The organism is Streptomyces yatensis (genome assembly GCF_018069625.1).
GTDB classification, from domain to species: Bacteria; Actinomycetota; Actinomycetes; order Streptomycetales; family Streptomycetaceae; genus Streptomyces; species Streptomyces yatensis.
In genome coordinates this window covers 4578738-4634741 of sequence record NZ_CP072941.1, presented here as the reverse complement: position 1 = coordinate 4634741, position 56004 = coordinate 4578738, and the positions used below count along the sequence as shown (strand labels likewise).

General features: G+C 69.5%; 56 protein-coding genes, 4 tRNA genes and 1 pseudogene (2 of these 61 running past the window's edge). 50 read left to right on the top strand and 11 right to left on the bottom strand.

Translation table 11 applies throughout. The annotated features are described in order from the left end of the window. The 10 genes from J8403_RS19175 to J8403_RS19130 form a co-directional block, all read left to right on the top strand. On the top strand, nt 1–872 hold the 3' portion of the coding sequence (locus J8403_RS19175) for an NADH-quinone oxidoreductase subunit C (RefSeq protein WP_246585898.1). It extends 865 nt beyond the left edge of the window; the window shows 872 of its 1737 coding nt (coding positions 866–1737); the start codon falls outside the window, past its left edge; its stop codon occupies nt 870–872. Continuing rightward, nucleotides 869–1834, top strand: a complete 966-nt coding sequence (locus J8403_RS19170) for a complex I subunit 1/NuoH family protein (protein WP_211124254.1) — start codon at nt 869–871, stop codon at nt 1832–1834. The genes J8403_RS19175 and J8403_RS19170 overlap by 4 nt, the downstream gene beginning before the upstream one ends. Next, entirely contained in the window at nt 1834–2466 is a 633-nt protein-coding gene (locus J8403_RS19165) for a NuoI/complex I 23 kDa subunit family protein (protein ID WP_211124253.1), read from the top strand. Before J8403_RS19170 ends, J8403_RS19165 begins: the two co-directional genes overlap by 1 nt. Next, nucleotides 2463–3050, top strand: coding sequence for an NADH-quinone oxidoreductase subunit J family protein (locus J8403_RS19160; protein ID WP_211124252.1), 588 nt, complete (start codon nt 2463–2465; stop codon nt 3048–3050). Before J8403_RS19165 ends, J8403_RS19160 begins: the two co-directional genes overlap by 4 nt. Further along, on the top strand, nt 3050–3451 hold the full coding sequence (gene nuoK, locus J8403_RS19155; protein ID WP_211124251.1) for an NADH-quinone oxidoreductase subunit NuoK: 402 nt from the start codon (nt 3050–3052) through the stop codon (nt 3449–3451). The genes J8403_RS19160 and nuoK overlap by 1 nt, the downstream gene beginning before the upstream one ends. After that, entirely contained in the window at nt 3448–5466 is a 2019-nt protein-coding gene (locus J8403_RS19150; protein ID WP_211124250.1) for an NADH-quinone oxidoreductase subunit 5 family protein, read from the top strand. Before nuoK ends, J8403_RS19150 begins: the two co-directional genes overlap by 4 nt. A gap of 3 nt (nt 5467–5469) precedes the next feature. Beyond that, nucleotides 5470–7107: a complex I subunit 4 family protein gene (locus tag J8403_RS19145; protein ID WP_211124249.1), complete on the top strand. Its 1638-nt coding sequence runs from the start codon at nt 5470–5472 to the stop codon at nt 7105–7107. After that, complete coding sequence (locus J8403_RS19140) at nt 7104–8675, top strand: NADH-quinone oxidoreductase subunit N (protein WP_211124248.1); 1572 nt, start codon at nt 7104–7106, stop codon at nt 8673–8675. Before J8403_RS19145 ends, J8403_RS19140 begins: the two co-directional genes overlap by 4 nt. A gap of 242 nt (nt 8676–8917) precedes the next feature. Further along, the gene (gene htpX, locus J8403_RS19135) at nt 8918–9781 is read left to right on the top strand and encodes a zinc metalloprotease HtpX (protein ID WP_211124247.1); all 864 of its coding nucleotides are present in this window, start codon (nt 8918–8920) and stop codon (nt 9779–9781) included. Next, the gene (locus J8403_RS19130) at nt 9778–10170 is read left to right on the top strand and encodes a YccF domain-containing protein (RefSeq protein WP_211124246.1); all 393 of its coding nucleotides are present in this window, start codon (nt 9778–9780) and stop codon (nt 10168–10170) included. The genes htpX and J8403_RS19130 overlap by 4 nt, the downstream gene beginning before the upstream one ends. 94 nt (nt 10171–10264) lie before the next feature. On the opposite strand, the gene J8403_RS19125 is transcribed toward J8403_RS19130, so the two are convergent. Next, the gene (locus tag J8403_RS19125) at nt 10265–10753 is read right to left on the bottom strand and encodes a YajQ family cyclic di-GMP-binding protein (RefSeq protein WP_059148998.1); all 489 of its coding nucleotides are present in this window, start codon (nt 10751–10753) and stop codon (nt 10265–10267) included. A gap of 189 nt (nt 10754–10942) precedes the next feature. On the opposite strand from J8403_RS19125, the gene J8403_RS19120 reads away from it, so the two are divergent. After that, nucleotides 10943–11024 (top strand) — tRNA-Tyr (locus J8403_RS19120). Nucleotides 11025–11114: 90 nt separating this feature from the next. Here the strand turns inward: J8403_RS19120 and J8403_RS19115 are convergent. Continuing rightward, entirely contained in the window at nt 11115–12629 is a 1515-nt protein-coding gene (locus J8403_RS19115; protein ID WP_211124245.1) for a glycoside hydrolase family 30 protein, read from the bottom strand. Nucleotides 12630–13003: 374 nt separating this feature from the next. Between J8403_RS19115 and J8403_RS19110 the strand changes: the two genes are divergently transcribed. Next, nucleotides 13004–13447 (top strand): MscL family protein, encoded by a 444-nt coding sequence (locus tag J8403_RS19110; protein ID WP_211124244.1) that lies wholly within the window; start codon nt 13004–13006, stop codon nt 13445–13447. A gap of 37 nt (nt 13448–13484) precedes the next feature. On the opposite strand, the gene J8403_RS19105 is transcribed toward J8403_RS19110, so the two are convergent. After that, nucleotides 13485–14705: an amidohydrolase family protein gene (locus tag J8403_RS19105; protein ID WP_211124243.1), complete on the bottom strand. Its 1221-nt coding sequence runs from the start codon at nt 14703–14705 to the stop codon at nt 13485–13487. A gap of 150 nt (nt 14706–14855) precedes the next feature. Here J8403_RS19105 and J8403_RS19100 point away from each other — a divergent pair, with 150 nt between their 5' ends. Next, nucleotides 14856–15725: a DUF1206 domain-containing protein gene (locus tag J8403_RS19100; RefSeq protein ID WP_211124242.1), complete on the top strand. Its 870-nt coding sequence runs from the start codon at nt 14856–14858 to the stop codon at nt 15723–15725. A 281-nt stretch (nt 15726–16006) separates the two neighbouring features. Next, nucleotides 16007–16516 (top strand): DUF3574 domain-containing protein, encoded by a 510-nt coding sequence (locus J8403_RS19095; RefSeq protein WP_246585897.1) that lies wholly within the window; start codon nt 16007–16009, stop codon nt 16514–16516. Nucleotides 16517–16638: 122 nt separating this feature from the next. On the opposite strand, the gene J8403_RS19090 is transcribed toward J8403_RS19095, so the two are convergent. Next, a complete protein-coding gene (locus J8403_RS19090; RefSeq protein ID WP_211124241.1) occupies nt 16639–17307 on the bottom strand; it encodes an NAD(P)H-binding protein in 669 nt (222 codons plus the stop codon). A gap of 24 nt (nt 17308–17331) precedes the next feature. Then, complete coding sequence (locus J8403_RS19085) at nt 17332–18618, bottom strand: amidohydrolase family protein (protein WP_211124240.1); 1287 nt, start codon at nt 18616–18618, stop codon at nt 17332–17334. 322 nt (nt 18619–18940) lie between these two features. Here J8403_RS19085 and J8403_RS19080 point away from each other — a divergent pair. The 6 genes from J8403_RS19080 to J8403_RS19055 all read left to right on the top strand — a co-directional run bounded on the left by J8403_RS19080 (nt 18941) and on the right by J8403_RS19055 (nt 21617). After that, nucleotides 18941–19013, top strand: a tRNA-Thr gene (locus tag J8403_RS19080). A 60-nt stretch (nt 19014–19073) separates the two neighbouring features. Then, nucleotides 19074–19146, top strand: a tRNA-Met gene (locus J8403_RS19075). 86 nt (nt 19147–19232) lie between these two features. After that, nucleotides 19233–19397 carry a 50S ribosomal protein L33 gene (rpmG, locus tag J8403_RS19070; protein WP_009715907.1) on the top strand — a complete coding sequence of 55 codons (165 nt, stop codon included), beginning with the start codon at nt 19233–19235 and terminating at the stop codon, nt 19395–19397. Between the two features lie 84 nt (nt 19398–19481). Continuing rightward, nucleotides 19482–19952 carry a MaoC family dehydratase N-terminal domain-containing protein gene (locus J8403_RS19065; RefSeq protein ID WP_078642898.1) on the top strand — a complete coding sequence of 157 codons (471 nt, stop codon included), beginning with the start codon at nt 19482–19484 and terminating at the stop codon, nt 19950–19952. Continuing rightward, nucleotides 19949–20386: a MaoC family dehydratase gene (locus J8403_RS19060; RefSeq protein WP_211124239.1), complete on the top strand. Its 438-nt coding sequence runs from the start codon at nt 19949–19951 to the stop codon at nt 20384–20386. Before J8403_RS19065 ends, J8403_RS19060 begins: the two co-directional genes overlap by 4 nt. 175 nt (nt 20387–20561) lie before the next feature. Then, nucleotides 20562–21617 (top strand): UDP-N-acetylmuramate dehydrogenase, encoded by a 1056-nt coding sequence (locus tag J8403_RS19055; protein WP_211124238.1) that lies wholly within the window; start codon nt 20562–20564, stop codon nt 21615–21617. Between the two features lie 18 nt (nt 21618–21635). Here the strand turns inward: J8403_RS19055 and J8403_RS19050 are convergent, their stop codons facing one another. Both J8403_RS19050 and J8403_RS19045 read right to left on the bottom strand, forming a co-directional pair. Then, on the bottom strand, nt 21636–22658 hold the full coding sequence (locus tag J8403_RS19050) for an adenosine deaminase (protein WP_211124237.1): 1023 nt from the start codon (nt 22656–22658) through the stop codon (nt 21636–21638). A gap of 132 nt (nt 22659–22790) precedes the next feature. Then, the gene (locus tag J8403_RS19045; protein WP_211124236.1) at nt 22791–24053 is read right to left on the bottom strand and encodes a pyridoxal phosphate-dependent aminotransferase; all 1263 of its coding nucleotides are present in this window, start codon (nt 24051–24053) and stop codon (nt 22791–22793) included. Nucleotides 24054–24234: 181 nt separating this feature from the next. On the opposite strand from J8403_RS19045, the gene J8403_RS19040 reads away from it, so the two are divergent. The 16 genes from J8403_RS19040 (at nt 24235) to J8403_RS18965 (ending at nt 44131) form a co-directional block, all read left to right on the top strand. Beyond that, nucleotides 24235–24307 (top strand) — tRNA-Trp (locus tag J8403_RS19040). Nucleotides 24308–24414: 107 nt separating this feature from the next. Further along, nucleotides 24415–24708: a preprotein translocase subunit SecE gene (gene secE, locus J8403_RS19035; RefSeq protein ID WP_093463841.1), complete on the top strand. Its 294-nt coding sequence runs from the start codon at nt 24415–24417 to the stop codon at nt 24706–24708. Nucleotides 24709–24790: 82 nt separating this feature from the next. After that, on the top strand, nt 24791–25657 hold the full coding sequence (nusG, locus tag J8403_RS19030; RefSeq protein ID WP_211124235.1) for a transcription termination/antitermination protein NusG: 867 nt from the start codon (nt 24791–24793) through the stop codon (nt 25655–25657). A 165-nt stretch (nt 25658–25822) separates the two neighbouring features. Further along, the gene (gene rplK / locus J8403_RS19025) at nt 25823–26257 is read left to right on the top strand and encodes a 50S ribosomal protein L11 (RefSeq protein ID WP_044571693.1); all 435 of its coding nucleotides are present in this window, start codon (nt 25823–25825) and stop codon (nt 26255–26257) included. Between the two features lie 94 nt (nt 26258–26351). Then, the gene (rplA, locus tag J8403_RS19020) at nt 26352–27071 is read left to right on the top strand and encodes a 50S ribosomal protein L1 (RefSeq protein ID WP_059148984.1); all 720 of its coding nucleotides are present in this window, start codon (nt 26352–26354) and stop codon (nt 27069–27071) included. Between the two features lie 149 nt (nt 27072–27220). Next, nucleotides 27221–28108 (top strand): SCO4651 family lipoprotein, encoded by an 888-nt coding sequence (locus J8403_RS19015; RefSeq protein WP_485129825.1) that lies wholly within the window; start codon nt 27221–27223, stop codon nt 28106–28108. A 275-nt stretch (nt 28109–28383) separates the two neighbouring features. Continuing rightward, nucleotides 28384–28944 (top strand): 50S ribosomal protein L10, encoded by a 561-nt coding sequence (gene rplJ / locus J8403_RS19010; protein WP_093463844.1) that lies wholly within the window; start codon nt 28384–28386, stop codon nt 28942–28944. An 84-nt stretch (nt 28945–29028) separates the two neighbouring features. Beyond that, a complete protein-coding gene (gene rplL, locus J8403_RS19005) occupies nt 29029–29418 on the top strand; it encodes a 50S ribosomal protein L7/L12 (protein ID WP_211124233.1) in 390 nt (129 codons plus the stop codon). A 589-nt stretch (nt 29419–30007) separates the two neighbouring features. Next, on the top strand, nt 30008–33490 hold the full coding sequence (rpoB, locus tag J8403_RS19000; RefSeq protein WP_059148981.1) for a DNA-directed RNA polymerase subunit beta: 3483 nt from the start codon (nt 30008–30010) through the stop codon (nt 33488–33490). 98 nt (nt 33491–33588) lie between these two features. After that, nucleotides 33589–37488, top strand: a complete 3900-nt coding sequence (locus J8403_RS18995) for a DNA-directed RNA polymerase subunit beta' (RefSeq protein ID WP_211124232.1) — start codon at nt 33589–33591, stop codon at nt 37486–37488. Between the two features lie 376 nt (nt 37489–37864). Next, nucleotides 37865–38236, top strand: a complete 372-nt coding sequence (gene rpsL, locus J8403_RS18990; RefSeq protein WP_014054153.1) for a 30S ribosomal protein S12 — start codon at nt 37865–37867, stop codon at nt 38234–38236. A 2-nt stretch (nt 38237–38238) separates the two neighbouring features. Then, a complete protein-coding gene (gene rpsG, locus J8403_RS18985) occupies nt 38239–38709 on the top strand; it encodes a 30S ribosomal protein S7 (RefSeq protein WP_014178748.1) in 471 nt (156 codons plus the stop codon). 38 nt (nt 38710–38747) lie between these two features. Further along, nucleotides 38748–40868 (top strand): elongation factor G, encoded by a 2121-nt coding sequence (gene fusA, locus J8403_RS18980; RefSeq protein ID WP_059148978.1) that lies wholly within the window; start codon nt 38748–38750, stop codon nt 40866–40868. 227 nt (nt 40869–41095) lie between these two features. Next, nucleotides 41096–42289 (top strand): elongation factor Tu, encoded by a 1194-nt coding sequence (gene tuf, locus J8403_RS18975; RefSeq protein WP_037952879.1) that lies wholly within the window; start codon nt 41096–41098, stop codon nt 42287–42289. A 116-nt stretch (nt 42290–42405) separates the two neighbouring features. Beyond that, nucleotides 42406–42978 carry a hypothetical protein gene (locus J8403_RS18970; protein WP_246585896.1) on the top strand — a complete coding sequence of 191 codons (573 nt, stop codon included), beginning with the start codon at nt 42406–42408 and terminating at the stop codon, nt 42976–42978. Beyond that, nucleotides 42971–44131, top strand: coding sequence for an SRPBCC family protein (locus J8403_RS18965; RefSeq protein WP_211124230.1), 1161 nt, complete (start codon nt 42971–42973; stop codon nt 44129–44131). The genes J8403_RS18970 and J8403_RS18965 overlap by 8 nt, the downstream gene beginning before the upstream one ends. A gap of 242 nt (nt 44132–44373) precedes the next feature. Here the strand turns inward: J8403_RS18965 and J8403_RS18960 are convergent, their stop codons facing one another. From J8403_RS18960 to J8403_RS18945, 4 genes and pseudogenes are all read right to left on the bottom strand, one after another. Then, entirely contained in the window at nt 44374–46539 is a 2166-nt protein-coding gene (locus J8403_RS18960; protein ID WP_425519809.1) for a PIG-L family deacetylase, read from the bottom strand. Nucleotides 46540–46745: 206 nt separating this feature from the next. After that, nucleotides 46746–47750: a GNAT family N-acetyltransferase gene (locus J8403_RS18955; RefSeq protein ID WP_211124229.1), complete on the bottom strand. Its 1005-nt coding sequence runs from the start codon at nt 47748–47750 to the stop codon at nt 46746–46748. Nucleotides 47751–47833: 83 nt separating this feature from the next. After that, a pseudogene (locus tag J8403_RS18950) lies at nt 47834–47992 on the bottom strand (Uma2 family endonuclease); the annotation flags it as partial. Nucleotides 47993–48148: 156 nt separating this feature from the next. Continuing rightward, nucleotides 48149–48967, bottom strand: coding sequence for a DUF3152 domain-containing protein (locus J8403_RS18945; RefSeq protein ID WP_211124228.1), 819 nt, complete (start codon nt 48965–48967; stop codon nt 48149–48151). A gap of 623 nt (nt 48968–49590) precedes the next feature. On the opposite strand from J8403_RS18945, the gene rpsJ reads away from it, so the two are divergent. The 14 genes from rpsJ to rplE form a co-directional block, all read left to right on the top strand. Continuing rightward, a complete protein-coding gene (gene rpsJ / locus J8403_RS18940) occupies nt 49591–49899 on the top strand; it encodes a 30S ribosomal protein S10 (protein WP_003948644.1) in 309 nt (102 codons plus the stop codon). A gap of 13 nt (nt 49900–49912) precedes the next feature. Then, the gene (gene rplC / locus J8403_RS18935; protein WP_093470442.1) at nt 49913–50557 is read left to right on the top strand and encodes a 50S ribosomal protein L3; all 645 of its coding nucleotides are present in this window, start codon (nt 49913–49915) and stop codon (nt 50555–50557) included. An 8-nt stretch (nt 50558–50565) separates the two neighbouring features. Beyond that, entirely contained in the window at nt 50566–51219 is a 654-nt protein-coding gene (rplD, locus tag J8403_RS18930; RefSeq protein WP_137966935.1) for a 50S ribosomal protein L4, read from the top strand. Then, complete coding sequence (rplW, locus tag J8403_RS18925; protein ID WP_020869260.1) at nt 51219–51545, top strand: 50S ribosomal protein L23; 327 nt, start codon at nt 51219–51221, stop codon at nt 51543–51545. The genes rplD and rplW overlap by 1 nt, the downstream gene beginning before the upstream one ends. Before the next feature lie 47 nt (nt 51546–51592). Further along, nucleotides 51593–52429, top strand: coding sequence for a 50S ribosomal protein L2 (rplB, locus tag J8403_RS18920; RefSeq protein ID WP_059148971.1), 837 nt, complete (start codon nt 51593–51595; stop codon nt 52427–52429). A 12-nt stretch (nt 52430–52441) separates the two neighbouring features. Further along, the gene (gene rpsS, locus J8403_RS18915) at nt 52442–52723 is read left to right on the top strand and encodes a 30S ribosomal protein S19 (protein ID WP_014178772.1); all 282 of its coding nucleotides are present in this window, start codon (nt 52442–52444) and stop codon (nt 52721–52723) included. A 40-nt stretch (nt 52724–52763) separates the two neighbouring features. Continuing rightward, the gene (gene rplV, locus J8403_RS18910; RefSeq protein WP_059148970.1) at nt 52764–53111 is read left to right on the top strand and encodes a 50S ribosomal protein L22; all 348 of its coding nucleotides are present in this window, start codon (nt 52764–52766) and stop codon (nt 53109–53111) included. Next, nucleotides 53111–53938 (top strand): 30S ribosomal protein S3, encoded by an 828-nt coding sequence (gene rpsC / locus J8403_RS18905; protein WP_014054169.1) that lies wholly within the window; start codon nt 53111–53113, stop codon nt 53936–53938. Before rplV ends, rpsC begins: the two co-directional genes overlap by 1 nt. 5 nt (nt 53939–53943) lie before the next feature. After that, complete coding sequence (gene rplP, locus J8403_RS18900; protein WP_014054170.1) at nt 53944–54363, top strand: 50S ribosomal protein L16; 420 nt, start codon at nt 53944–53946, stop codon at nt 54361–54363. Continuing rightward, entirely contained in the window at nt 54363–54587 is a 225-nt protein-coding gene (gene rpmC, locus J8403_RS18895) for a 50S ribosomal protein L29 (RefSeq protein ID WP_009715874.1), read from the top strand. Before rplP ends, rpmC begins: the two co-directional genes overlap by 1 nt. Then, a complete protein-coding gene (gene rpsQ, locus J8403_RS18890) occupies nt 54587–54874 on the top strand; it encodes a 30S ribosomal protein S17 (protein ID WP_014054172.1) in 288 nt (95 codons plus the stop codon). The genes rpmC and rpsQ overlap by 1 nt, the downstream gene beginning before the upstream one ends. 100 nt (nt 54875–54974) lie before the next feature. After that, entirely contained in the window at nt 54975–55343 is a 369-nt protein-coding gene (gene rplN / locus J8403_RS18885; RefSeq protein ID WP_003998823.1) for a 50S ribosomal protein L14, read from the top strand. A gap of 3 nt (nt 55344–55346) precedes the next feature. Beyond that, entirely contained in the window at nt 55347–55670 is a 324-nt protein-coding gene (rplX, locus tag J8403_RS18880; RefSeq protein ID WP_014054173.1) for a 50S ribosomal protein L24, read from the top strand. Next, on the top strand, nt 55670–56004 hold the 5' portion of the coding sequence (gene rplE / locus J8403_RS18875) for a 50S ribosomal protein L5 (protein ID WP_014054174.1). 226 nt of this gene lie beyond the right edge of the window; 335 of the gene's 561 nt are visible here — the first part of the coding sequence; the start codon lies at nt 55670–55672; its stop codon lies off the right edge, out of view. Before rplX ends, rplE begins: the two co-directional genes overlap by 1 nt.

Here is a 56004-nt window from a genome sequence, read left to right as displayed (position 1 = left end):
CCCGCACCGCAACGGCCGGCTCCGCGAGCCAGCGCCCGCCCGGCGCGGAGCCAACGGCGGACGCCCCGACTCCGGCGGCCGAGCGTCCGGCGCGGCGTTCGCGCAGCGTGAGCGAGGGCTCGGCAAGCCAGCGCCCGGGCGGTGTGGAGCCGACAGCGGACACCCAGCCCTCGGCGGCCGAGCGCCCGGCAGGCGCGGAGGCGGCGGGGGAGACTCCCGCCTCGGCGGCCGAACGCCCGGCGCGGCTCTCGCGCAGCGTGAGCGAGGGCTCCGCGAGCCAGCGTCCGGGCGGTGCGGAAGCGGCGGCGGGCGCTCAGCCCCCAGCGGCCGAACGCCCGGCAGGCGCGGAGCCGGCGGAGGAGGCCCAGCCCCCGGCAGCGGAGCGCCCGGCGGGTGCGGAGACTCCCGCCCCGGCGGCCGAACGCCCGACGCGGCGCTCCCGTACCGCCGGTGAGGGGTCCGCGGGCCAGCGCCCTGCGGGCGCGGAGCCGACGGCGGAAGCCTCGGAGCCGGACGCCGCCGCCAGTCGGCGGGTGGCGGCCGATGAGCCGTCGGCCCCCGCCGAGCCACCGGCGCCCGAAGGCGCGGCGCCCGAAGCCCCCGCGGCCGATGACGCCCCCGCGGCCGGAGGCGCCGCCGAGCCCGAGTCGCCCGCATCCGTGTCCCCGGCGCACTCGCGCCGCCCCGCGTCGCGGACCCGCTCGTCCGATGCCCCCTGGCATCGTCCGCGCCCCGCCCGGGACGAGGACGCCGCGTCCCCGCCTGAGCCGGAGGCACCGGAGGCCGAGGGAGACGGGGACGAACGCGGCGGCGAGAAACCGGGCCCCGCCCCCGAGACCAACCCCGACGACCAGCCAGGAGGCACCGCGTGAACGACGTCCTCGACGTCGCGCTGCGACTGCTCGCCCTCCTGCTCGCCTTTCTCGTGCTGCCCCTGCTCGTCGGGCAGACCGAGCACAAGGTCATGGCCCATATGCAGGGCCGCCTCGGGCCGATGTACGCGGGCGGGTTCCACGGGTGGGCCCAGCTGGTCGCGGACGGGGTGAAGTTCGCGCAGAAGGAAGACGTCGTACCCACCGGCGCCGACCGGCGGATCTTCCAGCTCGCGCCCGCCGTCGCCCTGCTGCCGTACCTCCTCGTCCTCGTCGCGATCCCGGTCGGCCCCGCCGAGGGCGCCGTCGGCCAGGTCGTGGACGCGGGCATCTTCTTCGTGCTCGCCGTGATGGGCGTCGGGGTGCTGGGTTCACTGATGGCGGGCTGGGCCTCGGCGAACAAGTTCTCCCTCCTCGGGGGCCTGCGGACGGCCGCCCAGCTCATGGCGTACGAGCTGCCGATGCTGCTCACCGCCGCCTCCGTGGCGATGGCGGCGGGCACGGTCTCGCTGCCCGGCATCCTCGATGCGTTCGAGTGGTGGTGGGTGCCGTGGCAGATCGTCGGCGGGGTGGTGTTCTTCACCGCCGGCCTCGCCGAGCTGCAGCGCCCGCCGTTCGACGCGCCGGTCGCCGACTCCGAGATCATCTTCGGTGCGTACACCGAGTACACCGGTCTGCGGTTCGCGCTCTTCCTGCTCGCCGAGTACGCGGGCATCGTCATCCTGTGCGGGCTGACCACCGTCCTGTTCCTCGGCGGCTGGCACGGTCCGTTCGCCGACGGCCTCGGCTGGCTGTGGACGCTGCTGAAGACGGCCGTCCTCGCCTTCGTCGTGATCTGGCTGCGGGTCAGCTATCCGCGGCTGCGCGAGGACCAGCTGCAGCGGTTCGCCTGGACCTGCCTCATTCCGCTCTCACTGGCCCAGATCGCCCTCACCGGCGTCGTCAAGGTGGTGATCTCCTGATGGGCATCCCCGGATCCGGCCTGGCCAAGGGCCTGGCCGTCACCCTCCGCACGATGACCCGGAAGTCGCACACCGCGCAGTATCCGGACGCGCAGCCCGAGCTGCCGCCCCGCACCCGCGGGGTGATCGGGCTGTTCGAGGAGAACTGCACGGTCTGCATGCTGTGCGCCCGCGAATGCCCGGACTGGTGCATCTATATCGACTCGCACAAGGAGACCGTCCCCCCGGCCGCCCCGGGCGGGCGCGAGCGCAGCCGCAATGTGCTGGACCGGTTCGCGATCGACTTCGCCCTGTGCATGTACTGCGGTATCTGCATCGAGGTGTGTCCTTTCGACGCGCTCTTCTGGTCGCCGGAGTTCGAGTACGCGGAGGAGGACATCCGCGATCTCACCCATGAGCGGGACAAGCTCCGCGAGTGGATGTGGACGGTGCCCGCGCCGCCCGCGCTGGACCCGCGCGCGGAGGAGCCCAAGGAGATCGGCGCCGCCCGTAAGACCGCCGACAAGCTCGCCGCCGCGGAGGCCGCGGCCGCCGCCGAGTCGGAGCGCACCTCCGACGCGAGCGACGGACCCAACGGACCCGACGGGCCCAACGAGCGCAACGGCACCGACGGAAACGGAGCCGCCACGTGAGTCCCGCGGTCCACCTGGCCGCCACCGGCCACGGGTTCCTGTCGCCGACCGGCGTCGAGATCGCCTTCCTGCTGGTGGGCATCGCGACCCTCGGCGCGGCCGTCCTCACCGTCACCACCAAGCAACTGGTGCACGCCGCCCTCTGGCTGGTGGTGGCGCTCGGCGGCATCGCCGTGGAGTACCTCCTGCTCACGGCGGAGTTCATCGCCTGGGTGCAGGTGCTGATCTACGTCGGCTCCGTCGTCGTCCTCCTCCTCTTCGGGCTGATGCTCACCAAGGCGCCCATCGGCCCCTCCCCGGACGCCGATTCGGCCAACCGCCCCGCCGCGCTCGCGGTGGCCGTGGCGGCCGCGGGCGTCCTGGTGTGGGTGGTCGTGGACGCCTTCCGGACCACCTGGATCGAGCTCGACAAGGGCGTCCAGGGCTCCACCGCCGTCTCCGGTGAGAGCCTCTTCCGCCATTGGGTGCTGCCGTTCGAGGCGCTGTCCGTGCTCCTGCTCGCCGCGCTCGTGGGCGCGATCGTCCTGTCCCGCAGGACCGCCGAACCGCGGGACGCCCAGAGCGTCGGCAAGGAGAAGCGCTGATGCACCTCGCCTACCCCGCCGTGCTCGCCGTCCTCCTCTTCTGCACCGGCCTGTACGGCGTCCTCGCCCGCCGCAACGCGATCCTGGTGCTGATGTCGGTCGAGCTGATGCTCAACGCCGTCAACCTCAACCTCGTCGCCTTCGACGTCTGGCTCCGCGACACCCTGCACGCGGGCCAGGCCCTGACCCTCTTCACCATCGCCATCGCCGCCGCCGAGATCGGCATCGGCCTCGCCATCGTCCTCCTCGTCCACCGCAACAGCGGCACCGCCGACGTCGACAAGCTCCGGGACCTGGCCGACCCCCCGTCGGACGGCCAGGACCCGATGGACGACAGCATGGCAGCCCCCACTGACAACGACGCCGACCAGGCACGACGCGCCCGGAGGCAGACCGCGTGACGACCACGACCGCCGCCGTTCTCGTCCCCCTCCTGCCCTTCCTCGGCGCCCTCGCCGGACTTCTGCTGGGCCGCCGCGCCCCCGGTTTCGTCCGCCCCCTCGCGGTGCTGCCGACCCTCGCCGCGGCCGGGCTCGCCGTGCTCGTCGCGGTACGGCAGGGCGGGGGAGCGGGCGGCGGCACGGCCCCGCTCACCGCCGCGACCCGGCTCGCCGACACCGGCTCGGTCCCCGTCGACCTCGCCCTGCAGATCGACGGCTTCGCCGCCCTGGTCGCGGTCCTCGTCGCCGTCGTCGCCTGCTGTGTGCAGATCTACTCGACCGGCTATCTGCGGGACGACCCCCGCTACCCCTCCTACGCCGCGCTCGTCTCCCTCTTCACCGCCGCGATGCTCCTGGTCGTCTACGCCGACGACCTGATCGTGCTGCTCGTCGGCTGGGAGATCATGGGCATCTGCTCGTACTTCCTGGTGGGCCACTACTGGGAGACCGCGGCCGCGCGCTCGGCGTCCCTGAAGGCGTTCCTGGTCACCAAGCTCGGCGACGTCCCGTTCCTGATCGGCATCTTCGCGCTCGCGGGCGACACCGGCACGTTCCGGATCAGCGAGATCCACACCCGGCTGACCTCCGAGACCGCCGGGGTGCCGCTGGACCACCCCACCCTGATCGCGCTGCTGCTGCTGGCCGGGGTGGCGGGCAAGTCCGCGCAGTTCCCGCTGCACACCTGGCTGCCGGACGCGATGGCCGGCCCCACGCCGGTCTCCGCGCTGATCCACGCGGCCACCATGGTCGCCGCCGGTGTCTTCGTCGTGGCCCGGCTGCTGCCCGTCTTCGCCTCCTCCACCGCCGCGCTCGCCGTACTGGCCGCCATGGCGGCCGTGACGATGGTCGGCTCGGCGCTCGCCGCGCTCGCCCAGGACGACATCAAACGCGTCCTCGCCTACTCGACCGTCGGCCAACTCGGCTATATGACGGGCGCGCTGGCCGTCGACGACCGCGGCGCCGCCGTCTTCCACCTCATCACCCACGGCGCGTTCAAGGCGCTGCTCTTCCTCGGCGCGGGCGTGGTGATCCACGCCGCGGGCAGCAACTCCCTGGCCGCCATGTCCCGGATGAGCGGCCTCGCCCAGCGCATCCCCGACGCCTTCTGGACGATGACGGTCGCGCTGCTCGCGCTCGCCGCCATCACGCCCTTCGCGGGCTTCTTCTCCAAGGAGGCCGTCCTCGGCACGGCCGAGCACGCCGCGACCGGCCACACCCCCGGCGTCCCGGCGGGCGTCGGCTGGACGGTCCTCGTCGCCGGTCTCCTTACCGCGCTCCTGACCGCCGGATACGCGGCCCGGCTGTGGCTGCTCGCCTTCCGCGGCCGGGGCGAGCCCGTCCCCGACCACGGCAAGCAGCCGGTGGCCATGAACGTCGTCCTGTGGGTGCTGTTCATCCCCACGGCCGCCCTGGGCCTCGCCTACGGCACGCTGCCCGACTGGTTCGACGGCGAGACGCTCACCCCGACCCTCACCACCTCCGTGCTCGGCACCGGGCTGGCCCTGGTCGGCGTCCTCGTCATGTACGGCGCCTGGCGGCACCGCTCGGCCCGGGCCGCCCGCGTCCCGCTCGGCGCGGTGGCCGCCCACCCCGAAGCCGCCGACGCCGTCTCCGAGGCCGAGGCCATCGCCACCCACGAGGCGGCCTACGGCTCCATCGCGGGCGCCAGCGACCCCGCCGACCCCGGACGGCTGCTCCTGGGCCCGCTGCACCGCCACGCGGCCGTCGGCTTCCACCTCGACACCGTCTACAGCGCCCTGTTCGTCCGCCCCGTGCGGGCCGCCGCCCGGCTCGTCCGCTTCCTCGACCGCGAGGTCGTCGAGACGTACGTGCGCGGCGCGGGAGGTGCGCCCCGCCTGCTCGGCGCGGCCGTCCGCCGCGCCCAGACCGGCAATGTGCAGACCTACCTCGGCGCGCTGCTCGCGGGCTCCCTCGTCCTGGCCGTGGCCGCCGTCCTCGTCGCAGCGGGAGCCTGACCCGTGAACCACACCGTCCAGCAACTCCTCCTCGCCGCCCTGGTCGTGCTCCCCCTGCTCGGCAGCGCCGCCGCCCTGCTCCCGGCCCCGCCCGGGCTGCGCGGCCGCGGACCCGACCAGGCCGTGCTGCGGCACGGCGTGACCGTCACCGGAGTGGTGCTCGCCGCCGCCATCGCGCTGGCCGCCGGTTTCGACCACGACCACCCGGCCAGGATGCAGGCCCAGACGGACATCGGCTGGATCCCGGCGCTGGACATCCGCATCCACCTCGGCGTCGACGGCGTCTCGCTGCCGCTGCTCGTGCTGACCGCGCTGCTGAGCTTCCTCAGCGCGCTCTACGCCTACTTCAACCGGCCCTCCGGGCCGTCCCCCAAGGCCTTCGTGGCGCTGCTGCTGCTCCTGGAGTCCGGCACCCTGGCCAGCTTCGCGGTGCTGGACCTGATGCTGTTCTTCCTGGCGTTCGAGATGGTCCTCATCCCGATGTACTTCCTCATCAACCGGTGGGGCAGCGGCGAACGGGAGCGTGCCGCCTGGCGGTTCATCCTCTACACCCTGCTCGGCTCCGTCGTCATGCTGCTCGGCCTCCTCCTCGTCGGGATCAAGGGCGGCACCTTCGACATGGTGGCACTCGCCACTGACAACGGCGGGAAGCTCAGCCACACCACCCAGCTGATCGCGGCCCTCGCCATCATCGTCGGACTCGCCGTCAAGGCCCCCATGTGGCCGCTGCACAGCTGGCTGCCCGACGCCCACACCGCCGCGCCCACCGTCGGCTCCGTGCTGCTGGCGGGCGTGCTGCTCAAGATGGGCACCTACGGGCTGGTCCGCATCGTGCTGCCGATCACCCCCGGGGCGGCCCACACCTACGCGCCCTACCTCGCCGCGTTCGCCGTGGTCGGCATCATCTACGGATCCCTCGCCTGCCTCGCCCTCGCCCTCCCGTCTCCCACCACCACCCTCAACGGAGGCTTCGCGCCTTTTGAACGCAGCGGCGCCAGGGGCGACCTCAAGCGCCTGATCGCCTACTCCTCCGTCGGCCATATGGGCTTCGTGCTGCTGGGCATCGCGACCCTCACCCCCACCGGGGTGAACGGCGCGCTCTTCGCCAACATCGCCCACGGCCTGATCACCGGACTGCTCTTCTTCCTCGTCGGCGCCCTCAAGGACCGCTCCGGCACCACCGACCTCGACCAGCTCGCGGGCACCAGTGGCGCCGCCCTGTACGGCAGGGCGCCACGCCTGGGCGGACTGCTCGCCTTCGGCGCCGTGGCCTCCCTGGGGCTGCCCGGACTCGCCGGGTTCTGGGGCGAGATGCTCGCCATGTTCGGCGCCTTCGACCCCGCCGACGGCCTCAGCCGCCCGGCGTATCTCACCTATATGGCGTTCGCCGGCCTCGGTACCCTGCTCACCGCCGCCTACATGCTGATCGTCGTACGGCGCGTCTGCATGGGCGACCATCCGATCGAGCCCCGTGTCGGGACGGAGCCCGAGCGGCCCGCCCTCGCCGACGTCCACGGCCATGAATTCGCCGCCTGGAGCCCCCTGGTGGCCCTCACCGTCCTCGCCGGACTGTGGCCCGCGGCCCTCCTCGGCCTCACCGACCCGGCCGTGCAGCAGCTCCTCGCGGGAGGCAACCGATGACTGCGAACGCCACGAGCCTGGCGACCGGCCTCGTCCAGTCCGTCGACTGGCTCGCCGTCGCACCGCCCACCATCGCGGCCGTGGCCGGCCTCGCCGTCCTCGTCGCGGACCTCTTCCTGCCCGAGCACAGGAAGCATCTGCTGGGCTGGGGAGCGATAGCGGGACTGGCCCTGGCCGCGCTCGCCCTGCTGCCGCTGCTGGACGGCGACCGCTCCACCTTCTGCCTGACCACCGGCGATCACGCCTGCAGCTATACGGCCGACAGCTTCGCCCTCGTCATCCAGTTCCTCGTGCTCGGCGGGGCGCTGCTCACCGGGCTGCTGTCCTTCAGCGCCCTCGACGATCTCAAACTTCCCGCGGGCGAATTCTGGTTCCTGCTGCTGTCCTCGGCCGCCGGGGCGGCCCTGCTGCCCGCCTCCCGCGATCTGGCGACCCTGGTCATCGCCCTCGAAGTGGCCTCGCTCCCGGCCTTCGCCCTGGTGGGCCTGCGCCGCGGCGACCGCCTGTCCTCCGAGGCCGCGCTGAAGTTCTTCCTCTCCTCGGTCACCGCGACCGCCGTGATGCTGCTCGGTGTCAGCTTCGTCTACGCCGCCACCGGCAGCCTCCATCTGTCCCGGATCGCCGACGCGCTCACCCATGTCGACCCGCGGCTCGACACGCTCGCCCAGGCGGGGGTCGTGCTCACCCTGGTGGGCTTCGCGTTCAAGACCGCCGCCGTGCCCTTCCACTTCTGGGTGCCCGACACCTACGTCGGCGCCCCCGTGCCCGTCGCGGCGTATCTGTCCGTCGTCGGTAAGGCGGTCGGCTTCTCCGGCCTCATCCTGGTGACCGTCCTCGCCTTCCCCTCCTACGCCGATGTGTGGGGCCCGGCCATCGCGGTCCTGGCCGCCCTCACCATGACCGCGGGGAACGCCGCGGCGCTGCGCCAGCGCCCGGAGCGCGCCTTCAGCGCCGTGCGCCTGCTCGCCTGGTCCTCCGTCGCCCAGGCGGGCTATCTGCTGGTCCCGATCGCCGCGGCCGGCTACGCCGACTCCGGCAAGGACGCCTCCCGCGCCATCGGCTCCACCGTCGCGTACGCCCTGATGTACGCGGCCGTGAACCTCGGCGCCTTCGCCGTGGCCGCCCTGGTGGCCCGTACGAGCCCGGCCAACCGCCTCACCGACTACCGCGGGCTGTACGCGGCCCGCCCGGGCGCCGCCCTGGCCCTGGCCTTCTTCCTGCTGTGCCTGGCCGGGCTGCCCCCGGGCGTCATCGGGCTCTTCGCCAAGGTGACCGTCTTCTCGGCGGCCGTGGACGCGGGGCTGGGCTGGCTCGCGGTGGTGATGGCGCTCAACGTGGTGGTGGCGCTCTACTACTACCTCCAGTGGACGGCGGTGCTCTTCCGCGCCCCCGAGGCCGCCGCCGAGCCCGTCGCCGGGGCGGAGCCCGCACCCGCCGCCGGGGCGGCCGTCGCCCGCCCGCGCGCCGTCCCCCTTACGGCCGCCATCGGCCTCACCGCGGTCGTCGGCATCGCCCTCTCCGGCGCCCCGCAGCTCGTCCTGCGGTTCGCCTCGGAGAGCCTGCTGTAACGGCTCCCGCGACGCGGTAACCGCTGCCGCGACGCGGTCATGGTTCCCGCGACGCCGTAAGCGCCCCCGCGTCCGCGTCCGCCTTACGGTCGCCATCGGCCTCAACCCCGGCCGCGCGCCCGCACCCGTGTGCACAAGGGAACTGGTGCCCTTCGCCTGGCGTTGACTTTTTCAGGAGGGTCCACTGGAAGGTGGAGACACCAGGCAAAGCGTTCCCCTGCGGCACAACGGGAGGGCACACAGTGCACCGCCGGCACAACGGGCTGAAGACCGCCGTACTCCTCGGTGGTCTGTCCGCGATCATCATCCTCATCGGCAGTCTCTTCGGCCGTACCGGACTGATCATCGCGGTCGTCGTCGCACTCGGGACCAACGCGTACGCCTACTGGAACAGTGACAAGCTGGCCCTGCGCGCGATGCGCGCCCGCCCCGTCAGCGAGTTCGAGGCACCGGGGCTGTACCGCATGGTGCGCGAGCTCTCCACGGCCGCGCGCCAGCCGATGCCCCGGCTCTACATCTCCCCGACCGAGGCCCCCAACGCCTTCGCGACCGGCCGCAACCCCCGTAACGCGGCGGTCTGCTGCACCGACGGCATCCTGCGGCTGCTGGACGAGCGCGAGCTGCGCGGGGTCCTCGGCCATGAGCTCAGCCATGTCTACAACCGCGACATCCTGATCTCCTCGATCGCGGGCGCGCTCGCCAGCGTGGTCATGTTCCTGGTGAACTTCGCCTGGCTGATCCCGATGGGCCGGTCCGACGACGACGAGGGCCCCGGCTTCGTCGGCATGCTGCTGATCATGCTGCTCGGCCCGCTCGCGGCCGCCATCATCCAGCTCGCCGTGAGCCGCTCCCGCGAATACGAGGCCGACGCCTCCGGCGCCCAGCTCACCGGCGACCCCTTGGCCCTCGCCAGCGCCCTGCGCAAACTGGAAGCAGGTACGAAGCAGCTTCCGCTGCCGCCCGAGCCCCGCCTGGAGACCGCCAGCCACCTGATGATCGCCAACCCGTTCCGGGCCGGTGAGGGCATGGCCAAGCTCTTCTCGACCCACCCGCCCATGCGGGAGCGCATCGCCCGACTCGAGCAGATGGCAGGACACCAGCCGTGAAAACCCTCCTGAACCTCATCTGGCTGCTCATCGCCGGCCTCTGGATGGCGATCCTCTACGTCTTCGCCGGGGTGCTCCTCTTCCTCACGATCATCGGCATCCCCTTCGCGCTCGCCTCCTGGCGCATCGCCGGCTTCGCCCTGTGGCCCTTCGGCCGTACCGCCGTCCCCCGCCGCGACGCCGGAGCCGCCTCCTGCGTCGGCAACGTCCTGTGGCTCGTCCTCGCGGGCTGGTGGCTGGCGCTCGGCCATCTGCTCACCGGTATCGCCCTCTGTCTCACGATCATCGGCATCCCGCTGGGCCTGGCCAACTTCAAGCTCATCCCGATCTCCCTGGCCCCCCTCGGCCACGAGATCGTCCCCACCGACCAGCCCTTCGGCCACCGCTGACCCGCCCGCCGACAACGCCAGGGGCGCCCGCCGACAACGCCAGGGGCGGCACGGCCACGCCGCACCGCCCCTGCCGCACCGGTCCGGGTGCTGCCTACCGGTAGTTCACGAACTGCACCGCGAAGTCCAGGTCCTTGCCCTTGAGCAGGGCGATCACGGCCTGCAGGTCATCCCGGCTCTTGGAGGTCACCCGCAGCTCCTCGCCCTGCACCTGCGCCTTGACGCCCTTGGGCCCCTCATCGCGGATGATCTTGGCGACCTTCTTCGCGTTCTCCTGCGAGATCCCCTCCTGCAGCGAGGCGAAGATCTTGTACTCCTTGCCCGACGCCTGCGGCTCGCCCGCGTCCAGGGCCTTCAGCGAGATCCCGCGCTTGACCAGCTTGGACTGGAAGACGTCGAGGATCGCCTTGACCCGCTCCTCGGAGTTGGCTCGCATCTCGATCCGCTCGCCCGACCACTCGATCGAGGCGCCGACGTTTTTGAAGTCGTAGCGCTGGGAGATCTCGCGGCTCGCCTGGTTCAGAGCGTTGTCGACCTCCTGCCGCTCGACCTTCGAGACGATGTCGAAACTGGAGTCGGCCATCTTGAGTTGGCTCCTCGTACGTAGATCCGTCAGTGGCACGGCCCAGCGGACCGCTCCAGCCAGCCTAGCGATCTCGGCCATGATCCAGAGGCGATCAACCGGGTGGCGAAGCACCCCCGCGCATCAGGTATTGTTTACGTCGTTGCCAGGGAGCAGCACCGCGAGAGCGGGGCACCTGGCCACATCCCAGGCGGTGTGCCCGAGTGGCCAATGGGAGCGGACTGTAAATCCGTCGGCTTAGCCTACCCAGGTTCGAATCCTGGCGCCGCCACAGTGGAAAACGGCCCCTGAACTGCGGAAACGCAGCCAGGGGCCGTTTGCTGTGTTCAGGGTCGAGCGGGGGCGTGGCCTCGCTCCGGGCCTAGGACTGGGTGCCGGTCCAGGTGAAGGTGGCGGAGGCCCGGGCGGGGAGCTGGTAGCTGAACGACTGGCTGCCCCAGTTGACCTTCAGGGTCTGCTGGCTGCCGGTGTCGTTGTAGGCGATCAGCGCCTTGGAGCCGTCCGGGTTCTTCCAGGCCACGTTCGGCACCGTGGAGCTGGCGCTGGAGTCGATGCGGCGGGCTCCGGGCTTCACGAACTTCGTGAGGTGGCCCATCGTGTAGTACTCGACGGTGTAGTCCACCCGGCCGCTCTGGCCGTCGCCGTTGTGCACGGTGACCAGGCCGGTGCAGGTGCCGCAGCCGCCGTTGTGCGGGCCCTTGTTCTGGTCGACGGCGAGGCTCCACTTGATCCAGCTCTTGCCCCAGTTGCGGGTGTAGTCGATCAGGTTGTGCATGTCCTCCTGCTGCTGATTGGCGATCCAGGTGCCGCCGGAGTGCTCGGTGTCGAAGGCGTCCACGTTCGGGTACTGGTTGTGGACGGTCGTCTGCTGGCCGACGTTCCCGCCGTAGCCGTGCCAGGCGATGCCGCCGAAGTTCGGGTGGTTGCGGATGGCGGCGTCGTCCACGACGGGTGCGCCGAAGCCCGCCCACTGGTCCCAGTTCCAGTCGAGGGCGAGCACCTTGGTCTTCAGGCCCGCGTTCGCCAGCTTGGGCAGCAGCTCACTCTTGGTGAAGTAGTTGAGCCCGGAGCCGTTCCACTGCATCGACGGGTAGCCGGAGCAGCAGGTGGGCTCGTTCTGCACGGTCACGTAGTCGATCGGTACGCCCCGGCTCTGGTACTCCTGGATGTACTTCACGAAGTAGTTCGCGTACGTGCCGTAGTACTGCGCCTCCAGCCAGCCCTGATTGAGCTGGTCGTTGTCCTTCATCCAGGCCGGGGCGGTCCAGGGCGAGGCCATCACCTTCAGCCCCGGGTTGAGCTGCCTGGCCTGCTTGGTCAGCGGCAGGACGTCGGCCAGGTCGTGGTTGATGGAGAACCGGGTGAGACCGGGGTCGGTCTGCCCGGCAGGCACATCGTCGAAGGTGTAGCCGAAGCGGGCCAGGTCGGAGCCGCCGAGCGGGTTGCGCAGGAAGCTCACCCCGATGCCGTCCGTGGGCGAGAAGAGCTTGCGCATCACCTCGTCGCGGGTGCTCTGGCTCAGTGCGCCGCTGCTGTTGAACAGCCATGCGGCGGTGTCCGTGAACGACGCCCCGGCGCCCGAGAACTCCTGGTACGTCCTGGACTCGTCGACGGTGACGCTGCCGCCCCCGCCCGAGCCGAACCGGGTGGGCGCCTGCTGCTCCAGGCCCTTCACGACGGTGCGGCCGTCGGAGCCGGAGGTGGTGGTCAGATAGACGTTGACGGTCTCGCCGGCCTTGGCCGAGCCGGCCTCGGCGGTCGTGGCGTCGGCCGGGGAGGTCAGCCATGGACCGACGGCCACGGCGACCGCGGCCAGGGCGCTCACCAGGGCGGTGCGCGTCGTGCGGGGGGAACTCACGGATCTGAGGGATCTCATGGAACCGGTGCCTTTCCGGTGCGGGCAGGCTCGGGCCGGTGTGGTCACGGCCGGAGGGAAGGAATGGGGGGAACTCCGGTCACCGGTGTGTTCACGGCAGCGGAGCGGCGGAACAGCGGAGCGGCTGAGCGGCGAAGCGACTGAGCGGCGGTGCGGCTGAGCGGCGAGGCACCGGTGTGTTCACGGTGCTCGGTGACTGTGATGATCCGAGGCGCGCCGCCGGGCGTCAAGCCTCGCGGACGACTTATCTCATGGCGTGGATTAAGTGCGTCCCCTGCCGCCGTACGGGCGGCCGTCCGTCGTGGCGGCCCTGCGCTCCGTAGAGCCGCTCCTAGGGTGGTGATTCCCCCGTATCAGGACAGAGAGGGCGGATCGTGCTCAGGGGCTTCAAGAACTTCCTCATGCGCGGTGATGTCATTGTCGTCGCCATCGGCCTGGTCACGGCGCTGGCGTTCTCGACGCTGATCAAGTCGTTCACCGACTCCGTCATCAACCCGATCATCGCCCGGCTCCAGGGCGGCAAGGCGGTCGGGCTCGGCTGGCAGCTCGGCCAGGAGGGGAACAGCGCGACCTACCTCAACATCGGGTCGTTCATCGGCGCCCTGATCTACTTCGTCATCTTCATGGCCGTCATCTACTTCCTGATCGTCCTGCCGTACAAGTACACCCAGGCCCGGCGGGGCGCGGAGGTCTTCGGCGAGCCGGGCCCGGTCAAGACCTGCCCGGAATGCCTCGCCGACGACCTCCCCGAGGCGGCGCGCAAATGCCGTTACTGCGGCTCGGACCAGCCGCGTATGGACCAGCCGCGCATGGAGTAGCCGCCGGGCCGATCAGGCGCCTTGCCGACCGTCGTGCCTACCGCGCCCCGTCCAGGTCCAGCTCCAGCATGCGGATCGCGTTGCCGCGCAGGATCTTGTACGTGACCTCGGGGGAGAGGCCGGCCACATGCTCGGCGGCGATGCGGCGGGTGTGCGGCCAGGTGGAGTCGACGTGGGGGTAGTCGGTCTCGAAGGTGGCGTTGTCCACGCCGATCGTGTCGAGCGAGGCGACCCCGTGCTTGTCGCGGAAGAAGCAGCAGTAGATCTGCCGGTAGTAGTACGTGGACGGCGGCTCGGGGATGAGGTCGCGGACGCCGCCCCAGGCGCGGTGCTCCTCCCAGACGTCGTCGGCGCGCTCCAGGGCGTAGGGGATCCAGCCCATCTGGCCCTCGGCGTAGGCCAGCTTGAGGCGCGGGAAGGAGACCAGGACGCCGCTGAAGAGGAAGTCCATCATCGACGCCATGGCGTTGTTGAAGCTCAAGGCCGCCTGGACGGCGGGCGGGGCGTCGGGGGAGGCGGCGGGCATCTGGGACGAGGAGCCGATGTGCATGCACACGACCGTCCCGGTGGCCTCGCACTCGGCGAAGAAGGGGTCCCAGTAGCCGCTGTGGATGCTGGGCAGCCCGAGGTAGGTGGGGATCTCGCTGAAGGTCACCGCGCGGACGCCGCGGGCCGCGTTGCGGCGGATCTCCTGGACGGCGAGGCCGACGTCCCACAGGGGGATCAGGCAGAGCGGGATGAGGCGGCCGCCGCTGTCGCCGCACCACTCCTCGACCATCCAGTCGTTGTACGCCCGGACGCACGCCAGCCCGACCTCCTTGTCGTTCGCTTCGGCGAAGGTCTGGCCGCAGAAGCGGGGGAAGGTCGGGAAGCACAGTGACGCCTCGACATGGTTGAGGTCCATGTCGGCGAGCCGGTCCTTGGGGTCCCAGCAGCCGCGGCGCATCTGCTCGCGGGTGATGCCGTCGAGGGTCATCTCGTCGCGGGAGAAGCCGACGGCGGCGATGATCCGCTTGTAGGGGAAGAGATCGCCCTCGTAACTCCACCAGTCGGTGAGCTGGCCGTCCGGGTCGGTGGTGAACTTGTACTTGCCGCCGACGTAGGCGAGTTCGCCGATCCCGGCCGTCAGCGGCTTGGGGCCGCGGTCCCGGTACTTGGCCGGGAGCCAGGTCTCGAAGAGGTGCGCGGGCTCGATCACATGGTCATCGACGCTGATGACCCGAGGCAGCTCGGTCGTGCCGTTCGTCCCGTCGGTCATCTCGCCATCTCCCCGGTCTTCTCGTGGTGCTCCTGTGGCCTGTGGCTCCATTCGATCTGACGGTTCGTCAGATTCTGGCGGCAGAGTAGGGCGGATCGCTTCAACCAACAAGAGAAAGCCCCGTTTCCGCACCTACGTCCAGGGCACACGATGTGCGACAACCGGGAGGAAACGGTGAACGCATCGTCGATCGCACGCGGACTGGGTTCGGCAACGCGCACACGTACCCCACGCCAGGCGGGCAGCCGGGCCATCGAGGCGGCGGCCCGCTGGGGGCTGGCCACCCGCGGGGTGCTCTATCTGCTCATCGGCGTCCTGGCGCTGCGCATCGCCCTGGGCGACCGCGGCGAGCAGGCCGACCGGGGCGGGGCCCTCCAGGTCCTCGCCCAGCAGCCGTTCGGCGCGGCGCTGGTCTGGGCGGTCGGCATCGGGCTGGTCTGCATGGCGCTGTGGCGGCTGTCCGAGGCGGTCTTCGGGGCCGCGGGGCCGGACGGGGGCGCGGCACGCAAGCGGCTGGCGGGGGCGGCCCGCGCGGTCTTCTACGGCGTCGTCGCGTACTCCGTGCTCTCCTTCGCCACCGGCGAGCAGGGCAGCGGCTCCAGCGACCGGCAGTCCCAGGACGTGACGGCCCGCGCGCTCGACCTGCCGTACGGCCGGTGGCTGGTCGCCGCCGCCGGGACCGCCGTGGCCGCGGCCGGGGTGTGGATCGCCGTACGGGCGCTGCGGCGTGGCTTCCGCAAGTACCTCAAGCTGGGCGCGATGTCCCGGCGGACGCGGCGGGCCGTGGAGGCGCTGGGGGTCTGCGGCGGGGTGGCCCGCGGGGCCGTGTTCGCGGTGGCGGGCGGCTTCGCGCTCTCGGCCGCCGTGCGCTACGACCCGGACAAGGCGAAGGGCATCGACGACACCCTGCGGACCTTCGCCGGGACGGCGGCGGGGCCCTGGCTGCTGATGGCGGTGGCGCTGGGGCTGGCGCTCTTCGGGGTGTTCTCGTTCGCGCTGGCCCGGTGGCGCCGGGTCTGAGCGCGCCGCATGTGCCCGGGGGCTCGGGCCCGGCTCTGGCGCTGGCTCTGTCCCTGTGCTTGTGGCGCCCGGGCCCGAGCCCGATTCGCGTGCCGGGGCTCGGGTTCGGCCTCCTCATCCCGTGCCGGGTGGCGCCGGGCCCGATCTCGCCGCCTGCCCCTGTGTCCCTCTGCCCCTCTGTCCGCGGCGCCGGGCCCCGCCCCCGCGTCGCGCGCGTCTCGCACGGATGTGCCCCGTAAGGCGGTCTTCCGCGGGGTTCCGGGCGCCGGGACCATCGGACGATGCCGACCATCGAGCCCAACGTGCCGACCGTGCAGCCCCGCGTGCCGGCCAGGAAGCCGCGCGCCCGTATAGCCGCCATCGGGACGGCCTTCGCCCTCGCCGCCGCCACCCCCGTCGCCGCGTACGCCGCGCTGGAGGACCCGCCTGCCGCCGCGGCCTCCGGCGCCGTGGACCGCGGTAAGCCCTACGTCGAGACCCGGCTCTTCTTCGGCACCGAGCGCCCCGACGGCGGGCCGCCCGTCACCGAGAAGCAGTTCCTGGCCTTCGTGGACCGGCAGATCACCCCGCGCTTCCCCGCCGGCCTGACCATCCACGACGGCCGGGGGCAGTGGCGGGACCAGAACGGGACGATCGAGCGGGAGCGCTCGTACGAGGTGATCCTGCTCTACCCGACGTCCGAGGCCCCGACGCAGGACCCGCGGATCGAGCGGATCCGGACGGCGTACGAGCGGCAGTACGCCCAGGAGTCCGTGGCCCGGGCCGACGCCCCGGCCCGGGTGGACTTCTGAGCCATCGGGCCGAAGCCGGCCAACCGGCCAACCGGCTGACCGGCTGACCGGCCACCCCGGCCGGACCCGCCTCGACCGGACCCGCCTCGGCCGCCGCTCGGCGGCGGCCGCCGCCGAGCGCCTCAGCCCCGCTCGGCGGCGATCGCCCGCACCGCCTCCGCCACCGGCGTGTCGCCGTTGATCAGCTCCAGCGTGCGGCCCGCCGTACGGGGCTCGTCCAGGAGGGCGGCCAGGACCGCCGCCACATCGTCGCGGGTGACTTCGCCCCGGCCGGTGTGTTCGGCCAGCTTCACCCGGCCGGTGCCCGGGTCGTTCGTCAGCCGGCCCGGGCGCAGCACCGTCCAGTCGAGGCCGTCCCGGGCGCGGATGTCGTCGTCCGCCGCGGCCTTGGCGCGCAGATAGGCGGCGAAGACCGGGTCGGTGTCCGGTGGCGGCTCGTGGGACGCGCCCATCGAGGAGATGATCAGGAACCGGCGGGCCCCGGCCCGTTCGGCCGCGTCCGCGAAGAGCACCGCGGACCGGTGGTCGACGGTCTCCTTACGGGCGGCACCGCTGCCGGGGCCCGCCCCGGCAGCGAAGACGGCCGCGTCCGCGCCCTCCAGGTGTTTGACCACGTCCTCCAGCGAGGCCGTCTCCAGGTCGCAGACGACCGGTTCGGTGCCCGACGCCAGCAGGTCGCCCGCCTGTTCCGGCTTGCGGATGATGCCCGCCACTTCGTCTCCGCGCGCGGTGAGCAAGTGCTCCAGCCGCAGCGCGATCTGTCCATGTCCACCAGCGATGACAATGCGCATGATCCCGACCGTACGCCGTGCGGCCTACTGTTGCTCGCCGCCGCTCTGCGACCGCGCCTGCCGGGGCAGATCCAGCGCCACCGCGGCCGCCGAGTCGCAGTACTCCCGCACCGCGCTGGTACGGGCCACCACCCGGCCCCGGTGCACCACGACCCTGCTGTACGCGAGCGAGAGCACCCCCGCGAGCCCGTCCCCACGCACCGCGAGCAGCTCCGCCGGGAACCCGGCCTCCACCCGCACCTCGGCGAGCCCCATCGCGGCCCGCGCCCGCCCGCACACCGCCTCGTACGCCTCCTCCGGCCGCAGCTCGCCCCGGGACGCCAGCAGGAAGGCGGCCTCCAGGGGATCGCCCCGGCCCACCGGATTGACCGCGTCCCGCAGCGCCCCGCTGCCCGCGGCCACCCGGACGCCCGCGGCGCGCAGCAGCCGCACCGGGGCGCAGGCGCAGGTGCGCGCTCCCCGCCTGGCCTGGTGCTCCAGCCCGGCGCAGTCGCCCTGGGGGAGGCAGACGACGGTCACCCCGGCCGCCGCCAGCCGCTCGGCGATCCTCCCCGCGCTCTCCAGGGGCAGCCGGGACAGCCCGCCGCAGGGGCCGATGGTGACGCCAGGACGCAGGCCCCCGGCCATCGCCGCGAGCCGGGCGAGGCGGGCCGGGTCGTCACCGTCCGTGTGCAGATCGACGGCGCAGCCATGGCGGGCGGCGAGGTCGAGGACGGCCTCGGCGTGGCCGGTCGGATCCGGGTCGAGGTCGGGGCAGCCGCCGATGACCGACGCGCCCATCCCCACCGCGTCCCGCAGCATCGCCAGACCGTCCGCCCCGGCGGCGCCGGTCAGCACCCGGGGCACCGCCACCGCGCTCAGCTCCGTGAGCCCGCGCAGGGTGTGGCCGGCCTCCAGGACCGCCTCAAGGGAGCGCAGCCCGTGCACCCCGCCGATGCGGACATGGGTGCGCAGCGCGGTCGCCCCGTGGCCGAGCTGGAGCAGCGCGGCCTCGACGGTGCGGCGCTGGATGTCCCCGGGGGCGTACGGGACCGGGCCCGCCATGTCGGCCGTAAGGGCGGTGTCGCAGTGGGCGTGGGGTTCGGCGGGGGCGGGCAGCAGCAGATAGCCGCCGAGGTCCAGCCGGGTGCCGGGGACGAGGCTGCCCGCCGTGCCCACGGCCTCGATCCGCCCGCCGCTGAGCCGGACGTCCACGGTGCGCCCGTCGGCGAGCCGGACGCCGCCGAGCACCAGAGCGGTGGGCTCGGGGGTGGCGCCGCCGTTCCTGGGCGGCTGCTGAGGCTGCTGCGGCTGCTGCTGGCTCTCGGGCATCGCACTCCTGGGATTCGCAGGGCGTACGCGGGGCGCACAGGGGCGCGCGACGTTGCGTGACGAGGTGCGGTGGCGGTGACGCCAGGGCGCCACGGGTACGCGCCGAGCACGCGAGGGGTAGGGCGACGAGCAACGCGCCGGGCACGCGTCGGATGCGTGCGCAGCCAAGATCACGCGGGTGCGAACCGAAGCCTAGGACGCGGTGGGGGCGGCTTCGCGGAGGAGCCGAATAGTCGTACCGGTGTGGTGCCTGAGCCCAGGGTGACGGGGGGCGATACGGATTTCACCTTCGGCGGCCGACCGTGTAATGTCTTCATCGCTCGCCCCAATAGCTCAGTCGGCAGAGCGTCTCCATGGTAAGGAGAAGGTCTACGGTTCGATTCCGTATTGGGGCTCTGATGTGTGAGGTTTCCCGTTCGGCTACGCTGAGTCGAGCGGGGAGTCACTCGCATCACAGCGGTGTAGCTCAGTCGGTAGAGCAAGCGGCTCATAATCGCTGTGTCACCGGTTCAAGTCCGGTCACCGCTACTGACAGTAGCCGATTGCGGGGTCGGTCCTTCGATCGGCTACTCTTTCTGCGTTAATCCTTTATCCGTTCGTCAAGGAGCACTCACGTGGCTGCCACCGACGTCCGCCCGAAGATCACGCTGGCCTGCGTGGAGTGCAAGGAGCGGAACTACATCACCAAGAAGAACCGGCGCAACGACCCGGATCGTCTTGAGATCAAGAAGCACTGCCCGCGTTGCAACGCGCACACCGCGCACCGTGAGACGCGATAGCAATAAGCTCTCATTCGAGGCCGCCCCCACTCGCGGGGGGCGGCCTCGTTTCGTTGGTAATTCAATCGCAGGAGGTGCGCGCCGATGGCGCTCGACCAGTCCTTCGTGGGGCGGACCTACCCGCCCACCGCGGCGTACGAGGTCGGCCGGGAGAAGATCCGGGAATTCGCCGAGTCCCTGGGTGACACCAATCCGGTCTACACCGACCCCGAGGCGGCCAGGGCCCTCGGCTACCCCGACGTGATCGCCCCGCCGACGTTCATTTTCACGATCACCTTCAAGGCGGCCGGGAAGCAGGTTGTGGAGGACCCCCAACTGGGGCTGGACTACAGCCGGGTGGTCCACGGCGACCAGCGGTTCGAGTACACCCGCCCGGTCCGCGCGGGGGACCACCTCTCGGTCACCTCGATCATCGACTCGATCAAGTCGCTGGCCGGCAACGACATCCTGTCCGTCCGCGGCGAGGTCCACGACAAGGCGGGTGATCATGTAGCGACGTCGTTCACGACGCTGGTGGCCCGCGCCGCCGACGCAGAGGTGGAGGAGAGCAGATGACGACGGCCAGGATCTCGTACGACACCGTGGAGGTCGGTACCGAGGTGCCGATGCGCGAGTTCCGGGTGAACCGCGCCGACCTCGTGCGGTACGCGGGCGCGTCGGGCGACTTCAACCCGATCCACTGGAACGAGAAGTTCGCCAAGGAGGTCGGCCTCCCCGACGTCATCGCGCACGGCGCCTACACCATGGCCCAGGCGGCCCGGGTGGTGACCGAGTGGGCCGGCGACCCCGGCGCCCTCGTCGAGTACGGCGTCCGCTTCACCCGGCCGGTCGTGGTCCCCAACGACGACAAGGGCGCGCTCATCGAGATCGGCGCCAAGGTCACCGCCAAGCTGGACGACGAGGCCCGTACGGTGCGCCTCGACATCATGGCGACCAGCGCCGGACAGAAGGTGCTGGGCCGGGCCCGCGCCGTGGTACGGCTCGCCTGAGCCCTCGACCGCGCCCGAGCGGCCCCCAGGCCCCTCAGGCGGATGAGAGCGCGCCACAGCGTGTGAAGCCCGTCTGAGCGCCTTACGGCCACCACCCGCCCGTCGGCCCCCGGACTCCCCACACCGGGGGCGGCCACCCCAGGGCCCCAGGGGGCGCCCCCGTACCCTTGAGCGCGTGCAGGAACTCCACGACGCCCCTCTCGCGCCCCTCACCACCTTCCGCCTCGGCGGACCGGCCAACCGGCTGATCACGGCCACCACCGATGACGAGGTCGTCGCCGCGGTCCGGGCGGCCGACGCGGCCGGCACCCCGCTGCTGGTGATCGGCGGCGGCAGCAATCTGGTCATCGCCGACAAGGGCTTCGACGGCACCGCCCTGCAGATCGCGACCAGCGGCTTCACGCTCGACGGCACTCGCCTGGAGCTCGCCGCGGGCGAGAACTGGTCGGACGCCGTGGCCCGTACGGTCCGGGCGGGGCTCGCGGGCATCGAATGCCTCGCCGGAATCCCCGGCTCCGCGGGGGCCACGCCGATACAGAACGTCGGCGCCTACGGCCAGGAGGTCTCCGCCACGATCACCGAGGTGATCGCCTACGACCGCCGCGCCGACGAGGTCGTCACCATCCCGAACGCCGACTGCGCCTTCTCCTACCGCCACAGCCGCTTCAAGGCCGACCCCGATCGCCATGTGGTGCTCCGGGTCCGCTTCGAGCTGGAGGACGCGGACGGCCTCTCCGCGCCCGTCCGGTACGCCGAGACCGCGCGGGTGCTCGGCGTCGAGGTGGGGGACCGGGTGCCGGCCGCCGTCGCCCGCGAAACCGTCCTGGGACTGCGCGCGGGCAAGGGCATGGTGCTCGACCCCGAGGACCACGACACCTGGTCCGCGGGGTCGTTCTTCACCAACCCGGTCCTTGACCAGGACGCCTACGCCGCTTTCCTGACCCGCGTCGCCGACCGCCTGGGCCCGGACACCGCGGCGCCCGCCTTCCCGGCGGGCGACGGCCTGATCAAGACCTCCGCGGCCTGGCTGATCGACAAGGCGGGCTTCACCAAGGGCTACGGCACCGGCCCGGCCCGGATCTCCACCAAGCACACGCTCGCCCTCACCAACCGGGGCGAGGCCACGACCGAGGATCTGCTGGCGCTCGCCCGTGAGGTGGTGGCGGGGGTCGAGGAGGCGTTCGGGATCCGGCTGGTCAACGAGCCGGTGACGGTGGGCGTGAGTCTCTGAGCCGCAACGTGACACGTGTCATGTCGCTTCGCCCGCCAGCCAGTCGTCGATCCCCGTCAGCATCCGCTGCCGGACCTCCTCCGGCGCGGCCGACCCGCGCACCGACTGACGTGCCAGCTCGGCCAGTTCGGCGTCCGTGAAGCCGTGGTGCTCGCGCACCAGCTCGTACTGCGCCGCCAGCCGTGAGCCGAAGAGCAGCGGGTCGTCCGCCCCGAGCGCCATCGGCACCCCCGCGTCGTAGAGCGTCCGCAGCGGGACGTCCTCCGGCTTCTCGTAGACGCCGAGCGCCACGTTCGACGACGGGCACACCTCGCAGGTCACCTGGCGCTCGGCGAGCTTGGCGAGCAGCCGTGGGTCCTCCGCGGCGCGCACCCCGTGGCCGATCCGGGCCGCGCCGAGGTCGTCCAGGCAGTCCCGTACGCTGCCGGCGCCCGACAGCTCGCCGCCGTGCGGCGCGGCCAGCAGCCCGCCCTCCCGGGCGATGGCGAAGGCCCGGTCGAAGTCGCGGGCGAATCCGCGCCGCTCGTCGTTGGAGAGGCCGAAGCCGACCACGCCGCGGTCCGCGTAGCGCACCGCGAGCCGGGCCAGGGTGCGCGCCTCCAGCGGATGCTTCATGCGGTTGGCGGCGACCAGCACCCTGATCCCCAGCCCGGTGTCCGCGGAGGCGCTGTCGACCGCGTCCAGGATGATCTCCATCGCCGGGATCAGCCCGCCCAGACGCGGGGCGTACGAGGTGGGGTCGACCTGGATCTCCAGCCACTGGGCCCCGTCCCGCACGTCCTCCTGGGCCGCCTCGCGCACCAGCCGCCGGATGTCGTCGGCGTCCCGCAGGCAGGATCGTGCGATGTCGTACAGCCGCTGGAAGCGGAACCAGCCGCGCTCATCGGTGGCCCGCAACTTCGGCGGCTCACCGCCGCTCAGTGCCTCGGGGAGATGGACGCCGTACTTGTCGGCGAGTTCCAGGAGGGTCGCGGGGCGCATGGAGCCGGTGAAGTGAAGATGCAGATGCGCTTTGGGGAGCAGGTGTACATCGCGTGCCATCTGCAGATACTGCCGCACGACCGGACCCGCCGGTACCGCTTTCCCCGAACGGGGAGGTGCACACATGAGGAAGGGCCGGATCCGCTCCCGCGGATTCCGGCCCGTTCCCTACGTGCGTGCGACCCGTGCGCCTTACGCGCTCGCCTCGCCCAGCAGCTTCTGCAGCCGGGAGACGCCCTCGACGAGGTCCTCGTCGCCCAGCGCGTACGACAGCCGCAGATAGCCCGGGGTGCCGAAGGCCTCACCCGGCACCACCGCGACCTCGGCCTCCTCCAGGATCAGCTCCGCCAGCTCGACGCTGGTCCGCGGCCGCTTGCCGCGGATCTCCTTGCCGAGCAGCCCCTTGACCGAGGGGTAGACGTAGAAGGCGCCCTCCGGCTCCGGGCACTCGACGCCGTCGATCTCGTTCAGCATCCGCACGATGGTGCGACGGCGGCGGTCGAACGCCTCGCGCATCGTGGCCACGGCGTCCAGGTCGCCCGAGACGGCGGTCAGCGCGGCGACCTGAGCGACATTGCTCACATTCGAGGTGGCGTGCGACTGCAGGTTGGTCGCGGCCTTGATGACGTCCTTGGGGCCGATGACCCAGCCCACCCGCCAGCCGGTCATCGCGTATGTCTTGGCGACACCGTTGACCACGATGCACTTGTCGCGCAGCTCGGGCACCACGACCGGCAGCGAGTGGCTGAGTCCATCAGCGCTGGCGCGCGCGGCGGCGTCGCCGTAGACCAGGTGCTCGTAGATCTCGTCGGTCAGCACCCACAGCCCGTGCTCGGCGGCCCAGCGGCCGATCTCCTCGATCTGCTCACGGCTGTAGACCGCGCCGGTGGGGTTCGAGGGGGAGACGAAGAGCAGCACCTTGGTGTGCTCGGTGCGGGCCGCCTCCAGCTGCTCGACGGAGACGCGGTAGCCGGTCGTCTCGTCGGCGACGACCTCCACCGGGACACCGCCGGCCAGCCGGATCGACTCCGGGTAGGTGGTCCAGTAGGGCGCGGGGACGATGACCTCGTCGCCCGGGTCCAGGATCGCGGCGAACGACTCGTAGATCGCCTGCTTGCCGCCGTTGGTCACCAGGACCTGGGCCGCCTCGACCTCGTACCCGCTGTCGCGCAGTGTCTTCGCGGCGATCGCGGCCTTGAGCTCGGGGAGTCCGCCGGCCGGCGTGTAGCGGTGGTACTTGGGGTCGCGGCAGGCCGCCGCCGCGGCGTCGACGACATAGTCGGGCGTGGGGAAGTCGGGCTCACCGGCGCCGAAGCCGATCACCGGACGGCCGGCGGCCTTGAGGGCCTTGGCCTTGGCGTCGACGGCGAGGGTCGCGGACTCGGAGATCGAGCCGATCCGGGCCGATACCCGCCGGTCGGTCGGGGACTGTACGGGGGGAGTAGCAGCGGTCATAGATGCATCGTCGCAGACGGGCGAAATGGGTGGCACACGGGTTTGCGGAGACTTCGCGCGCTTCTCGTTCGACGCCCGGCCGTCAAGCACGTACACTCAACCGTCGTTGGCCGATCAACAGCCGCATTCGACCGCACACTCCGTGCAGCCGGATGTATGCGGTAGGTTGGTGGTGCCGCGAAGGGTCGTAGCTCAATTGGTAGAGCACTGGTCTCCAAAACCAGCGGTTGGGGGTTCAAGTCCCTCCGGCCCTGCTACACGCACTTTGATCAGGGTGCGTGCATGCGTACGCAAGGACAAGCACCGCTGTGCGGCCGGGCCGGACGCGGCACGGCCACGACCCGGATTCAGGTGAGGACGAGTGACGGAAGCCCTTGGCTCCACCGCGACGCCTGAGAGCGGTCGTCCCGACGAGGACGAGGTGGCGACCAAGCGGGGTCGCCGTGGTGGCAAGCGCGCGAAGAAGGGGCCCTTCGGCCGCCTCGCGCTCTTCTACCGCCAGATCATCGCTGAGCTGCGGAAGGTCGTCTGGCCCACGCGCAGTCAGCTGTCGACGTACACCAGTGTGGTGATCGTTTTCGTCGTCATCATGATTGGCATCGTGACCGTGATTGACTATGGGTTCAATAACGCCATCAAGTACGTCTTTGGCTGAGACCCACGCGAAAGGCGCCGCCGTCCCGGCGTCGCCTCTTTCGCACGTTCCACCCCTTTGAAGCCAGGAAGAAGCAGCCACAGTGTCTGACCCGAACCTGAACGACGCCGCCGAGCCCGTCGAGTCCCGTGAGGACGAGCTCGACATCGTCGAGGCGGCGGACTCCGACCAGGCTGAAGCAGCCGACGCCGCGGCGGGCGTGCCCGCCGAGGAGGAGGCGCTGCATGTCGAGGGCGAGGACGCCCTCGAGGCCGATGCGGCCCCCGAGGCCGAGCCGGACGGGCTGGACGAGGCAGCGGACGCGGCCGAGGCAGAGGCCGAGACCGAGGTCGTCGACCCGGTCGAGGCGCTCCGCGAGGAGCTGCGCGGACTGCCCGGCGAGTGGTACGTGATCCACACCTACGCGGGCTATGAGAAGCGCGTGAAGGCCAACCTGGAGCAGCGTGCCGTCTCGCTGAACGTCGAGGACTTCATCTACCAGGCCGAGGTCCCCGAGGAAGAGATCGTCCAGATCAAGAACGGCGAGCGCAAGAACGTCCGGCAGAACAAGCTGCCCGGCTATGTGCTCGTCCGTATGGACCTGACCAACGAGTCGTGGGGTGTCGTCCGCAACACGCCGGGCGTCACCGGCTTCGTGGGCAATGCCTACGACCCGTACCCGCTGACCCTGGACGAGATCGTCAAGATGCTCGCCCCCGAGGCGGAGGAGAAGGCCGCGAAGGCCGCCGCCGAGGAGAGCGGCATGCCGGCGCCGAGCCGCAAGGTCGAGGTCCAGGTGCTGGACTTCGAGGTCGGCGACTCGGTCACGGTCACCGACGGCCCGTTCGCGACCCTGCAGGCGACGATCAACGAGATCAACGCCGACTCGAAGAAGGTCAAGGGTCTGGTGGAGATCTTCGGCCGGGAGACCCCGGTCGAGCTGAGCTTCGACCAGATCCAGAAGAACTGAGTCTTCTCACCAGAACTTCCGAACAGGTCAGACGGGCTTTCGCGGCCGGTCTGACCTGCTCGGTTTTAAGGCGCACACCTATACCCGTTATCGTTGTGCGGTATGCCTCCATCCGGATGATCCGGTTCGGGGGCGAACCACCTCTCACTAGGACCCGGAGAGAGCATGCCTCCCAAGAAGAAGAAGGTCACGGGGCTGATCAAGCTCCAGATCCAGGCCGGCGCCGCGAACCCGGCCCCGCCGGTCGGCCCCGCGCTGGGCCAGCACGGCGTCAACATCATGGAGTTCTGCAAGGCCTACAACGCTGCGACCGAGTCGCAGCGTGGCATGGTCGTGCCGGTGGAGATCACGGTCTACGAGGACCGCTCCTTCACCTTCGTGACCAAGACTCCGCCGGCCGCCAAGCTGATCCTCAAGGCCGCGGGCGTAGAGAAGGGCTCCGGCGAGCCTCACAAGACCAAGGTCGCCAAGATCAGCCGCGACCAGGTGCGTGAGATCGCCACCACCAAGATGCCCGACCTGAACGCCAACGACCTGGACGCCGCCGAGAAGATCATCGCCGGCACCGCCCGTTCCATGGGCATCACGGTCGAGGGCTGACACCTCCACGGCGAGGGCCCACAGCCCCCGCAGCCACGTGTGGCAGGGCCAAGCGCTGGCCCGGACCACGAACTCCACACCATCAGGAGCAACAGTGAGCAAGCGCAGCAAGACTCTCCGCGCTGCGGACGCCAAGATCGACCGGGAGCGCAACTACGCCCCGCTCGAGGCCGTCCGTCTCGCGAAGGACACCTCCGCGACCAAGTTCGACGCGACCGTCGAGGTCGCCATGCGCCTGGGCGTCGACCCGCGCAAGGCCGACCAGATGGTCCGCGGCACCGTGAACCTGCCGCACGGCACCGGCAAGACCGCCCGGGTCCTGGTCTTCGCGACCGGTGACCGTGCTGCGGCCGCGGAGGCCGCCGGCGCCGACATCGTCGGCTCCGACGAACTCATCGACGAGGTGTCCAAGGGGCGTCTGGACTTCGACGCCGTCGTCGCCACCCCGGATCTCATGGGCAAGGTCGGCCGCCTCGGCCGGGTGCTCGGTCCGCGTGGTCTGATGCCGAACCCGAAGACCGGAACCGTCACCCCGGACGTGGCCAAGGCCGTCACGGACATCAAGGGCGGCAAGATCGAGTTCCGCGTCGACAAGCACTCCAACCTGCACTTCATCATCGGCAAGCTCTCGTTCGACGAGACCAAGCTGGTGGAGAACTACGCCGCGGCGCTCGAGGAGATCAACCGTCTCAAGCCGTCCGCCGCGAAGGGCCGCTACATCAAGAAGGCGACCCTGACCACCACGATGGGCCCCGGCATCCCGCTGGACGCCAACCGCACCCGCAACCTGCTGGTCGAGGAAGAGGCCGTCTGAGGCCGCTCCTGACCCAGCGCACCACGGTGTGCAACCGCCGGGCCCCCGCACCGCGTCGAAGGTGCGGGGGCCCGGCGTCTTCCGTTGTCGGTTCCCTCCGCTAAAGTCACTCTGCAGACGTAAAAGAGAAATAAAAATAAGGGGGAGCCGTGCGCGGTACTCATGTCGGTGCGCGTTGGGCTATAGCCGCTGGAAGCGTCGTTCTCATGGTCGGCCTCACCGCGTGCGGGAGCGAGAAGTCCGACGGCGACAAGGCCGGCGAGAAGACGGGCGACAAGTCCGGCCAGTCCGCGATGAGCCCGCTGGCGGCGCTCAAGCTGGCCTCGCAGCGGACGGACCAGAAGAACTCGGCCAAGGTCGAGGGCACCACCAAGATGGGCGAGCAGAACTCGCAGATGTCCGGCTCCATGGACTGGGCCAACGGCATCCGGGCCAACATGTCCATCACCCAGAGCGGCGGTGCCATCGCCTCCTCCCCGATCGAGGGCAAGGCGATGGACGCGCGCTACACCCCGGACGCGATGTTCCTGAACATGGGCGACGAGTTCGCCGCGCAGGCCGGCGGCGGCAAGCACTGGGTGAAGTACGACTACGACGTGCTGGCCCAGAAGGCGGGCCCCTCGGGCGCCTTCCTGAAGGACCAGATGCAGAACAACAACCCGTCGCGCTCGGTGGAGCTGCTGCTCGCCACCGGCAAGGTCAAGAGCGTCGGCTCGGAGAGCGTGAAGGGCGTCAAGGCCACGCACTACACGGGCACGGTCAAGGTCTCCGAGATCGCCAAGATGCAGTCCAAGGAGCTCAGCCAGTCGGACCTGGACGCCCTGCAGAAGCAGCTGGAGACCTCCGGCATGGACACCGAGACCATCGACCTGTGGGTCGACGACCAGAACCTGCTGGTCAAGAAGCGTGAGCAGGCCCAGAGCAACAGCGGCTCCTATGACTCCACCGTCTACTACTCGGACTACGGCACCGCCGTGACGGTCGAGGAGCCGACGTCCTCGGACACCGTGGACTTCCAGGACATGCTCCAGCAGTAGAGCCGATTTGCCTGGCCGCGGCCCGTTCGCGTACTCTCCTACAGAAGCCAAAGACCGCTGGTTGTCGCTGTGCCCCCCTAAGGGGTTCGGTGGCTGAAGGATCCGCTCGCTGCGGGCGACCTGCGTAGGTGTATGTGGTTGAACTCCCGAGCGGGCCGTGAGCCCGTGCCGGTCGAGTTACGCCCCGAGCGCCTGCGCCGGGGCGTTTTCGCATTGTCCAGTCTCCTTCCTTCAGGCCGAAGCGGTCCTCATCACCCGGAAGGAGGCCGAGGCTCATGGCGAGTCCTGACAAGGTCGCAGCCGTCGACGAGATGCGGGAGAAGTTCCGCAACTCCAACGCGGCTGTCGTCACCGCGTACACCGGTCTCACCGTTGCGCAGCTCAAGGAGCTGCGCCGTTCGCTCGGTGAGAACGTTCAGTACCGTGTGGTGAAGAACACGCTGACCAAGATCGCGGCCAACGAGGCCGGGATCAACCAGCTCGACGACCTGTTCGCGGGTTCGTCGGCCGTCGCCTTCGTGACCGGTGACCCGGTCGAGGCGGCGAAGGGTCTCCGTGACTTCGCCAAGGAGAACCCCGCTCTCGTCATCAAGGGCGGTGTCCTTGATGGCAAGGCGCTGTCCGCCGACGAGATCAAGAAGCTCGCGGACCTCGAGTCCCGTGAGGTGCTGCTCGCCAAGCTGGCGGGTGCGATGAAGGCCAAGCAGTCCCAGGCTGCCGCGCTCTTCCAGGCCCCGCTGTCCAAGTTCATCCGGACCGCCGAGGCGCTCCGGCAGAAGCAGGCCGAGCAGGGCGGTGCCGAATCCCCGGCTCCCGCCGAGGCCGAGTCCGAGTAATCAGACTCCGGTCGCAGCGGGCCGGGAAGCCCGCCGACATGTACATCCGGCACCACCTGCCGAATTAGTGGAAGGACCGCCATCATGGCGAAGCTCAGCCAGGACGACCTGCTCGCGCAGTTCGAGGAGATGACCCTCATCGAGCTCTCCGAGTTCGTGAAGGCCTTCGAGGAGAAGTTCGACGTCACCGCCGCCGCGCCGGCCGCCGTCATGGCCGCCGCCCCGGGCGCCCCGGGTGCCGCTGCCCCGGCCGAGGAGGAGAAGGACGAGTTCGACGTCATCCTCACCGGCGCCGGCGACAAGAAGATCCAGGTCATCAAGGTCGTGCGCGAGCTGACCTCCCTGGGTCTGAAGGAGGCCAAGGACCTCGTGGACGGCGCCCCGAAGCCCGTTCTCGAGAAGGTCGCCAAGGACGCCGCCGAGAAGGCCGCCGAGTCCCTCAAGGGCGCCGGCGCCTCCGTCGAGGTCAAGTGACCTCTCGGCCCGCCGCCACACGCCCGTAGGACGTCCGGCGGCGCGGCCCGGTTCCAGCCAAGGGCGATCACCCGTTCGGGTGGTCGCCCTTCGGCGTTCCCGTCACGGCTACATTGTCTTACGGGGTTGTGGAGGTAGGGTGATCTTCGTTGCCCGTCGCCACGCCCTGTGACGATCTCGCCGGAGTGGGGGGCCTTGACGAACGGCACGCAGCGCGCAATTCTCAGGACGCGACGCCACATCGATCCAAAAGTCCGAGGCATGGATCGTCGGCGAAGCGGGCAGTATCGATATGCGCATCGAGCGCGCGGGCTGCCGACAGGGCGGATGAAGACAACGAGGGGCGCGCCCCCTCACCGGAGGGAGAGATTGGCACTGCCGGTCTCAGAAACTCGGCGCTGGACATCAGTGTGCCAAGTGGCTACACTGACCCTTTGCGCTGCCTGTTAGCTGCTCCCTGCCCGTCACCAGGGGCATACCTACCTTCGAGCACTATTGATGGAAACGCCCTGACCAGGGATTTCATTCATGGGCTCTCGGTAGGACCGGTACGCGCGTAGTGAGTCCGAGCCCTCGGAAGGACCCCCTCTTGGCCGCCTCGCGCAACGCCTCGACTGCCAATACGAACAATGGCGCCAGCACCGCCCCGCTGCGCATCTCCTTTGCGAAGATCAGGGAGCCTCTCGAGGTTCCGAACCTCCTCGCGCTGCAGACCGAGAGCTTCGATTGGCTGCTCGGCAATGCCGCCTGGAAGGCTCGCGTCGAGGCTGCGCTGGACAGCGGTCAGGACGTCCCCACCAAGTCCGGTCTGGAAGAGATCTTCGAGGAGATCTCCCCGATCGAGGACTTCTCCGGGTCGATGTCCCTGACTTTCCGTGATCACCGTTTCGAGCCGCCGAAGAACTCGATCGACGAATGCAAGGAGCGTGACTTCACCTACGCCGCTCCGCTCTTCGTCACGGCCGAGTTCACCAACAACGAGACCGGCGAGATCAAGTCCCAGACGGTCTTCATGGGCGACTTCCCGCTCATGACCGACAAGGGCACCTTCTGCATCAACGGCACCGAGCGTGTCGTTGTCTCGCAGCTGGTCCGCTCGCCGGGTGTCTACTTCGACTCCTCCATCGACAAGACGTCCGACAAGGACATCTTCTCCGTCAAGGTCATCCCGTCCCGGGGTGCCTGGCTGGAGATGGAGATCGACAAGCGCGACATGGTCGGTGTGCGCATCGACCGCAAGCGCAAGCAGTCCGTCACCGTTCTCCTGAAGGCTCTCGGCTGGACGACCGAGCAGATCCTGGAGGAGTTCGGCGAGTACGAGTCGATGCGCGCCACCCTGGAGAAGGACCACACCCAGGGCCAGGACGACGCGCTGCTCGACATCTACCGCAAGCTGCGTCCGGGCGAGCCCCCCACGCGTGAGGCCGCGCAGACGCTGCTCGAGAACCTCTACTTCAACCCCAAGCGCTACGACCTCGCGAAGGTCGGCCGCTACAAGGTCAACAAGAAGCTGGGTTCGGCCGCTCCGCTGGACGCGGGCGTCCTGACGGTCGAGGACGTCATCGCCTCGATCAAGTACCTGGTGAAGCTGCACGCCGGTGAGACCGAGACCGTCGGGGACAACGGCCAGTCCGTGGTCGTCGAGACCGACGACATCGACCACTTCGGCAACCGTCGTATCCGTAACGTCGGCGAGCTGATCCAGAACCAGGTCCGCACGGGTCTGGCCCGTATGGAGCGCGTCGTGCGCGAGCGCATGACGACTCAGGACGTCGAGGCGATCACGCCGCAGACCCTGATCAACATCCGGCCGGTCGTCGCCTCCATCAAGGAGTTCTTCGGCACCAGCCAGCTGTCGCAGTTCATGGACCAGACGAACCCGCTGTCGGGTCTGACCCACAAGCGCCGTCTGAACGCGCTCGGCCCCGGTGGTCTCTCCCGTGAGCGGGCGGGCTTCGAGGTCCGTGACGTGCACCCGTCGCACTACGGCCGCATGTGCCCGATCGAGACGCCCGAAGGCCCGAACATCGGTCTGATCGGCTCGCTCGCCTCGTACGGCCGGGTCAACGCGTTCGGTTTCATCGAGACCCCGTACCGCAAGGTCGTCGACGGTGTCGTCACCGACGACGTCGACTACCTGACCGCCGATGAAGAGGACCGCTTCGTCATCGCGCAGGCCAACGCCCCGCTCGCGGACGACCTGCGCTTCGCCGAGAACCGCGTCCTGGTCCGCCGCCGTGGCGGCGAGGTCGACTACATCCCCGGCGACGACGTCGACTACATGGACGTCTCGCCGCGCCAGATGGTGTCGGTCGCGACCGCGATGATCCCCTTCCTCGAGCACGACGACGCCAACCGCGCGCTCATGGGCTCGAACATGATGCGTCAGGCCGTGCCGCTGATCAAGGCGGAGTCCCCGCTGGTCGGCACCGGCATGGAGTACCGCTGTGCGGTCGACGCCGGCGACGTCATCAAGGCAGAGAAGGACGGTGTCGTCCAGGAGGTCTCCGCCGACTACGTGACGGTGGCCAACGACGACGGCACCTACACCACCTACCGGGTGGCCAAGTTCTCCCGCTCCAACCAGGGCACCTCCTTCAACCAGAAGGTCGTCGTGGACGAGGGTGCGCGGGTGATCGCCGGCCAGGTGCTGGCCGACGGCCCGTCCACCGAGGACGGCGAGATGGCGCTCGGCAAGAACCTCCTGGTGGCGTTCATGCCGTGGGAGGGCCACAACTACGAGGACGCGATCATCCTCAGCCAGCGTCTGGTGCAGGACGACGTCCTCTCCTCGATCCACATCGAGGAGCACGAGGTCGACGCCCGTGACACCAAGCTCGGCCCCGAGGAGATCACCCGGGACATCCCGAACGTCTCCGAGGAGGTCCTCGCCGACCTCGACGAGCGCGGCATCATCCGCATCGGTGCCGAGGTCGTCGCCGGCGACATCCTGGTCGGCAAGGTCACCCCGAAGGGCGAGACCGAGCTGACCCCGGAGGAGCGGCTGCTGCGCGCGATCTTCGGTGAGAAGGCCCGTGAGGTCCGTGACACCTCGCTGAAGGTGCCGCACGGCGAGATCGGCAAGGTCATCGGCGTCCGCGTCTTCGACCGCGAAGAGGGCGACGAGCTGCCGCCGGGCGTGAACCAGCTGGTCCGCGTCTACGTGGCGCAGAAGCGCAAGATCACCGATGGTGACAAGCTCGCCGGCCGTCACGGCAACAAGGGCGTCATCTCCAAGATCCTGCCGGTCGAGGACATGCCGTTCCTGGAGGACGGCACCCCGGTCGACATCATCCTCAACCCGCTGGGTGTCCCGTCCCGAATGAACCCGGGACAGGTCCTGGAGATCCACCTGGGCTGGCTGGCCTCCCGCGGCTGGAAGGTCGAGGGCTCCGAGGACTGGATGCAGCGGCTCCAGGCCATCGGCGCCGACGAGGTCGAGCCCGGCACCAACGTCGCGACCCCGGTCTTCGACGGCGCCCGCGAGGACGAGATCGCCGGTCTCTTCGACTCGACGATCCCGAACCGCGACGGCGACCGCCTGGTCCAGTCGTCCGGCAAGGCCCGGCTCTTCGACGGCCGCTCCGGCGAGCCGTTCCCGGAGCCGATCTCGGTCGGCTACATGTACATCCTCAAGCTGCACCACCTGGTGGACGACAAGCTGCACGCCCGGTCCACCGGTCCGTACTCGATGATCACCCAGCAGCCGCTGGGTGGTAAGGCTCAGTTCGGTGGCCAGCGATTCGGCGAGATGGAGGTGTGGGCGCTGGAGGCTTATGGCGCCGCGTACGCCCTCCAGGAGCTGCTGACCATCAAGTCCGACGACGTGACCGGCCGCGTGAAGGTCTACGAGGCCATCGTCAAGGGCGAGAACATTCCCGAGCCCGGCATCCCCGAGTCCTTCAAGGTGCTCATCAAGGAGATGCAGTCCCTGTGCCTCAACGTGGAGGTGCTGTCGTCCGACGGCATGTCCATCGAGATGCGCGACACCGACGAGGACGTCTTCCGCGCTGCGGAGGAGCTCGGTATCGACCTGTCCCGGCGCGAGCCGAGCAGCGTCGAAGAGGTCTGACGGGTCTGGCCGGGGCGCTCCCACCAAGGCGCCCCGGCCTCTCCCCGGACCCCCAGTCAGACCCGAAGACACGACCCTGAAAGAGGGATTGACGACAAGTGCTCGACGTCAACTTCTTCGACGAGCTGCGGATCGGCCTCGCCACCGCTGATGACATCCGTCAGTGGTCCCACGGTGAGGTCAAGAAGCCGGAAACCATCAACTACCGCACCCTCAAGCCCGAAAAGGACGGACTCTTCTGCGAGAAGATCTTCGGTCCGACCCGGGACTGGGAGTGCTACTGCGGTAAGTACAAGCGCGTCCGCTTCAAGGGCATCATCTGTGAGCGCTGCGGTGTCGAGGTCACCCGCGCCAAGGTGCGCCGTGAGCGGATGGGCCACATTGAGCTGGCCGCTCCCGTCACCCACATCTGGTACTTCAAGGGCGTGCCCAGCCGTCTGGGCTACCTGCTCGACCTCGCCCCGAAGGACCTCGAGAAGGTCATCTACTTCGCCGCCTACATGATCACGTGGGTGGACGAGGAGCGCCGCACGCGCGATCTGCCCTCGCTGGAGGCCCATGTCTCCGTCGAGCGCCAGCAGATCGAGCAGCGCCGCGACGCCGACCTGGAGGCCCGTGCCAAGAAGCTCGAGGCGGACCTCGCCGAGCTCGAGGCCGAGGGCGCCAAGGCCGATGTGCGCCGTAAGGTGCGCGAGGGCGCCGAGCGTGAGATGAAGCAGCTGCGCGACCGCGCCCAGCGCGAGATCGACCGTCTCGACGAGGTGTGGAACCGCTTCAAGAACCTCAAGGTCCAGGACCTGGAGGGCGACGAGCTGCTCTACCGCGAGCTGCGTGACCGCTTCGGCACGTACTTCATGGGCGGCATGGGCGCCGCGGCGCTGCAGAAGCGCCTGGAGTCCTTCGACCTCGACGAAGAGGCCGAGAAGCTCCGCGAGATCATCCGGACCGGCAAGGGCCAGAAGAAGACCCGTGCGCTCAAGCGCCTCAAGGTCGTCTCCGCCTTCCTGCAGACCCGCAACAGCCCCAACGGCATGGTGCTGGACTGCATCCCGGTGATCCCGCCGGACCTGCGTCCGATGGTGCAGCTGGACGGTGGCCGCTTCGCGACCTCCGACCTGAACGACCTGTACCGCCGTGTGATCAACCGGAACAACCGCCTCAAGCGTCTCCTTGACCTCGGTGCCCCCGAGATCATCGTGAACAACGAGAAGCGGATGCTGCAGGAGGCCGTCGACGCGCTGTTCGACAACGGCCGCCGCGGTCGCCCGGTGACCGGTCCCGGTAACCGTCCGCTGAAGTCCCTCAGCGACATGCTGAAGGGTAAGCAGGGCCGGTTCCGTCAGAACCTGCTCGGTAAGCGTGTCGACTACTCGGCCCGTTCGGTCATCGTCGTCGGCCCGCAGCTCAAGCTGCACCAGTGCGGTCTGCCCAAGGCCATGGCGCTGGAGCTCTTCAAGCCGTTCGTGATGAAGCGCCTGGTGGACCTGAACCACGCGCAGAACATCAAGTCGGCCAAGCGCATGGTCGAGCGCGGCCGCACGGTCGTGTACGACGTGCTCGAAGAGGTCATCGCCGAGCACCCGGTGCTGCTGAACCGTGCGCCGACCCTGCACCGCCTCGGCATCCAGGCCTTCGAGCCGCAGCTGGTCGAGGGCAAGGCCATTCAGATTCACCCGCTCGTCTGCACCGCGTTCAACGCGGACTTCGACGGTGACCAGATGGCCGTGCACCTGCCGCTGTCCGCGGAGGCGCAGGCCGAGGCCCGCATCCTGATGCTGTCCTCGAACAACATCCTCAAGCCGGCCGACGGCCGGCCGGTGACCATGCCGACTCAGGACATGGTGCTGGGCCTGTTCTTCCTCACCACCGACGAGGAGGAGCGCGAGGTCAAGGGCGAGGGCCGGGCCTTCGGTTCGGCCGCCGAGGCGACCATGGCGTTCGACGCCCGGGAGCTCTCGCTCCAGGCGAAGATCGACATCCGCTTCCCGATCGGCACCGTCCCGCCCCGCGGCTGGACCCCGCCGGTTCCGGAGGAGGGCGAGCCCGCGTGGCAGCCCGGTGACAGCTTCCGGCTGCGCACCACGCTGGGCCGCGCGCTCTTCAACGAGCTGCTGCCCGAGGACTACCCGTTCGTCGACTACTCGGTGGGCAAGAAGCAGCTCTCCGAGATCGTCAACGACCTCGCCGAGCGTTACCCCAAGGTCATCGTCGCGGCGACGCTGGACAACCTGAAGGCGGCCGGTTTCCACTGGGCCACCCGCTCCGGTGTCACCGTCGCCATCTCCGACGTGGTCGTGCCCGAGGCCAAGAAGGGCATCATCGAGGGGTACGAGGCGCAGGACGAGAAGGTCCAGAAGCAGTACGAGCGTGGTCTGATCACCAAGGACGAGCGCACCCAGGAACTGATCGCGATCTGGACCAAGGCGACCAACGAGGTCGCCGAGGCGATGAACGCGAACTTCCCGAAGACCAACCCGATCTTCATGATGGTCGACTCGGGCGCGCGCGGAAACATGATGCAGATGCGTCAGATCGCCGGTATGCGTGGTCTGGTGTCCAACGCGAAGAACGAGACCATCCCGCGGCCCATTAAGGCGTCGTTCCGTGAGGGTCTCTCCGTGCTGGAGTACTTCATCTCCACCCACGGTGCCCGTAAGGGTCTCGCCGACACCGCCCTGCGTACCGCCGACTCGGGTTACCTGACCCGACGTCTGGTGGACGTCTCCCAGGACGTGATCATCCGCGAGGAGGACTGCGGCACCGACCGCGGCCTCAAGCTGGAGATCGCGTCCAAGGGTGCGGACGGCGTGCTGCGCAAGGCGGAGGACGTCGAGACCAGCGTGTACGCGCGCTGCCTCGCCGAGGACATCGTCGTCGAGGGGAAGGTCCTGGCCCCGGCCGGCACCGACCTGGGCGATGTGCTCATCGACGAGCTGGTCCGCCACGGCGTGGAGACGGTCAAGACCCGCTCGGTGCTCACCTGCGAGTCCGCCGTCGGCACCTGCGCCATGTGCTACGGCCGCTCGCTGGCGACCGGCAAGCTGGTGGACATCGGCGAGGCGGTCGGCATCATCGCCGCCCAGTCCATCGGTGAGCCCGGCACCCAGCTGACGATGCGTACCTTCCACACCGGTGGTGTGGCCGGTGACGACATCACCCAGGGTCTGCCGCGTGTCGTCGAGCTCTTCGAGGCCCGTACGCCCAAGGGTGTCGCCCCGATCTCGGAGGCGGCCGGCCGCGTCCGGATCGAGGAGACCGAGAAGACCAAGAAGCTCGTCGTCACCCCGGACGACGGCTCCGACGAGACCGCCTTCGGCGTCTCCAAGCGAGCCCGACTCCTGGTGGGCGAGGGCGACCGCGTCGACGTCGGCCAGCCGCTGACCGTGGGTGCCGTCAACCCGCACGACGTGCTGCGCATCCTCGGCCAGCGCGCCGTCCAGGTGCACCTGGTGGGCGAGGTCCAGAAGGTCTACAACTCGCAGGGTGTGTCGATCCACGACAAGCACATCGAGATCATCATCCGGCAGATGCTGCGCCGGGTGACGATCATCGAGTCCGGCGACGCGGAGCTGCTGCCGGGCGAGCTCGTGGAGCGCTCGCGCTTCGAGTCGGAGAACCGTCGTGTGGTCCAGGAGGGCGGTCACCCGGCCTCCGGCCGTCCGCAGCTCATGGGTATCACCAAGGCATCGCTGGCGACCGAATCCTGGCTGTCGGCGGCGTCCTTCCAGGAGACGACCCGGGTGCTCACCGACGCGGCGATCAACGCCAAGTCGGACTCCCTGATCGGCCTCAAGGAGAACGTGATCATCGGTAAGCTCATCCCGGCCGGTACGGGCCTGTCCCGTTACCGCAACATCCGGGTCGAGCCGACCGAGGAGGCGAAGGCCGCGATGTACTCGGCCGTCGGTTACGACGACATCGACTACTCGCCCTTCGGCACGGGCTCCGGCCAGGCGGTTCCGCTGGAGGACTACGACTACGGTCCGTACAACCAGTAAGACCCGATCCGTTCGCAGGGCGGTCACCCCCATGGTGGGGTGGCCGCCCCGCGGCGTTTGCGGACGGCTCGGCCGGGGCGAAAGTCGAGTACCCCATTTCCGGCGTGTCGGGGCCCTCTGCATTTGTTTTGACCGAAGTCGATGAGGTAGGTACGCTCAGACCTTGTGCCTGGGGTGTGCCCGGGTCCTTGCGTGTGCGCCCCCAGCCTTCGGCGGGGAGGTGCCTCAGCATGCGAGGGGCCGAGATGTCGACACCAACAATCCGCACTCTCCGAACTTTCGCAGAGGGCTGCGGTGCGCGACACACCCGACCGCGTGGGTCGGAGGAACTCCAGGTTAGCTTTACCGAGACTGGCACACAGAAACCGGAGAAACGGTGCCTACGATCCAGCAGCTGGTCCGCAAGGGCCGCCAGGACAAGGTCGAGAAGAACAAGACCCCCGCCCTCGCGGGGTCGCCGCAGCGCCGTGGGACATGCACTCGCGTGTTCACCACGACGCCGAAGAAGCCGAACTCGGCGCTCCGCAAGGTCGCGCGTGTCCGGCTGAGCAGTGGGATCGAGGTCACCGCCTACGTCCCGGGTGAGGGGCACAACCTGCAGGAGCACTCGATCGTGCTCGTGCGTGGCGGTCGTGTGAAGGACCTGCCGGGTGTTCGTTACAAGATCATCCGCGGCTCCCTCGACACGCAGGGCGTCAAGAACCGCAAGCAGGCTCGCAGCCGCTACGGCGCCAAGAAGGAGAAGTAAGAATGCCTCGTAAGGGTCCCGCCCCGAAGCGCCCGGTCATCATCGACCCGGTTTACAACTCTCCTCTGGTGACGTCCCTCATCAACAAGGTGCTGCTGAACGGCAAGCGCTCCACCGCCGAGCGCATCGTGTACGGCGCCATGGAGGGCCTGCGCGAGAAGTCCGGCAACGACCCGGTCATCACGCTCAAGCGCGCGCTGGAGAACGTGAAGCCGACCCTCGAGGTCCGCTCCCGCCGTGTCGGTGGCGCCACCTACCAGGTGCCGGTCGAGGTCCGTCCCGGCCGCTCCTCCACCCTCGCCCTGCGCTGGCTCGTGGGCTACTCCCGCGCGCGTCGTGAGAAGACCATGACCGAGCGGCTCATGAACGAGCTGCTGGACGCCAGCAACGGTCTGGGCGCCTCCGTCAAGCGGCGTGAGGACACCCACAAGATGGCCGAGTCCAACAAGGCCTTCGCGCACTACCGCTGGTAGTCGCTACCCCATCGAGAACCGAGAGAAGACTGAGCCAGATGGCCACCACTTCACTTGACCTGGCCAAGGTCCGCAACATCGGGATCATGGCCCACATCGACGCGGGCAAGACGACCACCACCGAGCGGATTCTGTTCTACACCGGCGTGAGCTACAAGATCGGTGAAGTCCACGATGGCGCCGCCACCATGGACTGGATGGAGCAGGAGCAGGAGCGCGGCATCACGATCACGTCGGCCGCGACGACCTGTCACTGGCCGCTTGAGAACGTCGATCACACCATCAACATCATCGACACCCCGGGCCACGTCGACTTCACCGTCGAGGTGGAGCGTTCGCTGCGCGTGCTCGACGGTGCCGTGACCGTGTTCGATGGCGTCGCCGGTGTGGAGCCGCAGTCCGAGACGGTGTGGCGTCAGGCGGACCGCTACGGCGTTCCGCGTATCTGCTTCGTCAACAAGCTCGACCGCACCGGTGCGGAGTTCCACCGCTGCGTCGACATGATCACGGACCGCCTGGGCGCGGTGCCGCTGGTCATGCAGCTGCCGATCGGCACCGAGGCCGACTTCAAGGGTGTCGTCGACCTCGTCACCATGAAGGCGCTGGTCTGGTCCGCCGAGGCGACCAAGGGTGAGATGTACGACACCGTCGACATCCCGGACACCCACACCGAGGCCGCCGACGAGTGGCGCGGCAAGCTGCTCGAGGGCGTCGCCGAGAACGACGAAGAGATGATGGAGCTGTACCTGGAGGGCGAAGAGCCCACCGTGGAGCAGCTGTACGCGGCGATCCGCCGCATCACCATCGCCTCCGGCAAGGGCGGCGGCACCACCGTCACCCCCGTGTTCTGTGGCACCGCGTTCAAGAACAAGGGCGTTCAGCCCCTGCTCGACGCCGTGGTCCGGTACCTCCCGTCGCCGATCGACATCGAGGCGATCGAGGGGCACTCGGTCAAGGACCCGGACGAGGTCATCAAGCGTCGTCCGTCCGAGGAGGAGCCCCTCTCGGCTCTGGCGTTCAAGATCGCGAGCGACCCGCACCTCGGCAAGCTCACCTTCATCCGTGTGTACTCCGGCCGCATGGACGCCGGCACCCAGGTGCTGAACTCCGTGAAGGGCAAGAAGGAGCGCATCGGCAAGATCTACCGGATGCACGCGAACAAGCGTGAGGAGATCGACTCGGTGGGTGCCGGCGACATCGTCGCCGTCATGGGTCTGAAGCAGACCACCACCGGTGAGACCCTCTCCGACTCGTCGAACCCGGTGATCCTGGAGTCCATGGACTTCCCGGCCCCGGTCATCGAGGTGGCCATCGAGCCGAAGTCCAAGGGCGACCAGGAGAAGCTCGCCGTCGCGATCCAGCGGCTTGCCGAGGAGGACCCGTCCTTCCGCGTCAAGACCGACGAGGAGACCGGCCAGACGATCATCTCCGGCATGGGCGAGCTGCACCTGGACGTGCTGGTCGACCGTATGCGCCGCGAGTTCAAGGTCGAGGCCAACGTCGGTAAGCCGCAGGTGGCCTACCGCGAGACGCTGCGCAAGGCGGTCGAGCGGTACGACTACACGCACAAGAAGCAGACTGGTGGTTCCGGCCAGTTCGCGAAGGTGCAGATCGCGCTGGAGCCGCTCGAGGGCGACGGCTACGAGTTCGAGAACAAGGTCACCGGTGGCCGCATCCCGCGGGAGTACATCCCGTCCGTGGACGCGGGCTGCCAGGAGGCCATGGAGTTCGGCGTGCTCGCGGGCTACCCGCTGACCGGTGTGAAGGTCACCCTGCTCGACGGTGGCTACCACGAGGTCGACTCGTCCGAGATGGCGTTCAAGATCGCCGGTTCGATGGCCTTCAAGGAGGCTGCCCGCAAGGCCAGCCCGGCCCTGCTCGAGCCGATGATGAAGGTCGAGGTCACCACGCCCGAGGACTACATGGGTGACGTGATCGGCGACATCAACTCCCGTCGCGGGCAGATCCAGTCCATGGAGGACCGGAGCGGCGCCAAGCTGGTCACCGGCCTGGTTCCGCTGTCGGAGATGTTCGGCTACGTGGGCGACCTGCGCAGCAAGACGTCCGGCCGCGCCAGCTACTCCATGCAATTCGACTCCTACGCCGAGGTTCCGCGGAACGTCGCCGAGGAGATCATCGCGAAGGCCAAGGGCGAGTAAGGCGGGTTCATCCGCTTTCCTCACCCTTTAGGCTGGAAGCACAAGGCATCGGGGCATTCGTCGTGGAGCGCGTCCACCGCGTTCCACGGCGGGGCCCCGGGCGCCGGCCCCCCAGACGAATACGGCGAAGGGCATCCCCCTCGGGGTCCTGGCCGGTTCGGTAAGAAAACCTGAACCCATCCGCAAAGCGTGGATGCGTTACAGAACCACTCCACAGGAGGACCCCAGTGGCGAAGGCGAAGTTCGAGCGGACTAAGCCGCACGTCAACATCGGCACCATCGGTCACATCGACCACGGTAAGACCACGCTTACCGCTGCGATCACCAAGGTGCTGCACGACGCGTACCCGGACCTGAACGAGGCCTCGGCCTTCGACCAGATCGACAAGGCTCCTGAGGAGCGCCAGCGCGGTATTACGATCTCCATCGCGCACGTCGAGTACCAGACCGAGTCGCGTCACTACGCGCACGTTGACTGCCCCGGTCACGCGGACTACATCAAGAACATGATCACCGGTGCCGCGCAGATGGACGGCGCCATCCTCGTGGTCGCCGCCACCGACGGCCCGATGCCGCAGACCAAGGAGCACGTGCTCCTGGCCCGCCAGGTCGGCGTGCCGTACATCGTTGTCGCCCTGAACAAGGCCGACATGGTGGACGACGAGGAGATCCTGGAGCTCGTCGAGCTCGAGGTCCGCGAGCTGCTCTCCGAGTACGAGTTCCCGGGCGACGACGTTCCGGTCGTCAAGGTCTCGGCGCTCAAGGCGCTCGAGGGTGACGCCGAGTGGGGCAAGTCCGTCCTCGACCTGATGAAGGCCGTCGACGAGTCGATCCCGCAGCCCGAGCGCGACGTCGACAAGCCGTTCCTGATGCCGATCGAGGACGTCTTCACCATCACCGGTCGCGGTACGGTCGTCACCGGCCGTATCGAGCGCGGTGTGCTGAAGGTCAACGAGAACGTCGACATCATCGGCATCAAGCAGGAGAAGACCTCGACCACCGTCACCGGTATCGAGATGTTCCGCAAGCTGCTCGACGAGGGCCAGGCCGGTGAGAACGTCGGTCTGCTGCTCCGCGGCATCAAGCGCGAGGACGTCGAGCGCGGCCAGGTCATCATCAAGCCGGGTTCGGTCACTCCGCACACCGAGTTCGAGGCCCAGGCGTACATCCTGTCCAAGGACGAGGGTGGCCGCCACACGCCGTTCTTCAACAACTACCGTCCGCAGTTCTACTTCCGTACCACGGACGTGACGGGCGTTGTGACCCTCCCCGAGGGCACCGAGATGGTCATGCCGGGCGACAACACCGAGATGTCCGTCCAGCTGATCCAGCCGGTCGCCATGGAGGAGGGCCTGAAGTTCGCCATCCGTGAGGGTGGCCGGACCGTCGGCGCCGGCCAGGTCACCAAGATCAACAAGTGACCTGACGCTCCCCGGAGCAAAGAGCCCCATTCGCCACTGGCGGGTGGGGCTCTTTCGTATGTGGGTACCCGGCCGTCCACATCGAAGCCGCGTTCGACTTCGGGAGCGAACAGATGATGACAAATGGCAAGATCACGGTCGCGGTCGTGGGAGGCTACCTCCTCGGGCGCACCAAGAAGGCGAAACTCGCTTTCGGGCTGGGCATGTTGCTGGCCGGTAAGAAGATCACGCTGGATCCGCAGCAGTTGAAGAAGTCCCTCGCCGAGATGCCGCTGCTGAGCGGCCTCAACGGACAGGTGCGTCAGGAACTCGTCGACGCCACCCGGCAGGCCGCGACCAAGGCCGTGTCCGACCGGGTGGGCGGCCTCGCCGATTCGCTGCACGATCGCACCGCGTTGCTGCGCGGTGAGAGCGAGGACGACCGGGACGAGGACGAGGGCGAAGACGCCCGGGACGAGGGCCGCGCCGAGGACGAGGAGCCCGCCGAGCGGGAGGGGGCCGACGCGGACTCCGGGCCGAAGCGGAAACCGAAGCCGCCGAAGCCTCCCCGCAAGACGGCGGCCAAGGCCCCGGCCCGTCCGGCGAAGAAGACCGCCGCCTCCGGCTCCGGGAAGGCCAAGAAGACCGCCACCTCGGGCGCCGCCCGGGCCAAGAAGACCGCCAGGACCGCGGGGGGCCGCAATGGCTGACACGCTGGGCAAGCTCAAGGACGACATCGTCGGCAACCCGGCCACCGACCGGCTCAAGGACGAGCTGCGCAACTACGTCCAGGCGCGGGCGACACACGCGATCTCCGGCCTCGGCACCGGCCTCGCCAAGGGCGCGCAGTCCCTCGCCGAGGGCAAGTCGCCGGGGCAGGCGCTGATGAAGGCCGGCTCGTCCCAGCTGAAGGATTCCCTCAAGGAATCGCTGAAGGACAAGGTCAAGGGCGTCTTCGGCAAGGGCCGGGGCAAGAGCGGAGGCGGCAAGTCGAAGAGTGTGACGGTCGTCGAGGACATCGACGTCGGAGTGCCGGTCCGCGAGGCGTACGACCAGTGGACCCAGTTCCAGGAGTTCAGCACCTTCGCCAAGGGAGTCGTCAGCGTCGAGAAGGCCGACGACACCAGCAGCAACTGGAAGGTGAAGGTCGCCAAGTCCACCCGCAGCTGGCGGGCGAACGTCACCGAGCAGGTGCCCGATGAGCGGATCACCTGGACCACCGAGGGTGCGAAGGGCACCGTCAAGGGCGTCGTCACCTTCCATCCGCTCGGCGACAACCTCACCCGGGTGCTGCTGGTCCTGGAGTACTTCCCCAAGGGCCTCTTCGAGAAGACCGGCAACATCTGGCGGGCTCAGGGCCGCCGGGCGCGCCTCGACCTGAAGCTCTACCGCAAGTTCATCATGATGCGCGGCGAGGCCACGGACGGCTGGCGCGGCGAGATCCGGGACGGCGAGGTCGTGCGCGACCACGAGACGGCCATGGAGGAGGAAGAGCGCGACAAGGCCGAGGACGAGGCCGGGGGAGAAGCCGATGAGCCGCGGTCCGAGTCCGGCGACGAGGGCGAAGCCGAAGGCGACGCCGGGGAAGAGCGCGCGGACGAGTCGGAGGACGCGTACGACGACGAGGACGGCGCGGCCGCGGACGCGGACGATGCGCCGGAGGAGGAGTACGAGGAGGCGCCCGAAGACGCCGAGTCCGAGCCGGAATCCGGTTTCGAGGAGGACGAGGAGGAGCCGGAGGACACCGAGGACGCGGAGCACGCCGAGGCGTACGAGGAGTCCGAGGAGCCTGAAGAGGACGAGGAGGCCGAGGAACCCGAGGCCGCCCGCCCCCGCCGGCGTGCCGCCGCGGCACGGCGCTGAGCGCGCGCACCAACGCGCCCCCGGCCCACGGCCGGACATGACGGGGCCCCACCCGGACCGGAGACGGCGGGTGGGGCCCGGTCATGCCGCACGGCGTGAATGCTCGCCGCACATGGACCGGGAACGCCGCACCGGGGACGCGGATTGGGGCGCCGTGCCAGGGACACCGCCACGCCGGGGTGTGTGCCGGACACGGGCCGGGGCGGCGTCCCCGGTCCGCACTCCGGTGGCGGGCCGGGCCGTCAGGCCCGTTTCGTGGGGTGTGGGCGCCAGATCCAGGGGGTGGCGTCCGGGGCCATGCCCACCACGCAGACGCCCTGGTGGCCGTCGTCCGCCAGCAGGGCCGGGGCGCCGACCGGGATCAGATGGCCGGGGGAGCGCAGGGGCCTGGCGTCCGGGCCGGTGCCGTACTGGACCTGGACCTCCCCGCCCAGGTCGCGGCCGGCCAGCAGCAGCGTCCTCGCCTCGCGGCGGCCGGACGGTTCGGCCACGGTGTGCGCGGCGATCGCCCCGTAGCCCTCGAAGTGCCGCACCGTGAGCGAGGTGTCGTCGCCGTGGACGGCGGGCACGGTGGCCGCGGGGGTGCGGTAGACCAGCGCGAGCGAGCCGTCGGGGGCCACCGCGGCGGCCAGCGGATCCCCGCCGGGGCGCGGCAGACCGGTCGGCGGGCGCAGCGCGACCGGGCCACCGTCCCACTCCTGCGCCCAGTGGTGGACGGTGTCGCGGCCGGGGGCGAGGACATGAACCCGCCCGTCCGCGTCCAGCAGCGCGGTCAGCCCGTCCTGGATCTCGGCGCCGCCGAGCCGCTGCCAGGGACTCCAGCGGCCGCTCGCGTCCCGTACGCGGGTGGCCAGGCCCTTGTCCGCGGTCCGTACGAAGAGATGGACCCGGCCGTCGGGGGTGGCGACCGCCGCCGGGCAGCCGACCCGGCGGCCGTGTTCGGCACTGGCCTCGGGCGTGCCGAGTCCGGTCCAGGCGCGGAACGGGCCGTCCGGGCGGCGCTGTTCCAGCACCACGATCTCGCGCAGGGCGGCCGCGCCCTCGCCGCCCGGCGCCGCGAACCGCAGGCCGAACAGCACCTGACGCCCCGCGCTGTCCCGCGCCGCGGCGAGCGCCGGGGCGAGCGGTCCGCCGCCGAGCCCCAGTGGCGCCCCGAACCGCCCGCTGCCGGACGCCGTCTCGCGCCACCGCACGGCCTGGGCACCGAGCACGCCGTACGCCACGAGCCGGCCCTGGGCGTCGGTGGTGGGGGCGGGCAGGGCGGTGGGGTAGCGGTAGTGGGTGGAGCGGATCCAGCCCTTACGGTTCCGCAGCGGGCGCACTCCGCCCTGGCTGTAGTCGCCGCAACCGGCCGCGTTGCCGCAGTCCCAGTCCGGGGCGCCGCCGTAGGACTTGATCACCCGCGCCTTCCGGGCGAGCACCGCGGGCGGCAGATTGTGCGGCCAGCGCTGGTTGTAGTAGCCGCGGAACGCGGTGGTGGTGAAGCGCGGGGCGTGCTTGTCCCGCTGGGTCGACGCGGCCACCCACTGGGCGATCGCCTTCCAGGTGAACAGCGCGACCGGGGTGTGGTCGCGGTGGTCCGAGCACCCCGGCTGATCGTTGTCCTTGGGGTGCAGCGCGTCGTGCACCTGGAAGTCGGGGTCCGGGTCCAGCGTGTGGATCAGCGTGGGCCGATAGCGGTCCATGATCTCCGCGAGCACGTCGACCAGCGTCCGATGGCCGTACGAACTCGGGTGCGGCACGGGGGAACCGGTGGCCAGGAGGGTGTTCATCACCGCGCCGGGGGTGCTCCACAGTGCGGGGATCCGTACGCCGCCCTCCGACAGCATCGCGATGTTGAGGAAGATCAGCCGGACCCTGCGGGCGCCGCCGGCAAGGGAGTTGGTCTCCGCGGTGACCCCGCCGGGCAGCCGCAGCACCGACCGCTGCCAGGGCGCGAACTGGTTCAGCCCGATCATCCGCGCGTACGCCTGCCGCAGCCCCTGATGGCGGGAGGCGGAGTAGGCGGCCTTGTCGGCGGGCGGGATCGGCGTCCCCGCCTGGTGGTTGATCCCCCGGGCCTCGCCGGCCGTCACGTACACGCACACCACCGGGACGCCCGAGCGCAGCACCTGCTCGGCGTCCGGGTTCATGAAGTACAGATCGTCGTCGGGGTGCGCCATGATCTGCAGCAGCAGCGCCTGCTTGTCGCCCACCGTCGAGGTGAAGGGCTCCGCCGCCCCGGGGGCATCGGCCCGCGCGGGCCCGGCCGGCACGGACGCCGCGCCGCGCGAGCCTCCACCGCCCCCACCGCCGCAACCGGCGACTCCGGCGACCCCGGCCGCCCCCGCCGCCGTGAGTGCCGCCAGCGCGGCCAGCGTCTGCCTGCGGGTGGTGCCCGTCCCCCGCACTGTCCATCGACTGTTCAATTTGGTGACCCTGTCACTTCGGCAGCACGTAGTCTCCGGCTGCTCCGAGTGAAAGGACGGGCGGTGATCTTGACAGGTTGTCCGGTGTCCGGGAGGTATCGGTCACAGACCGGACACATCGTCCCGCCGGTGGTGCGCGGGCGCGGGACGCGCGCCCGCGGGGCACGCGGGGCACGCGGGCGCCCGCGGCGAGGGAGCCGGGTCGCTCAGTCGGAGATCAGCACCCCGAGCACCGCGAGCCAGCAGACCGCCACCAGCACGGGCAGCAGCATCATGATCGCGCCGGTCGGGGAGACCTTCAGATAGGCCGAGCCGGGGTCGTCGGTGCGGCGATTGACTATCCGCTCGCCGCCGTGCCAGGCCATGTACTCCTCGAGCTCGATCACCGCCTCCTTGCGCGCCAGAAGGTACTGACGGCCGAAGCGCAGCATCAGGGAGAAGCCCAGCGACACCCCGATGCCCATGATCGCGATGATCATCGCGAGCCCCTTGCCCAGGCTGCCTCCCGCGCCCTCCTTGCCGAGGCAGAAGGCGGTGGCGGCCGCGAGGCCCGCCGTGATGTAGAAGAAGTTGTTCAGCTTCTGCCAGTTGAGGTTGTCCTCGTGCTTGTAGAGGTCCACCGCGGTCCCGTACTGCGCGTGCAGCATCGCCTCACGCGGTTTGCGCCACACCCACACCACCCGGGGCAGCCCGTCCGGCGGGGTCAGCCGGGTCAGCTCCTGGAAGCCGAGCTTGTGGTGGAAGCGCGCGGACGCGTCGTTGGGCGGATCGTTGACCACGGCGGCGATCACCGGGCTCTCGTGCCACTGGTCGAGGACGTGGTAGTAGAGCATCGAGGCGATCCCGGCCCGCGCCGCGTCCCGGGCCACACAGATCTGCTTGATCACCAGGAAGCTGCCGAGCGCCGTCTTGATCCGGCGGTTCAGCCATTCGTCCGGCTCGACCTGGTCGGAGCTGTAGGCCAGCAGGAACGCCAGCACCTGCCCGCCCTTGACCGCCACGTAGAAGTGCTCGGAGCTCTCCAGCCGGGCGCGGTAGTCGGCCTCGGTGTACGCCGAGACCAGGAAGCCGCCCGCCGTCGAGCCGCCCTCCACCGAGCCCCGGGCGCCATCCGGCCCGTTCAGGCTCCGTGACTCGGCGAGGCGCGCGATCTGCGCCACGTGCTCCTCGCCCGCCCGTAAGATCTCCACCCGCAACGGCACGCCTGCCATCCCGATCCCCCTCGTCTCGGCGCGCCGAACCTACCGTGGGCGCGGTCGCCGCACCACCGTGCCTCCCCGAGGGCCGTGCTTCGCTATGTGTAGCGCGGCAGGTTCTCGGTCGAGACGGTCCACTCGCCGATCGTGATGTCCTCCCCGTAGACGAAGTCCTTTCGGGTCGCGTAGCGAGGACCGTGCGAGGTGGGGTGGATGTCGGACAGTACGGAGCCCTCGCCCGTTCGGGGATCGAAAATCACCTACACGGATCGGACGTCGCTCCCGCGTCGCCGAGCCGCCACCTGGACTGTTCCGAACTGCGCCTGACGGGCTCCGGGTACGTTCGCGGATGACCGTCGGGCTGGGGCCTCGCATTCGACATCGACCTCACCGCGATCGATCACCTGTAGTCGTCACGGGACCGCCGGGCCCTCGAGGTACCTGCCGTTCGCGCTGTAGGGCCACTCGTTCGCGACACAACCCTTGAGCCCGTATATCTGCTGCATCATCACCGGCGCCCGTTTGCCCTTCCCGGGGCAGGTCTCGTGGCCGTGGCCGATGCGGTGGCCGACCTCGTGGTTGACGATCAGCGCCCGGTAGCCGCTGATGGGGCCGGAGAACTCCGGTGAGCCGGTGTTCCAGCGTTCGAGGTTGACCATGATCTGGGAGCCGGCGTCGCAGTTGACCTCGCCATGGGTGTCCAGGCCCACGGCGCCGCAGATCTTGTCGACCGTGTCCGGGGTGGCGATCTTCACCTCGAAGTCGGAGGGGCCGTCGGCGACCAGCTGGAACGAGTGCTTGCCGTCGTTGGTCCAGCCGCGTTTGTCGGCGAGGATTGCCGAGATTTCGGCCGCGGCCCGCTTCGCGTCGATGCCGGTGCCCTTCTCCACCATGACCTTGAACCGCCGCGGGGCGCTTCCTTTGCCGATCACCGCGCCGGAGGACTTCGCGGTGACGAACTCGCCGCTCGCGGTGGCGGGGGAGCCCGGGCGAGGGGGTCTGGAGGTGGCCGAGATGGCGTCGGGCGGCAGGGCTGCCGGGGCCGTGGCGCGGGCCGCGCCCTTGCCGCCGCCGTTGTCGTCGTCGCGTAACGCGAACACGACCCCGGCGATCAGGGCCGCACCGGCGGCCAGTGCCACCGCCACCTTCCGGGGGCGGGCGCTCCGAGTGGTGCGCCCCCGTCGTCTTGGTGGTGAGGTGGCTGGGCCGGGGGCCTGCGCGGTGGAGGTCATCGGGGGCGCTTCCAGGGGGTGTCAGCGGGGCGGGTGAATCGGCCGCGTGCGCATGCCGCGTGAGCATGCCGTGCCCCGGAGTGCGAGTGTGTCGTGTGTTCCCCTGGGGGGGAGACGTATGGGGAGGGTGGCCGGTTGGGGCTTGTGCCCTGTTGTGTGCGGGGTCACATTGAGTGACATCCCGAATCTCACACTCGCACGTGACACTGCCGCCCCGGCCTCCGGTGCGCACCGAGTTTGAACGGCCCCCCGCAGGGGGTACGCTTCCGCGCCCCTGATTGGCATCAGGAGCAGCCCCTATGGCACACTAACCAGGTTGCTCGGTTGAGTGCCGATGCTGCGCGCCTCTCGCCGGGAGGACTGGAAGCGAGTCCCACGGTACTCGTCGCCCCTGATCAGGGGCGGAAGTACGGGAATCTTCCGGGAAGCGTCAGCGGGGCCCCAGCCAGGCGCCCGGTGGGTGACTTTCTCCCCCAGCAACCCCCTTCACCAGGGATCTCCATATGGAGATTTATGAGAAGGACTGCGACACGCCCGACCGCGTGGGTCGGAAGTGGGGTGGAGGAGGACGCGAACGCCACCGGGTCCCAGAGCGTTACGAGAGACAGGACTACGAAGTAGCCATGGCGGGACAGAAGATCCGCATCCGGCTCAAGGCCTACGACCACGAGGTCATCGACTCCTCGGCGAAGAAGATCGTCGAGACGGTGACCCGCACTGGTGCGTCGGTCGCGGGCCCGGTGCCGCTGCCCACAGAGAAGAACGTGTACTGCGTCATCAAGTCGCCGCACAAGTACAAGGACTCGCGCGAGCACTTCGAGATGCGTACGCACAAGCGCCTCATCGACATCCTCGACCCCACGCCGAAGACCGTCGACTCGCTGATGCGTCTCGACCTGCCGGCGGGCGTCGACATCGAGATCAAGCTCTGAGGTGACGCGCGAGATGGCTAAGCAGATCAAGGGCGTCCTGGGCGAGAAGCTCGGCATGACGCAGGTGTGGGACGAGAACAACCGTGTCGTCCCGGTCACCGTCGTCAAGGCCGGTCCCTGCGTCGTGACCCAGGTCCGTACCGATGACGCGGACGGCTACAGCGCCGTCCAGATCGCCTTCGGCGAGATCGACCCGCGCAAGGTGAACAAGCCCCTCAAGGGCCACTTCGCCAAGGCCGATGTGACCCCGCGCCGCCACCTGGTGGAGCTGCGTACCACCGACGCCGGTGAGTACACGCTCGGCCAGGAAGTCACGGCCGAGGTGTTCGAGTCCGGTGTGAAGGTCGACGTGACCGGCACCAGCAAGGGCAAGGGCACCGCCGGTGTCATGAAGCGCCACGGCTTCGGCGGCCTCGGCGCCGGCCACGGCACCCAGCGCAAGCACCGCTCGCCGGGCTCCATCGGTGGCTGCGCCACCCCGGGCCGCGTGTTCAAGGGCCTGCGCATGGCCGGCCGCATGGGCAATGAGCGGGTCACCACCCAGAACCTGACCGTCCACGCCGTTGACGCGGAGAAGGGTCTGCTCCTGATCAAGGGAGCGGTTCCTGGTCCGAACGGCGGCCTCGTCCTGGTCCGTACCGCGGCCAAGGGGGCCTGAGGTAACCGATGAGCACCATTGACATCCTTTCGCCGGCTGGCGACAAGGCCGGGACCGTCGAGCTCCCCGCGGAGATCTTCGACGCGCAGGTCAGCGTTCCGCTGATCCACCAGGTCGTCGTCGCCCAGCTGGCCGCTGCCCGCCAGGGCACGCACAAGACCAAGACCCGCGGTGAGGTCCGAGGCGGTGGCAAGAAGCCCTACCGCCAGAAGGGCACCGGCCGCGCGCGCCAGGGCTCGACCCGCGCTCCGCAGTTCGCCGGCGGTGGCGTCGTGCACGGCCCCGTGCCGCGCGACTACAGCCAGCGCACCCCGAAGAAGATGAAGGCCGCCGCGCTGCGCGGTGCCCTCTCCGACCGGGCGCGTCACGAGCGGATCCACGTCGTGACCGGCGTGGTCGACGGCGACATCTCCACCAAGGCCGCGAAGACCCTGCTGGGCAAGATCAGCGAGCGCAAGAACCTGCTCCTGGTCGCCGAGCGGAGCGACGAGGCCGCGTGGCTGTCCGCCCGCAACCTGCCCCAGGTGCACATCCTGGAGCCGGGCCAGCTGAACACGTACGACGTGCTCGTCTCCGACGACGTGGTCTTCACCAAGGCCGCCTTCGAGTCCTTCGTGGCTGGTCCCAAGGCCGCTGAGAAGACCGAAGGGAGCGCCGCCTGATGAGTGAGGCGACCGCTGTCACCAGCAAGACCTTCACCGACCCCCGCGACGTGCTCGTCAAGCCGGTGGTCTCGGAGAAGAGCTACGCGCTGCTGGACGAGAACAAGTACACGTTCATCGTCGACCCGCGCGCGAACAAGACCCAGATCAAGCAGGCCGTCGAGGCGGTCTTCTCGGTCAAGGTCACCGGGGTCAACACGATCAACCGGCAGGGCAAGCGCAAGCGCACCCGCACCGGCTACGGCAAGCGCAAGGACACCAAGCGCGCCATCGTGACCCTCGCCGAGGGCGACCGCATCGACATCTTCGGCGGCCCGGTCTCCTAACGGAGATCGGAACGTCCAGAAGTCCGGAATCTTCCGAGGACTGAGAAATGGGTATCCGCAAGTACAAGCCGACGACCCCGGGCCGTCGTGGCTCCAGCGTCGCCGACTTCGTCGAGATCACGCGGTCCACGCCGGAGAAGTCGCTGGTCCGCCCGCTGCACAGCAAGGGTGGTCGTAACAACGCCGGCCGCATCACGGTCCGCCACCAGGGTGGCGGTCACAAGCGTGCGTACCGCGTGATCGACTTCCGCCGTCACGACAAGGACGGCGTCCCGGCGAAGGTCGCACACATCGAATACGACCCCAACCGCACCGCGCGCATCGCGCTGCTGCACTACGCCGACGGCGAGAAGCGCTACATCCTCGCGCCGCGCGGCCTGACGCAGGGCGACCGGATCGAGAACGGCCCCGGCGCCGACATCAAGCCCGGTAACAACCTCTCGCTGCGCAACATCCCGGTTGGTACCACGCTCCACGCCATCGAGCTGCGGCCCGGCGGCGGCGCGAAGTTCGCCCGCTCCGCGGGTGCCTCCGTGCAGCTGCTGGCGAAGGAGGGCTCCATGGCCCACCTCCGCATGCCGTCCGGTGAGATCCGCCTGGTCGACGTCCGCTGCCGCGCCACCGTCGGCGAGGTCGGCAACGCCGAGCAGTCGAACATCAACTGGGGCAAGGCCGGCCGCATGCGCTGGAAGGGCGTCCGCCCGACCGTTCGTGGTGTGGTCATGAACCCCGTCGACCACCCGCACGGTGGTGGTGAGGGCAAGACCTCCGGTGGTCGCCACCCGGTCTCGCCGTGGGGTCAGAAGGAGGGCCGTACGCGCTCGCCGAAGAAGGCCAGCAACAAGTACATCGTCCGCCGCCGCAAGACGAACAAGAAGCGCTAGGAGCGGGTTTAGATGCCGCGCAGTCTCAAGAAGGGGCCCTTCGTCGACGACCACCTGATCAAGAAGGTGGATGTCCAGAACGAAGCCGGCACCAAGAACGTCATCAAGACCTGGTCCCGCCGCTCGATGATCGTCCCGGCCATGCTCGGCCACACGATCGCGGTGCACGACGGCCGCAAGCACGTCCCGGTGTTCGTCACCGAGTCGATGGTCGGCCACAAGCTCGGCGAGTTCGCGCCGACCCGCACCTTCCGCGGCCACGAGAAGGACGACCGTAAGTCGCGTCGTCGCTGATCGGCGGAAGAGACTCATGACAGACACCGAAGGGACAACCATGGAAGCCAGGGCCCAGGCGCGGTACATCCGCGTCACGCCCATGAAGGCCCGCCGCGTGGTGGACCTCATCCGTGGCATGAGTGCCACGGAGGCTCAGGCGGTCCTGCGTTTCGCCCCGCAGGCCGCGAGCGTGCCGGTCGGCAAGGTGCTGGACAGCGCCATCGCCAACGCCGCGCACAACTACGACCACACCGACGCCGACAGCCTCTTCATCTCCGAGGCGTACGTCGACGAGGGCCCGACCCTGAAGCGGTTCCGTCCGCGTGCCCAGGGCCGCGCCTACCGGATCCGCAAGCGGACCAGCCACATCACCGTGGTCGTCAGCAGCAAGGAAGGAACCCGGTAATGGGCCAGAAGGTTAACCCGCACGGGTTCCGGCTCGGCATCACCACCGACTTCAAGTCGCGCTGGTACGCCGACAAGCTGTACAAGGACTACGTCAAGGAAGACGTCGCCATCCGCCGGATGATGACGAAGGGCATGGAGCGCGCGGGCATCTCCAAGGTGGAGATCGAGCGCACCCGTGACCGCGTCCGCGTCGACATCCACACCGCCCGGCCGGGCATCGTCATCGGCCGTCGCGGCGCGGAGGCCGACCGTATCCGCGGCGAGCTGGAGAAGCTGACCGGCAAGCAGGTGCAGCTGAACATCCTCGAGGTGAAGAACCCCGAGGTGGACGCTCAGCTGGTGGCCCAGGCCGTCGCCGAGCAGCTCTCCTCCCGCGTCTCCTTCCGTCGTGCGATGCGCAAGTCGATGCAGAGCTCGATGAAGGCCGGTGCCAAGGGCATCAAGATCCAGTGTGGTGGCCGTCTCGGCGGCGCCGAGATGTCCCGCTCGGAGTTCTACCGCGAGGGCCGTGTGCCCCTGCACACGCTCCGCGCGAACGTCGACTACGGCTTCTTCGAGGCCAAGACCACCTTCGGCCGCATCGGCGTCAAGGTGTGGATCTACAAGGGCGACGTCAAGAACATCGCCGAGGTCCGCGCCGAGAACGCCGCCGCCCGCGCCGGCAACCGCCCGTCGCGCGGTGGCAGCGACCGCCCGCAGCGCCGTGGTGGCGAGCGCGGTGGCCGTGGCCGTAAGCCGCAGCAGCAGCAGAGCGCCCCCGCCGAGGCCCCCAAGGCCGAGGCCACCGCCGCTCCGGCTGCTGAGAGCACTGGAACGGAGGCCTGACCGACATGCTGATCCCTCGCAGGGTCAAGCACCGCAAGCAGCACCACCCCAAGCGGTCCGGCATGGCCAAGGGCGGCACGGAGCTGGCGTTCGGCGAGTACGGCATCCAGGCCGTCACCCCGGCGTACGTCACCAACCGGCAGATCGAGGCCGCTCGTATCGCGATGACCCGCCACATCAAGCGTGGCGGCAAGGTCTGGATCAACATCTACCCGGACCGTCCGCTGACGAAGAAGCCTGCCGAGACCCGCATGGGTTCCGGTAAGGGTTCGCCGGAGTGGTGGGTCGCGAACGTCAAGCCCGGCCGGGTGATGTTCGAGCTGTCCTTCCCGAACGAGAAGACTGCGCGTGAGGCGCTCACCCGCGCTGCTCACAAGCTCCCGATGAAGTGCCGGATCGTGCGGCGCGAGGCAGGTGAGTCGTGATGGCGGCCGGTACCAAGGCGTCCGAGCTGCGTGAGCTGAACAACGAGGACCTCGTTGGCAAGCTCCGTGAGGCCAAGGAAGAGCTGTTCAACCTCCGCTTCCAGGCGGCGACCGGACAGCTTGAGAACCACGGCCGGCTGAAGGCCGTCCGCAAGGACATCGCCCGGATCTACACCCTGATGCGGGAGCGCGAGCTCGGCATCGAGACGGTGGAGAGCGCCTGATGAGCGAGACGAATGTGACTGAGAACGCAACGCAGAACCGCGGCTTCCGCAAGACCCGTGAGGGTCTGGTCGTCAGCGACAAGATGGACAAGACCGTCGTCGTCGCCGTCGAGGACCGCGTCAAGCACGCGCTGTACGGCAAGGTCATCCGCCGTACGAACAAGCTCAAGGCGCACGACGAGCAGAACGCCGCGGGTGTCGGCGACCGCGTCCTCCTGATGGAGACCCGGCCGCTGTCCGCGACCAAGCGCTGGCGCGTCGTCGAGATCCTCGAGAAGGCTAAGTAATTCCTGCGGGCAATAGTCCGCAGGACAGTTCCGCCAGGCTCGGCAGGGGCTGGGAATATCCAGCCCCTGCCGGGAACCGGCAGACGATCAGGAGATAGACGTGATCCAGCAGGAGTCGCGACTGCGCGTCGCCGACAACACGGGCGCGAAGGAAATCCTTTGCATCCGTGTTCTCGGTGGCTCCGGTCGCCGCTACGCGGGCATCGGTGACGTCATCGTCGCCACCGTCAAGGACGCGATCCCCGGTGGCAACGTGAAGAAGGGTGACGTCGTCAAGGCGGTCATCGTGCGCACCGTCAAGGAGCGCCGCCGCCCGGACGGTTCGTACATCCGCTTCGACGAGAACGCGGCCGTCATCCTCAAGAACGATGGCGACCCCCGTGGCACCCGTATCTTCGGCCCGGTGGGCCGTGAGCTGCGCGAGAAGAAGTTCATGAAGATCATCTCGCTCGCGCCGGAGGTGCTGTAACCGATGAAGATCAAGAAGGGCGACCTGGTCCAGGTCATCACCGGTAAGGACAAGGGCAAGCAGGGCAAGGTCATCGCGGCCTTCCCGCGCGAGGACCGTGTCCTGGTCGAGGGTGTCAACCGGGTCAAGAAGCACACCAAGGCCGGACAGACCGCTCGTGGTTCGAAGACCGGCGGCATCGTGACGACCGAAGCCCCGATCCACGTGAGCAACGTGCAGCTCGTGGTGGAGAAGGACGGCAACAAGGTCGTCACCCGCGTCGGATACCGCTTCGACGACGAGGGCAACAAGATCCGCGTTGCCAAGCGGACCGGTGAGGACATCTGATGACTGCCACCACCACTGCACCGCGCCTCAAGGCGCGCTACCGCGAAGAGATCCAGGGCAAGCTGCAGGAGCAGTTCTCCTACGAGAACGTCATGCAGATCCCGGGTCTGACCAAGGTCGTGGTCAACATGGGTGTGGGCGACGCCGCCCGCGACTCCAAGCTGATCGAGGGCGCCATCCGCGACCTCTCCACGATCACCGGCCAGAAGCCCGCCGTCACCAAGGCCCGTAAGTCCATCGCGCAGTTCAAGCTGCGTGAGGGCCAGCCGATCGGCGCCCACGTCACCCTCCGCGGTGACCGCATGTGGGAGTTCCTGGACCGTCTGGTGTCGCT

Excerpts from the sequence above, each read along its gene's own strand:
- J8403_RS19085 (WP_211124240.1), bottom strand. The coding sequence starts at position 18,618 with ATGCCCGAGAGCCAGCAGCAGCCGCAGCAGCCTCAGCAGCCGCCCAGG.
- rpsC (WP_014054169.1), top strand. The coding sequence starts at position 53,111 with ATGGGCCAGAAGGTTAACCCGCACGGGTTCCGGCTCGGCATCACCACC.
- rplB (WP_059148971.1), top strand. The coding sequence starts at position 51,593 with ATGGGTATCCGCAAGTACAAGCCGACGACCCCGGGCCGTCGTGGCTCC.
- J8403_RS19140 (WP_211124248.1), top strand. The coding sequence starts at position 7,104 with ATGACTGCGAACGCCACGAGCCTGGCGACCGGCCTCGTCCAGTCCGTC.
- rpsJ (WP_003948644.1), top strand. The coding sequence starts at position 49,591 with ATGGCGGGACAGAAGATCCGCATCCGGCTCAAGGCCTACGACCACGAG.
- J8403_RS18965 (WP_211124230.1), top strand. The coding sequence starts at position 42,971 with ATGGCTGACACGCTGGGCAAGCTCAAGGACGACATCGTCGGCAACCCG.
- J8403_RS19100 (WP_211124242.1), top strand. The coding sequence starts at position 14,856 with ATGTGCGACAACCGGGAGGAAACGGTGAACGCATCGTCGATCGCACGC.
- rplK (WP_044571693.1), top strand. The coding sequence starts at position 25,823 with ATGCCTCCCAAGAAGAAGAAGGTCACGGGGCTGATCAAGCTCCAGATC.
- J8403_RS19060 (WP_211124239.1), top strand. The coding sequence starts at position 19,949 with ATGACGACGGCCAGGATCTCGTACGACACCGTGGAGGTCGGTACCGAG.
- J8403_RS19115 (WP_211124245.1), bottom strand. The coding sequence starts at position 12,629 with ATGAGATCCCTCAGATCCGTGAGTTCCCCCCGCACGACGCGCACCGCC.
- J8403_RS19095 (WP_246585897.1), top strand. The coding sequence starts at position 16,007 with ATGCCGACCATCGAGCCCAACGTGCCGACCGTGCAGCCCCGCGTGCCG.
- J8403_RS19165 (WP_211124253.1), top strand. The coding sequence starts at position 1,834 with ATGGGCATCCCCGGATCCGGCCTGGCCAAGGGCCTGGCCGTCACCCTC.
- J8403_RS19065 (WP_078642898.1), top strand. The coding sequence starts at position 19,482 with ATGGCGCTCGACCAGTCCTTCGTGGGGCGGACCTACCCGCCCACCGCG.
- rpsQ (WP_014054172.1), top strand. The coding sequence starts at position 54,587 with ATGAGCGAGACGAATGTGACTGAGAACGCAACGCAGAACCGCGGCTTC.
- J8403_RS18955 (WP_211124229.1), bottom strand. The coding sequence starts at position 47,750 with ATGGCAGGCGTGCCGTTGCGGGTGGAGATCTTACGGGCGGGCGAGGAG.
- J8403_RS19105 (WP_211124243.1), bottom strand. The coding sequence starts at position 14,705 with ATGACCGACGGGACGAACGGCACGACCGAGCTGCCTCGGGTCATCAGC.
- rplJ (WP_093463844.1), top strand. The coding sequence starts at position 28,384 with ATGGCGAGTCCTGACAAGGTCGCAGCCGTCGACGAGATGCGGGAGAAG.
- J8403_RS19125 (WP_059148998.1), bottom strand. The coding sequence starts at position 10,753 with ATGGCCGACTCCAGTTTCGACATCGTCTCGAAGGTCGAGCGGCAGGAG.
- J8403_RS19050 (WP_211124237.1), bottom strand. The coding sequence starts at position 22,658 with ATGGCACGCGATGTACACCTGCTCCCCAAAGCGCATCTGCATCTTCAC.
- rpsS (WP_014178772.1), top strand. The coding sequence starts at position 52,442 with ATGCCGCGCAGTCTCAAGAAGGGGCCCTTCGTCGACGACCACCTGATC.
- rpsG (WP_014178748.1), top strand. The coding sequence starts at position 38,239 with ATGCCTCGTAAGGGTCCCGCCCCGAAGCGCCCGGTCATCATCGACCCG.
- J8403_RS19090 (WP_211124241.1), bottom strand. The coding sequence starts at position 17,307 with ATGCGCATTGTCATCGCTGGTGGACATGGACAGATCGCGCTGCGGCTG.
- nuoK (WP_211124251.1), top strand. The coding sequence starts at position 3,050 with ATGCACCTCGCCTACCCCGCCGTGCTCGCCGTCCTCCTCTTCTGCACC.
- rplV (WP_059148970.1), top strand. The coding sequence starts at position 52,764 with ATGGAAGCCAGGGCCCAGGCGCGGTACATCCGCGTCACGCCCATGAAG.
- rplD (WP_137966935.1), top strand. The coding sequence starts at position 50,566 with ATGAGCACCATTGACATCCTTTCGCCGGCTGGCGACAAGGCCGGGACC.
- rplC (WP_093470442.1), top strand. The coding sequence starts at position 49,913 with ATGGCTAAGCAGATCAAGGGCGTCCTGGGCGAGAAGCTCGGCATGACG.
- rplW (WP_020869260.1), top strand. The coding sequence starts at position 51,219 with ATGAGTGAGGCGACCGCTGTCACCAGCAAGACCTTCACCGACCCCCGC.
- rplX (WP_014054173.1), top strand. The coding sequence starts at position 55,347 with ATGAAGATCAAGAAGGGCGACCTGGTCCAGGTCATCACCGGTAAGGAC.
- rpmC (WP_009715874.1), top strand. The coding sequence starts at position 54,363 with ATGGCGGCCGGTACCAAGGCGTCCGAGCTGCGTGAGCTGAACAACGAG.
- J8403_RS18945 (WP_211124228.1), bottom strand. The coding sequence starts at position 48,967 with ATGACCTCCACCGCGCAGGCCCCCGGCCCAGCCACCTCACCACCAAGA.
- J8403_RS19045 (WP_211124236.1), bottom strand. The coding sequence starts at position 24,053 with ATGACCGCTGCTACTCCCCCCGTACAGTCCCCGACCGACCGGCGGGTA.
- rplL (WP_211124233.1), top strand. The coding sequence starts at position 29,029 with ATGGCGAAGCTCAGCCAGGACGACCTGCTCGCGCAGTTCGAGGAGATG.
- J8403_RS18970 (WP_246585896.1), top strand. The coding sequence starts at position 42,406 with ATGACAAATGGCAAGATCACGGTCGCGGTCGTGGGAGGCTACCTCCTC.
- fusA (WP_059148978.1), top strand. The coding sequence starts at position 38,748 with ATGGCCACCACTTCACTTGACCTGGCCAAGGTCCGCAACATCGGGATC.
- rplP (WP_014054170.1), top strand. The coding sequence starts at position 53,944 with ATGCTGATCCCTCGCAGGGTCAAGCACCGCAAGCAGCACCACCCCAAG.